The organism is Plantactinospora sp. B6F1 (assembly GCF_040120695.1).
Taxonomy (GTDB): domain Bacteria; phylum Actinomycetota; class Actinomycetes; order Mycobacteriales; family Micromonosporaceae; genus Plantactinospora.
In genome coordinates this window covers 229,764-273,294 of record NZ_JBEEAC010000007.1, presented here as the reverse complement: position 1 = coordinate 273,294, position 43,531 = coordinate 229,764, and the positions used below count along the sequence as shown (strand labels likewise).

At 72.0% G+C, this 43,531-nt stretch carries 44 protein-coding genes (1 of these 44 running past the window's edge); 19 read left to right on the top strand and 25 right to left on the bottom strand.

What is annotated here, in order from left to right:
• Positions 1-460 precede the first annotated feature (460 nt).
• Together ABNF97_RS13150 and ABNF97_RS13145 are read left to right on the top strand one after the other, a co-directional pair.
• Entirely contained in the window at positions 461-1,549 is a 1,089-nt protein-coding gene (locus tag ABNF97_RS13150) for an S-(hydroxymethyl)mycothiol dehydrogenase (RefSeq protein WP_130460945.1), read from the top strand.
• Positions 1,549-2,178, top strand: coding sequence for an MBL fold metallo-hydrolase (locus ABNF97_RS13145; protein ID WP_349338688.1), 630 nt, complete (start codon positions 1,549-1,551; stop codon positions 2,176-2,178). Before ABNF97_RS13150 ends, ABNF97_RS13145 begins: the two co-directional genes overlap by 1 nt.
• A gap of 51 nt (positions 2,179-2,229) precedes the next feature.
• Here ABNF97_RS13145 and ABNF97_RS13140 read toward each other — a convergent pair whose 3' ends face one another.
• The 3 genes from ABNF97_RS13140 to ABNF97_RS13130 all read right to left on the bottom strand — a co-directional run bounded on the left by ABNF97_RS13140 (position 2,230) and on the right by ABNF97_RS13130 (position 4,513).
• Entirely contained in the window at positions 2,230-3,516 is a 1,287-nt protein-coding gene (locus ABNF97_RS13140; protein ID WP_349338687.1) for an ArsB/NhaD family transporter, read from the bottom strand.
• Between the two features lie 91 nt (positions 3,517-3,607).
• The gene (locus ABNF97_RS13135; protein ID WP_349338686.1) at positions 3,608-4,066 is read right to left on the bottom strand and encodes a CBS domain-containing protein; all 459 of its coding nucleotides are present in this window, start codon (positions 4,064-4,066) and stop codon (positions 3,608-3,610) included.
• A 174-nt stretch (positions 4,067-4,240) separates the two neighbouring features.
• Positions 4,241-4,513, bottom strand: coding sequence for a cation:proton antiporter regulatory subunit (locus tag ABNF97_RS13130; RefSeq protein WP_349338685.1), 273 nt, complete (start codon positions 4,511-4,513; stop codon positions 4,241-4,243).
• 292 nt (positions 4,514-4,805) lie between these two features.
• Here ABNF97_RS13130 and ABNF97_RS13125 point away from each other — a divergent pair, with 292 nt between their 5' ends.
• A complete protein-coding gene (locus ABNF97_RS13125) occupies positions 4,806-5,849 on the top strand; it encodes a sensor histidine kinase (protein WP_349338684.1) in 1,044 nt (347 codons plus the stop codon).
• Positions 5,846-6,508 (top strand): response regulator, encoded by a 663-nt coding sequence (locus ABNF97_RS13120; protein WP_207230406.1) that lies wholly within the window; start codon positions 5,846-5,848, stop codon positions 6,506-6,508. Before ABNF97_RS13125 ends, ABNF97_RS13120 begins: the two co-directional genes overlap by 4 nt.
• A gap of 32 nt (positions 6,509-6,540) precedes the next feature.
• Here ABNF97_RS13120 and ABNF97_RS13115 read toward each other — a convergent pair whose 3' ends face one another.
• On the bottom strand, positions 6,541-8,214 hold the full coding sequence (locus ABNF97_RS13115) for a copper resistance CopC/CopD family protein (RefSeq protein WP_349338683.1): 1,674 nt from the start codon (positions 8,212-8,214) through the stop codon (positions 6,541-6,543).
• A 90-nt stretch (positions 8,215-8,304) separates the two neighbouring features.
• Here ABNF97_RS13115 and ABNF97_RS13110 point away from each other — a divergent pair, with 90 nt between their 5' ends.
• Complete coding sequence (locus tag ABNF97_RS13110) at positions 8,305-10,401, top strand: prolyl oligopeptidase family serine peptidase (protein ID WP_349338682.1); 2,097 nt, start codon at positions 8,305-8,307, stop codon at positions 10,399-10,401.
• Here ABNF97_RS13110 and ABNF97_RS13105 read toward each other — a convergent pair.
• The 4 genes from ABNF97_RS13105 to ABNF97_RS13090 all read right to left on the bottom strand — a co-directional run bounded on the left by ABNF97_RS13105 (position 10,354) and on the right by ABNF97_RS13090 (position 14,694).
• Entirely contained in the window at positions 10,354-12,813 is a 2,460-nt protein-coding gene (locus tag ABNF97_RS13105; RefSeq protein ID WP_349338681.1) for a hypothetical protein, read from the bottom strand. The two genes, ABNF97_RS13110 and ABNF97_RS13105, sit on opposite strands and share 48 nt — an antisense overlap.
• Positions 12,810-13,142: a helix-turn-helix transcriptional regulator gene (locus tag ABNF97_RS13100; protein ID WP_207230404.1), complete on the bottom strand. Its 333-nt coding sequence runs from the start codon at positions 13,140-13,142 to the stop codon at positions 12,810-12,812. The genes ABNF97_RS13105 and ABNF97_RS13100 overlap by 4 nt, the downstream gene beginning before the upstream one ends.
• A gap of 67 nt (positions 13,143-13,209) precedes the next feature.
• Positions 13,210-13,944 carry a LysE family translocator gene (locus tag ABNF97_RS13095; RefSeq protein WP_349338680.1) on the bottom strand — a complete coding sequence of 245 codons (735 nt, stop codon included), beginning with the start codon at positions 13,942-13,944 and terminating at the stop codon, positions 13,210-13,212.
• A 3-nt stretch (positions 13,945-13,947) separates the two neighbouring features.
• Positions 13,948-14,694 (bottom strand): metallophosphoesterase, encoded by a 747-nt coding sequence (locus tag ABNF97_RS13090; RefSeq protein WP_130460937.1) that lies wholly within the window; start codon positions 14,692-14,694, stop codon positions 13,948-13,950.
• A 93-nt stretch (positions 14,695-14,787) separates the two neighbouring features.
• Between ABNF97_RS13090 and ABNF97_RS13085 the strand changes: the two genes are divergently transcribed.
• Complete coding sequence (locus ABNF97_RS13085; protein ID WP_349338679.1) at positions 14,788-15,399, top strand: CGNR zinc finger domain-containing protein; 612 nt, start codon at positions 14,788-14,790, stop codon at positions 15,397-15,399.
• Between the two features lie 118 nt (positions 15,400-15,517).
• Here the strand turns inward: ABNF97_RS13085 and ABNF97_RS13080 are convergent, their stop codons facing one another.
• Positions 15,518-15,937, bottom strand: coding sequence for a PIN domain-containing protein (locus tag ABNF97_RS13080; RefSeq protein WP_130460935.1), 420 nt, complete (start codon positions 15,935-15,937; stop codon positions 15,518-15,520).
• A complete protein-coding gene (locus ABNF97_RS13075) occupies positions 15,934-16,143 on the bottom strand; it encodes a type II toxin-antitoxin system VapB family antitoxin (protein ID WP_349338678.1) in 210 nt (69 codons plus the stop codon). The genes ABNF97_RS13080 and ABNF97_RS13075 overlap by 4 nt, the downstream gene beginning before the upstream one ends.
• Before the next feature lie 3 nt (positions 16,144-16,146).
• Here ABNF97_RS13075 and ABNF97_RS13070 point away from each other — a divergent pair, with 3 nt between their 5' ends.
• The 3 genes from ABNF97_RS13070 (at position 16,147) to ABNF97_RS13060 (ending at position 18,160) form a co-directional block, all read left to right on the top strand.
• Complete coding sequence (locus ABNF97_RS13070) at positions 16,147-16,455, top strand: isochorismatase family protein (protein ID WP_349338677.1); 309 nt, start codon at positions 16,147-16,149, stop codon at positions 16,453-16,455.
• 470 nt (positions 16,456-16,925) lie between these two features.
• Positions 16,926-17,489 carry an MFS transporter gene (locus ABNF97_RS13065; protein WP_349338676.1) on the top strand — a complete coding sequence of 188 codons (564 nt, stop codon included), beginning with the start codon at positions 16,926-16,928 and terminating at the stop codon, positions 17,487-17,489.
• Positions 17,438-18,160 (top strand): MFS transporter, encoded by a 723-nt coding sequence (locus tag ABNF97_RS13060; protein WP_349338675.1) that lies wholly within the window; start codon positions 17,438-17,440, stop codon positions 18,158-18,160. Before ABNF97_RS13065 ends, ABNF97_RS13060 begins: the two co-directional genes overlap by 52 nt.
• Before the next feature lie 172 nt (positions 18,161-18,332).
• Here ABNF97_RS13060 and ABNF97_RS13055 read toward each other — a convergent pair whose 3' ends face one another.
• From ABNF97_RS13055 to ABNF97_RS13040, 4 genes are all read right to left on the bottom strand, one after another.
• Complete coding sequence (locus ABNF97_RS13055; RefSeq protein ID WP_130460933.1) at positions 18,333-18,557, bottom strand: DUF397 domain-containing protein; 225 nt, start codon at positions 18,555-18,557, stop codon at positions 18,333-18,335.
• The gene (locus ABNF97_RS34160; RefSeq protein WP_502930481.1) at positions 18,554-18,727 is read right to left on the bottom strand and encodes a Scr1 family TA system antitoxin-like transcriptional regulator; all 174 of its coding nucleotides are present in this window, start codon (positions 18,725-18,727) and stop codon (positions 18,554-18,556) included. Before ABNF97_RS34160 ends, ABNF97_RS13055 begins: the two co-directional genes overlap by 4 nt.
• A gap of 294 nt (positions 18,728-19,021) precedes the next feature.
• A complete protein-coding gene (locus ABNF97_RS13045; protein ID WP_349338673.1) occupies positions 19,022-19,828 on the bottom strand; it encodes a hypothetical protein in 807 nt (268 codons plus the stop codon).
• Between the two features lie 118 nt (positions 19,829-19,946).
• Positions 19,947-20,900, bottom strand: coding sequence for a L,D-transpeptidase (locus ABNF97_RS13040; protein WP_349338672.1), 954 nt, complete (start codon positions 20,898-20,900; stop codon positions 19,947-19,949).
• A gap of 90 nt (positions 20,901-20,990) precedes the next feature.
• On the opposite strand from ABNF97_RS13040, the gene ABNF97_RS13035 reads away from it, so the two are divergent.
• Entirely contained in the window at positions 20,991-21,419 is a 429-nt protein-coding gene (locus ABNF97_RS13035; RefSeq protein ID WP_349338671.1) for a VOC family protein, read from the top strand.
• Positions 21,420-21,497: 78 nt separating this feature from the next.
• Here the strand turns inward: ABNF97_RS13035 and ABNF97_RS13030 are convergent, their stop codons facing one another.
• Positions 21,498-22,592 carry a DNA polymerase III subunit beta family protein gene (locus tag ABNF97_RS13030; protein ID WP_130465657.1) on the bottom strand — a complete coding sequence of 365 codons (1,095 nt, stop codon included), beginning with the start codon at positions 22,590-22,592 and terminating at the stop codon, positions 21,498-21,500.
• A gap of 590 nt (positions 22,593-23,182) precedes the next feature.
• On the opposite strand from ABNF97_RS13030, the gene ABNF97_RS13025 reads away from it, so the two are divergent.
• Positions 23,183-23,494, top strand: a complete 312-nt coding sequence (locus ABNF97_RS13025) for a peptidase inhibitor family I36 protein (RefSeq protein ID WP_165436602.1) — start codon at positions 23,183-23,185, stop codon at positions 23,492-23,494.
• Positions 23,495-23,651: 157 nt separating this feature from the next.
• On the opposite strand, the gene ABNF97_RS13020 is transcribed toward ABNF97_RS13025, so the two are convergent.
• Positions 23,652-23,966: a hypothetical protein gene (locus ABNF97_RS13020; RefSeq protein WP_349338670.1), complete on the bottom strand. Its 315-nt coding sequence runs from the start codon at positions 23,964-23,966 to the stop codon at positions 23,652-23,654.
• A 415-nt stretch (positions 23,967-24,381) separates the two neighbouring features.
• On the opposite strand from ABNF97_RS13020, the gene ABNF97_RS13015 reads away from it, so the two are divergent.
• Positions 24,382-27,651: a winged helix-turn-helix domain-containing protein gene (locus ABNF97_RS13015; RefSeq protein ID WP_349338669.1), complete on the top strand. Its 3,270-nt coding sequence runs from the start codon at positions 24,382-24,384 to the stop codon at positions 27,649-27,651.
• Between the two features lie 12 nt (positions 27,652-27,663).
• Here the strand turns inward: ABNF97_RS13015 and ABNF97_RS13010 are convergent, their stop codons facing one another.
• Positions 27,664-28,344 (bottom strand): BON domain-containing protein, encoded by a 681-nt coding sequence (locus tag ABNF97_RS13010; RefSeq protein ID WP_130460923.1) that lies wholly within the window; start codon positions 28,342-28,344, stop codon positions 27,664-27,666.
• 238 nt (positions 28,345-28,582) lie between these two features.
• Here ABNF97_RS13010 and ABNF97_RS13005 point away from each other — a divergent pair, with 238 nt between their 5' ends.
• Positions 28,583-30,706, top strand: a complete 2,124-nt coding sequence (locus ABNF97_RS13005) for a hypothetical protein (protein ID WP_349338668.1) — start codon at positions 28,583-28,585, stop codon at positions 30,704-30,706.
• Between the two features lie 203 nt (positions 30,707-30,909).
• Positions 30,910-33,654 carry a cellulose binding domain-containing protein gene (locus ABNF97_RS13000; protein WP_349338667.1) on the top strand — a complete coding sequence of 915 codons (2,745 nt, stop codon included), beginning with the start codon at positions 30,910-30,912 and terminating at the stop codon, positions 33,652-33,654.
• A gap of 97 nt (positions 33,655-33,751) precedes the next feature.
• Here ABNF97_RS13000 and ABNF97_RS12995 read toward each other — a convergent pair whose 3' ends face one another.
• The gene (locus ABNF97_RS12995) at positions 33,752-34,174 is read right to left on the bottom strand and encodes a hypothetical protein (protein ID WP_130460921.1); all 423 of its coding nucleotides are present in this window, start codon (positions 34,172-34,174) and stop codon (positions 33,752-33,754) included.
• A gap of 208 nt (positions 34,175-34,382) precedes the next feature.
• Positions 34,383-34,526, bottom strand: coding sequence for a hypothetical protein (locus ABNF97_RS12990; RefSeq protein WP_349338666.1), 144 nt, complete (start codon positions 34,524-34,526; stop codon positions 34,383-34,385).
• Between the two features lie 498 nt (positions 34,527-35,024).
• Here ABNF97_RS12990 and ABNF97_RS12985 point away from each other — a divergent pair, with 498 nt between their 5' ends.
• A complete protein-coding gene (locus tag ABNF97_RS12985) occupies positions 35,025-35,396 on the top strand; it encodes an anti-sigma factor antagonist (RefSeq protein WP_130460920.1) in 372 nt (123 codons plus the stop codon).
• A gap of 48 nt (positions 35,397-35,444) precedes the next feature.
• Here ABNF97_RS12985 and surE read toward each other — a convergent pair whose 3' ends face one another.
• The 5 genes from surE to ABNF97_RS12960 all read right to left on the bottom strand — a co-directional run bounded on the left by surE (position 35,445) and on the right by ABNF97_RS12960 (position 40,781).
• A complete protein-coding gene (gene surE, locus ABNF97_RS12980) occupies positions 35,445-36,272 on the bottom strand; it encodes a 5'/3'-nucleotidase SurE (RefSeq protein WP_130460919.1) in 828 nt (275 codons plus the stop codon).
• A 22-nt stretch (positions 36,273-36,294) separates the two neighbouring features.
• On the bottom strand, positions 36,295-37,272 hold the full coding sequence (locus ABNF97_RS12975; protein WP_349338665.1) for a 1-phosphofructokinase family hexose kinase: 978 nt from the start codon (positions 37,270-37,272) through the stop codon (positions 36,295-36,297).
• A 28-nt stretch (positions 37,273-37,300) separates the two neighbouring features.
• Positions 37,301-37,894, bottom strand: a complete 594-nt coding sequence (locus tag ABNF97_RS12970; RefSeq protein WP_130460918.1) for a DUF2269 domain-containing protein — start codon at positions 37,892-37,894, stop codon at positions 37,301-37,303.
• A gap of 68 nt (positions 37,895-37,962) precedes the next feature.
• A complete protein-coding gene (locus tag ABNF97_RS12965; RefSeq protein ID WP_349338664.1) occupies positions 37,963-39,828 on the bottom strand; it encodes a carbohydrate-binding module family 20 domain-containing protein in 1,866 nt (621 codons plus the stop codon).
• Between the two features lie 551 nt (positions 39,829-40,379).
• A complete protein-coding gene (locus tag ABNF97_RS12960; RefSeq protein WP_349338663.1) occupies positions 40,380-40,781 on the bottom strand; it encodes a YbaB/EbfC family nucleoid-associated protein in 402 nt (133 codons plus the stop codon).
• Positions 40,782-40,937: 156 nt separating this feature from the next.
• On the opposite strand from ABNF97_RS12960, the gene ABNF97_RS12955 reads away from it, so the two are divergent.
• The 3 genes from ABNF97_RS12955 to ABNF97_RS12945 are packed head-to-tail and all read left to right on the top strand — an operon-like array spanning position 40,938 to position 42,518.
• Complete coding sequence (locus ABNF97_RS12955; protein WP_349338662.1) at positions 40,938-41,504, top strand: hypothetical protein; 567 nt, start codon at positions 40,938-40,940, stop codon at positions 41,502-41,504.
• Positions 41,501-41,833 (top strand): hypothetical protein, encoded by a 333-nt coding sequence (locus tag ABNF97_RS12950; RefSeq protein ID WP_349338661.1) that lies wholly within the window; start codon positions 41,501-41,503, stop codon positions 41,831-41,833. The genes ABNF97_RS12955 and ABNF97_RS12950 overlap by 4 nt, the downstream gene beginning before the upstream one ends.
• A complete protein-coding gene (locus ABNF97_RS12945; RefSeq protein ID WP_349338660.1) occupies positions 41,826-42,518 on the top strand; it encodes a hypothetical protein in 693 nt (230 codons plus the stop codon). Before ABNF97_RS12950 ends, ABNF97_RS12945 begins: the two co-directional genes overlap by 8 nt.
• Positions 42,519-42,684: 166 nt before the next feature.
• Here the strand turns inward: ABNF97_RS12945 and ABNF97_RS12940 are convergent, their stop codons facing one another.
• A complete protein-coding gene (locus ABNF97_RS12940) occupies positions 42,685-43,017 on the bottom strand; it encodes a YnfA family protein (protein ID WP_130460916.1) in 333 nt (110 codons plus the stop codon).
• Positions 43,018-43,306: 289 nt separating this feature from the next.
• Between ABNF97_RS12940 and ABNF97_RS12935 the strand changes: the two genes are divergently transcribed.
• Positions 43,307-43,531, top strand: partial view of a cellulose binding domain-containing protein gene (locus ABNF97_RS12935; protein ID WP_130460915.1) — the 5' end (the start) only. It continues 1,026 nt past the right edge of the window; 225 of the gene's 1,251 nt are visible here — the first part of the coding sequence; the start codon lies at positions 43,307-43,309; the stop codon falls past the right edge of the window.

Genomic DNA, 43,531 nt, shown 5'->3' with positions numbered 1-43,531 from the left:
CTCGGTGATGGCCGGGAGCCATCGGTTGACGAAAGTCATGATGGTCGCCTTCCATTCCGGGGGTACGACACCACCCGACAGACGGGCAGGTCGAAAGGAAAGAAACCCGAAGAAACTCGGGGGGAAAACCAAAGCCCCACAGCACAACACCCCTGCGGGCGGCCCCGCCGGGGCGTGCTGCTGCGGACGTACGCCGGGTATAACCATGGCCGGCGGCCCGGTGTTCCGCGATCCGGCCCCGCCACCGACGGCGATCATGACCAAAAACCGGACACCCGGCGTCGGACGGGACGCCGGGCCCCGGAGTCCGGTCCGGGAAGGCAGCAGGGCGGCGAACTCGCCGTCCCGGATCGGCCCGACCGCGACGGTCGTCCCGAATTACGGTGGTTGCCGGCCGGTGCGAAGGAGGCCGTGGCCTGCCAGACTTCCTGGTGCGGGACCGAGATCTTGAGGAGGCAGCGTGAGCCAGGAAGTGCGCGGGGTCATTGCCAGGGCCAAGGGTGCGCCGGTCGAGGTCACCACCATCGTCGTACCGGATCCCGGCCCCGGCGAGGCCGTGGTGCGGGTGCAGGCCTGCGGCGTGTGCCACACCGACCTGCACTACCGCGAGGGTGGCATCAACGACGACTTCCCGTTCCTGCTCGGGCACGAGGCCGCCGGAATCGTCGAGCAGGTTGGTGCCGGGGTGACCGACGTCGAGCCGGGCGACTTCGTGGTGCTCAACTGGCGGGCGGTCTGCGGCACCTGCCGGGCGTGCCGGCGCGGCAGGCCGTGGTACTGCTTTGCCACCCACAACGCCGGGCAGAAGATGACCCTGACCGACGGCACCGAACTCTCCCCGGCGCTCGGGATCGGCGCCTTCGTGGAGAAGACCCTGGTACACGCCGGGCAGTGCACCAGGGTCGACCCGGCCGCCCGGCCAGCCGCCGTCGGGCTGCTCGGCTGCGGTGTGATGGCCGGCCTCGGCGCGGCGGTGAACACCGGCGGCGTGACCCGGGGCGACTCGGTCGCGGTCATCGGCTGCGGCGGAGTCGGCGACGGCGCCGTGGCCGGCGCGGCGCTGGCCGGCGCGACCACGATCATCGCGGTCGACACCGACCCGCGAAAGCTGGACTGGGCCAGGGGATTCGGCGCGACGCACACCGTCAACGCCAGCGAGACCGACCCGGTGGCGGCGATCCGGGAGCTGACCGGCGGATTCGGCGCGGACGTGGTGATCGAGGCGGTCGGGCGGCCGGAGACCTGGAAGCAGGCGTTCTACGCCCGCGACCTGGCCGGCACGGTCGTGCTGGTCGGGGTGCCCACCCCGGAGATGAAGGTTCCCGACCTGCCGTTGCTCGACGTCTTCGGCCGGGGCGGCGCGCTCAAGTCGAGCTGGTACGGCGACTGCCTGCCGGACCGGGACTTCCCGATGCTGACCTCGCTCTACCTTCAGGGCCGGCTCGACCTGGACGCGTTCGTCACCGAGGAGATCGCCCTCGACCAGGTGGAGGCCGCGTTCGACAAGATGGGCCAGGGCGACGTGCTGCGATCGGTGGTGATCCTCTGATGGCGGTCCGCATCGACCACGCGGTCACCTCGGGTACCTTCTCGCTCGACGGCCAGACCTTCGAGGTGGACAACAATCTCTGGGTGGTCGGCGACGACGCCGAGTGCGTGGTGATCGACGCGCCGCACGACGTGGGCGCGATCCTGGCCGCGGTCGGCGACCGGCGGGTACTCGCCATCCTGGCCACGCACGCCCACGACGACCACGTGCGGGTCGCGCCGGAGCTGGCCGAGGCGACCGGTGCGCGGGTACTGCTGCACCCGGCGGACCGGGTGCTCTGGGACATGGTGCACCCGGGGGTGCCGCCCGGCGGGGAACTGCGGGACGGGCAGTCGATCGAGGTGGCCGGGGTCACGCTGGAGGTCCGGCACACCCCCGGCCACAGCCCCGGGGCCTGTTCGCTGTACGTGCCCGGTCTCGGGGCGGTCTTCACCGGCGACACCCTGTTCCAGGGTGGCCCCGGGGCGACCGGTCGGTCGTTCAGCGACTTCGGCACGATCGTCGAGTCGATCCGGCAGCGGCTGTTGAGCCTGCCGCCGGAGACGGTGGTGCACACCGGGCACGGACCGAGTACCACCATCGGTGCCGAGGCACCGCATCTCGACGAGTGGCTGGCCCGGGGCCACTGATCCGGCAACCCGGCGCGGAGCGCACCGCTTCCGCGCCGGGCCGGACCGGTATCACATGAAGTACCGCAGCCAGACGTAGACCCAGGCGAGCACGGTACTCAGCAGCGTGACGATGATGCCGTACCGGGTGAACTGCCAGAACGAGATCCGGTGGCCGGTACGGGCGGCTATGCCGATCGCCACCACGTTGGCGCTGGCGGCGACCGCCGTGCCGTTGCCGCCGAAGTCCGCGCCGAGGGCGAAGGCCCACCACAGTGCCTGCCCGGTGGTCGGGTCGGGCGCCTCGGCCACCAGCCCCTCCACCACCGGAGCCATGGTGGCGACGTACGGGATGTTGTCGAAGAAGGCACCGAGCACCGCCGAGCCGAAGAGCAGCGCGGTCGCGGCGGCGAAGAAGTCGCCGTCGACCTGGTCGATCACCCACCCGCCGAACGTGGTGATCACGCCGGTGTGCACCAGGCCGGCGACCATCACGAACAGGCCCACGAAGAAGACCAGGGTCGGCCACTCGACCTCGTCGAGCACCTCGGACACGTCCATCTTGGACACCATCAGCATCACGCCGGCGCCGACCATCGCCACCACCGACGGGTCGATGTGCAGGACCGAGTGCAGCCCGAAGGCGACCACCACCAGGCCGAGGACGACCAGGCAGCGGACCAGTAGCCGTACGTCGGTGATCGCCCGGCGCTCCTGCAGTGCCAGTACCGCCTCGACGTGTTCCGGGTTGTACTTGAACGACTTGCGGAACAGCACCCGGGTGAAGACGACGAAGACCGCGAAGATCACCACGACCACCGGGGCCATGTGCACCAGGAAGTCCGTGAAGGTCAACCCGGCGCGGCTGCCGATGATGATGTTGGGCGGGTCACCGATGAGGGTCGCGGCACCGCCGATGTTGGAGGCGAGGATCTCGGCGATCAGGTACGGCTGCGCCGGAATGTGCAGCCGGTTGCAGACCACCACGGTGACCGGGGCGACCAGCATGATCGTCGTGACGTTGTCCAGGAACGGCGAGGCGATGGCGGTGATCAGCATCAGCATCACCATCAGCCGGTACGGCCGGCCGGACGACTTCTTGGCGGCCCAGATCGCCAGGTAGTCGAAGAGACCCGTCTGTTTCAGCACGCCTACGATGATCATCATCCCGAGCAGCAGGAAGATGACTTTCCAGTCGATTCCCTCGTGCTCGGAGAAGTAGACGTCCGCCCCCGGCGCGAAGCCGAACACCAGCATCGCGGCGGCGGCGATCAGCACCACCTTGACCTTGTCCACCTTCTCGGTGGCGATGAAGAAGAACGCCACCACGAAGATGACGAGCGCCGCCAGGGCGCTCATCGCACGAACTCCGGTCGGGAGGTGCCACCCGGCGGCGCGGTGCCGGGGCAACCGTCCGCCGCACGACGCGCGGCGGCCGGCCCGGCCGGGGTCAGGTGTCCGAGTCCACCACCGCGAACTCGGCGAGTACCCGGTCCAGGGTGATCGCCCCGACCAGTACCCCGGCGCCGTCGACCACGGCCACCAGCGGGCTGCGCTGGCGAGCCATCAGTGCGGCGACCTCCAGCAGCGTTCCGTCCAGGCCGACGGTCGTGACCCGGTCCGGTTCCCGGAACAGACAGTCGCCCACGGTCAGGTTGTCCAGTTCCTCCCAGAAGAGGTCGGCGCGGGCCTCGTCGATGGTCCGGGCCAGCACCGCATCCTCCCGGTACGCCCTCGGCACCGCCATCCGGAGCACCTGGGTGCCGGGGAGCACGGTCTTTGGTCTGCCGCGGTCGTCCACCACGATCATTCCGGGCAGCCGGCGCAGGGCCATCAGCCGGACCGCGCGGGCCACCGAATCGTGGACGGTCACCGTCGGCACCACCGCGGCGATCTGCTGCGCCTGCATTCCACCATCTCCCCGGGCGCGGACCAACGTTGGCCGTCGCGCCGCAACGGTAGGGCTTGAGGGATTCTCCGACAATCCCGAAGGACTCTTCGACAACATAGCCCTCCTGCGACGACGGGTTCTCCGGGCGCCGGGGGGCCTGGCCGGCGATGCGGCCGCGGGTGCGTACCGCGATCACGCGGATCCGCCGTGCAGCTCGGCGAGGCGGCGCTCCAGGTTGGCGAGCCGGTCGGCGATCGGGGCGGTGTGCAGCACCTCCGCGAATTGGTCGGCCTCGTCCTGTTCCAGCGTGATCCGCTCCACCGGTACGTCCGGATCGTCCGGTCCGTAGATCAGCAGGGACCGTAGGCCGCTCTGGTCCAGCAGTACGCCGAAACGTTGCCCGCCCCGGGTCAGGAAGTGGTTCACGACGCCGACGCCGGGAACTGTGGTCCGGGTGATATCCACTTAGGGCCTCGCTCGGGGTAGGGGCGGCGTGGCGGCGCCGTCCCGTACGCCGGCCGTGCTCGTAGGCTCGGTCGCAGGGGCTCGGATGCCGGTTCCGGTCTCGGTCTCGGGTTTGGCCGCCGGTTCCGGTATCAAGAATTCGCCGGAAGCGGCCCACCCGACCATCGGGTCGGACACCCATCTGTGGTGGGGTGGGACATGCAGGTCACCCACGGTGCTGACCCGTCGGCCCGGCCGCGGTGGGTGCCCGACCAGATGGACAAACCGGTAGCTCACGGGCGAGGCTGGCAGGGTGACCGACACCACCGACCGGACAGGGGAGCCCGGACCGGACGCCCCGGGGCAGTCCGGCCGCCCCGGTCGCCGCGCCCCGGCCCAGGCGCTGTTCCGGCGGCTGTTCCTGCTCAACGGCCTGGTCTTCACGATCGGCACGCTGGTGCTGGCACTCTCCCCGGCCACCGTATCCTCACCGGTGCTGCTGGCCGAGATCCCGGTGCTGACCGTCGGGCTGGCGCTGATCCTGGCGGTGAACGCCCTGCTGCTGCGGGCCAGCCTGGCCCCGCTGGACGCGCTGACCATGTTGATGCGCCGGGTCGACCTGCTGCGATCCGGGGATCGGCTGGTGGACGCCGGCAACGGTGACCTGACCAACCTGATCGAGACCTTCAACGCGATGCTCGACCGGCTGGAGGCCGAGCGCAGCGCCAGCAGCGCGCACGCGCTCGCCGCGCAGGAGGGGGAGCGGCAGCGGATCGCCCGGGAACTGCACGACGAGATCGGGCAGAGCCTCACGGTGGTGCTGCTGGGACTCAAACGGGCGGTCGACCGGGCCCCGGCCGAACTGCGCGAGGAGTTGCACGCGGTGCAGGAGACGCTGCGGGAGAGCCTCGACGACGTGGGACGGGTGGCCCGGCGGCTCCGGCCGGACGTCCTGACCGACCTCGGGCTACTCAGCGCACTCAACGCGCTGGCGACCGAGTTTTCCCAGGTCAGTGGGGTGCCGGTAGTGCGGCGATCAACACCGGACCTGCCTGCGCTGAGTGCGGAAAAGGAGCTGGTGATCTACCGGATCGCCCAGGAGAGCCTGACCAACGTGGCCCGACACGCCCGGGCCGGCCGGGTCGAACTGTCGCTGCGGGCCGGGGCCGGCACGGTGGTGCTACGGGTCGCCGACGACGGCCTCGGCGAGGTACGCGAGGAAGGCGCCGGCATTCGGGGGATGCGGGAGCGGGCGCTGTTGATCGGGGCCCGGTTGACCATCACCGCCACAGCCGGCGCCGGCACCGAGGTCCGGCTCACCGTGCCGGCCTGCGGACCGGGGGAGAGGGGGGCGTGAGCGTGTCCACGACGAAGACCCGCATCCTGCTGGCGGACGACCACGCGCTGGTCCGGCGGGGCCTGCGGCTGATCCTCGACGCCGAGCCCGACCTGCGGGTGGTGGCCGAGGCCGCCGACGGGGCGGAGGCGGTGGAGGCGGTCCGGCGCACCGAGGTCGACCTGGTCATCCTGGACATCGCGATGCCGAGGTTGACCGGCCTCCAGGCGGCCCGGGAGATCTCCCGGCGAGCGCCCGGGGTACGGATCCTGATGCTGTCCATGCACGACAACGAGCAGTACTTCTTCGAGGCGCTTCGGGCCGGGGCCTCCGGCTACGTGCTCAAGTCGGTCGCCGACCGGGACCTGCTGGAGGCGTGCCGGGCGGCGATGCGCGGCGAGCCGTTTCTCTACCCGGGTGCGATCACCGCGCTGATCCGGGACTACCTGCACCGGGCCCGGCAGGGCGAGAAGCTGCCGGAGAGCATTCTGACGCCCCGCGAGGAGGAGATCATAAAGCTGATCGCCGAGGGCAATTCGGCCAAGGAGATCGCCGAGGCGCTGGTGATAAGCGTGAAGACGGTCGACCGGCACCGCGCCAACATCCTGGCCAAACTCGGCATGCGGGACCGAATAGACCTCACCCGGTACGCCATCCGGGCCGGCCTGGTCGAGCCCTGACCCGGGCCGCGTCGAGCCCTGACCCGCGCCGCTCAGCGCACCCGTACGACGGTGCGCACCGTGGCCTGGTCGAACTCCGAGGTGCGGACGGTGAACCGCAACTCCCAGTCGCCGGGGATCGGGAAGTTCACCGCCCCGACCGCGTGGTGCGGCTCGATGCCCAGCATCGGGGTGTCGGTCGGCTCGACACCCTGCGCCGGCAGCGCGGCGGTCAGCGTCCACTCCACCGCCGGCAGCGGCTTGCCGTCCGGGGTGTAGACGTAGGCGTGCACGGTGTTGTGCGGCCCGAGCTGCACCGGGTAGACGTCGAACTGGAGGGTGTAGAGCGGTGAGCTGAGGGTCTGGGCGAAGGTGTCCGAGGCGGCGATCTCGGCCTCGATCCCGGCGTTGCGTCCCGGAGTCGTCTGTACCAGCACCGAGCTGACCCCGAGCACGACCAGGCCGACCAGCACCTCCAGGCCGACCGTCCGGCGCAACCGCCGCCGCCCGGCGACCGCCGCCCCGGCGGCTGCGGTGGCGGTCACCCGGCGGCCGACCAGGCGGCGGGCGTACCCGGCGGCGCCGAGCAGCAGGGCCAGCAGCGCCACCTTCACCAGTACCAGCCGTCCGTAGCCGGTGCCGAAGAGCGCCCCCGGTGTGCCGACCTCGACCACCGCCTGCACCACACCACCGGCGACCAGCCAGAGCACGGCGATGCCCGCCCAGCGGGACCAGACGGGCAGGATGGCCGCCAGCACCCGGGGGTGGGCGGTCCGCAGCGGGAAGCCGACCAGGGTCACCAGCCCGCCGAGCCAGACCGACATCGCGGCCAGGTGTACGACACCGGCGATGCCGCTGGCCAGCGGGGTGGGGGAGGCGGCGGCGTGTCCGGCCAGCGGCCAGGTGGCCAGACCCGCCAGCCCGAGCGCGACCAGCAGTCCGACCCGGACCCGACCGGCCCGACCGGCCAGCACCGGCGGCAGCAGGGCGGCGACCAGCGCCAGGATGCCCAGCCTGGCGGCGAGCGCCAGCCCGAAGTCCGAGCCGAGCACCTGCCGCAGTTCGGTGGCGGAGACGTCCAGCAGCCCGGCACCGCTGGTGTAGGGCGCCTGCGCCCAGAACCCGGCCAGGGTGCCGGCCGCGACCAGCAGCAGCCCGATCCGGACCAGCCGCACGGCGCCCCGGCGGGACAGCCGGCGCGGCCAGAGCAGCCCGAGCAGCAGCGCCGGACCGATCAGCAGGACGAGCCCGGCATACCCGAGGTACCTGGTCACCGGCACCGCGACCTGGACGTCGAGGCGTACCGCCTCGTCGGCCGGTTCGGGCGGGCTGGCCGACGCGGCGCCGACCGCGAAGGTGTAGCTGCCGGCGACCGGGTGGCTGTCGGCGGAGATCACCCGGTAGCTGACCAGGTACGTGCCGAGCGGCCGGTCGGCGACCCGGATCGGGATCCGCAGCGTGGCGTCCCGGACGCTCGGGTCCCCGTCGTTGATCCGCTTGCCGTCCGGGGCCAGCACCTGGGACCGGCCCGGCACCAGGGCCACCGGTTCGCTGAAGGTGATCGTGACCTCGGTGGGGGAGAAGCCGAGGACGGCCTGCTGCTGCGGCACCGTGTCGACCACCGCGGCGTGCGCCACCGCCGGTGCCGGCGGCCCGGCCAGCACCACCACCGCACCGAGCAACAGCACCACCAGTACAGCGCGGCCGAGGTGTAAGGAACGTCCCACCTTAGTTAGATCGTTTTTCGGCGTCCGGAAGTTCAATCCGCCATCTGACTGAGCGGAAACATTGTTCACCTTCTGTGGTAGGAACCCTGCGTGTCCCCGGATCTCCACGACGAATTCCGCTGGCTGGAGGCGCTCTCCGGCCCCGAGGTGACCGCCTGGGTACGGGCCCGCAACGCGGAGATCCGAGCCGCGCTGGCCGACGACCCCGCGTTCGACACGCTGAACGCGCAGCTGCGTCAGGTGTTGGACGCCGCGGACCGGGTGCCGTTCGTGCATTGGGACGGAACCTACCTCTACAACCTCTGGAAGGACGAGGCCCACCCCCGGGGGCTGTGGCGGCGTACCACGCTCGACGAGTACCGCCGGACGGAGCCGAGCTGGGAGGTGCTGCTCGACGTCGACGCGCTTGCCGCCACCGAGGGCGAGCCGTGGACCTGGCAGGGCGCGATCGTGGCGCGGCCCGGGCACCGGCGTTGCCTGATCAGGCTGGCCCGGGGCGGCTCGGACGCCAGCGTGGTCCGCGAGTTCGACCTGACGACCCGGGCCTTCGTACCCGACGGCTTCGCCCTGCCGGAGGCGAAGAGCGACGTCAGCTGGATCGACGCCGACCACATCTACGTCGGCACCGACTTCGGCCCCGGATCGCTGACCGCCTCCGGCTATCCCCGGATCGTCAAGCGCTGGCGCCGGGGTACCCCGCTGGCCGAGGCCACCGTCGTCTACCAGGGCCGGGACGACGACGTCTCGGTCTACGCGGTGCACGATCCGACGCCGGGCTTCGTCCGTGACTTCCTCGGCCGCCGGCTGGACTTCTTCCGTCGGGAGGAGTTCCTGCGCACCGTCGACGGCGAACTGGTCCGGATCGACGTGCCGGAGGACGCCGAAACCGACGTACACCGGGAATGGCTGCTGATCGCGCTCCGCTCGGACTGGGCGGTCGGCGGCCGGACGTACGCCGCCGGCACGATCCTGGTCACCCGGCTGGACCGGTTCCTCGCCGGTGAGCGCGACCTGACCGTGGTCTTCGCGCCCGGCCCGGACAGCGCGCCCGGCCGGCACGCCTGGACCCGGTCCCACCTGATCCTGAGCAGCCTGGTCGACGTCCGCGGCCGGATCGAGGTCCTCACGCCCGGCGCGGACGGCTGGCACCGGCGACCGTTGCCGGCGGCGGTGCCGACGCAGGAGCGGCACGTGGTCATCGTCGACACCAATCCGGAGTACACCGACGAGTACCTGCTGGCCAGCACCGACTTCCTGGCGCCGACCGCACTGCACCACGGCACGGTCGGCGGGCCGGCCGAGACCTTGAAGCGGGACCCGGCGTTCTTCGACCCGGCCGGGATGGCGGTCCGGCAACTGCACGCCCGGTCCGCCGACGGGACCCGGGTGCCGTACTTCCTGGTCGGCCCGGCGGGGGAGCCGTCGACCGGACCCACCCTGCTGACCGGCTACGGCGGCTTCGAGATGGCCTGGACGCCGAGCTACAGCGGGATCATCGGGCGGGGCTGGCTGGCCAGGGGCGGCAGTTACGCGGTCGCCAACATCCGGGGCGGCGGCGAGTTCGGCCCGCGCTGGCACCGGGCGGCGCTGCGGGAGAACCGGCTCCGGGCGTACGAGGACTTCGCCGCCGTGGCGACCGACCTGGTGGACCGGGGCATCACCGTGCCGGCGCGGCTCGGCATCGAGGGCGGCAGCAACGGTGGTCTGCTGATGGGGGTGATGCTGACCCGGTTTCCGGAGTTGTTCGGCGCGGTGGTGGCCCGGGTGCCGCTCTTCGACATGCGCCGCTACCACCTGCTGCTGGCCGGCGCCTCCTGGATGGCCGAGTACGGCGACCCGGACGACGAGGCCGACTGGGCGTTCCTGCGCGAGTACTCGCCGTACCACAACATCCGGCCGGGGCGGTCCTATCCGCCGGTCCTGCTCGTCACCTCGTCCCGGGACGACCGGGTGCATCCGGGCCACGCCCGCAAGATGGCCGCCCGGATGCGCGGGTACGGCTACGACGTCTCCTACTACGAGAACATCGAGGGCGGGCACGGCGCCGCCGCCGACAACGCGCAGCTGGCCTTCAAGTGGGCGCTGATGCTGCGCTTCCTCTGGCGACGGCTCACCGGCGCCGGTCGTCCCGGACCCGGGTCAGCCGCCGGCCCAGCCGGTGGAGCTGGCGTCGCCCCGCCAGGGTGACGGTGACGACGTTGCGCCGCGGCCGGTGGGGTCGAGGCTGCCGGCCAAATCGGCAGGCGCATGCACCTTCCCAGGTCCCGTGCCGGTGCAGACCCCTGCATCGTCGTCGGGCGGGTTCGGGCCGGGGCCAGGAATCGTCGGGGTCGGTCGGCCCGGCGCCACCCGGATGGCGATCACCACGGCCAGCACGGCGGCGAGCAGTACCGCGCCGGTCAGGTAGGGCAGCCCGTCGACCGGCCGGCCGTAGTCCGCGGCGCGCTGCAACGGGTCGCCGAGCAGCGGGGCGAGGGCGAGTTGCGCGTACGCCGACGGCAGGCCGAGTAGCACCGCGCCGGCGCCGAGGGCGGCCCACCGCCAGGCGGCTCCGGGGCGCCGCCGGAGGACCATGGTGGCGAGCGCGACGGTCAGCAGGGCCGGTCCGAGCGCGGAGGCGAAGCTGACCTCGTCGACGGCGCCGCCGACGAGTGCGCCGAGGGCGGCCATCAGCAGCACCGGCACCCCGACCAGGGGAGCGGCGACCGCGACCGGCAGCCGATTCTCGCGTACGGCGAGCGCGGTCGTCCCGGCCAGCGCCGCGAACGCGGCGGCGGTGAGTGCGGTCCCGATCGGGTACCCGGGCGGGGTCAGCTCGCCCGACCAGTTCGCCCGGAACAGCAGCGCCGGAGCACACCACGCGGCCACCGCGGCCGCCCAGGCGAGCCGCCGCCGTACGACGTGTTCCGGAACAGCCGCCCGGTCACCCCGTTCGGTCCGGCGGGCGAGGGCGCCGCCGAGCCACCAGCCAAGCGACAGCACCGCCACACCGACGCCGAAGGCCGCGGGCAGCAGGCCCGGCCGGGCGAGGTCGGCGGCGTCGAGTACCGAGTCGACGGCGAGCAGCAGCGCGGCGGTGCCCAGCCCGGGCAGCAGTACCGGGCCACGGGCGGCGGACACCACCAGCAGCCCGAGTACGGCGAACACGATCCCGGCCTGGCGCAGCTCCTGGGCCCACAGGTGCAGTTCCCAGCTCTGCACCTCGTCGACCGCCGCCACCTCGGAGAGCCCCGGTGTGAGGACCGTCGCCGCGTACGCCCACAGGCCCAGCCCGACCGCCGCGACCGCCACGCCGAAGCGGCGGAGCCCGGCACCGGCCCGGCTCCAGCCCGACCGCCGGCCGATCGGCGTCCGGCCGCTGGGCGCGCCGACCGCGGTTGCCGGATCGGCGGTGCCGGCTGCGCTGGCCGGGTCCGCTGCGCTTGCCGGGTCTGCTGCGTCGGCCGGGTCTGCCGCGTCGGCCGTCGGAACGGTCCGGCGGGTCCGGGCCGCCGCCATGCCGTAGCAGAGTCCGAACGCGGTGCAGGCGAGCAGCGGGCGCATGGTGTTCGCGACGATCATCACGACCATCTCCGACGCCACGTAGCCCTGCGAGACCCGGCCGAACCGGACCCCGCTGCCGTGCGGGTCAAGCAGGCTGAGCGGGAACCACCATGGTGCGGTACCGAAACTCAGGTTCTCCGCCACCGCCGCGTGCCAGCCGGCGAGCACCGCGACCAGTTCGAGCGCGAGCAGTCCGCCCCCGACGGCGAGCAGTGCCGCCATCCGGCGCCGTCCACGATGGACGAGCCGGGCGGCCGCCCCGCCGAGCGGTGCGACGAGGACGCCCCAGAGCAGTAGTGCCGGTATCGGCTCGGAGACCAGCACGGTGACGCCCGGCTGCGGTTCCGGAGTGGAGTGTGTGACCAGGTGCAGGGCCACCGCCCCGGCTGCCATCAGCAGCGGGGCCAGCACCGCAGGGACGGCCACGCCGAGCCGGATGTGCCGGGCCTGGTCCACCGGCAGTCGCCGGCCCAGCCATCCGCCGAGCCAACCGGCGAACGCGGCCCCTGTCGCGAGACCGGCGACCGAGGCGACGTTGCCGGCCCAGTCGATGCCGGGGGAACCCGGGCCGGCGCCGCCCGGGTATCCCCGGGTCAGCGTCAACACGGTCGTGCCCACCATCTGGAGTGCGCCGATCAGCACCTGGCAGAGCAGCATCGCGCCGAGCAGCGCCAGCACCGGTTGCAGGGCCCTGCCGGCACCGGGCAGCACCTCCCGCCAGCCGCGCGGTACGCCGTGCCCGTCCTCGGCCGGTGGCGAGCCGGCGAGGCTGACCGCGAACCGCAGTTGCCGGACGGCCCGGTTCACCGGGCCGGCGCCCGGCTCGGCGCGGATCGCCGCCAGTTCGGCGCGCCACTCCGGCAGCATCCGCAACTCGGCGGGCCAGCGCCGCGCGGCGATCCGGAGCAGGGCATCGGCGATCACCGGCACGCCCCTGCCGCCGGTCGCGGATCCACCCGGGGCGGCTGGCGGCTGCTGTCCGGTCTCCGGTTCGCCCGCGCCGGTCGGCCGTTCTCCGTCGCTCTGCGGCTCGCCCTGGTCGACTGGCCGGTTCATGCCGGCCTCGGTTTCGAGCTGGTCGGCTGGGCGGTGCCGCCGAGCTGCTGGTGCAGCAGGGCCAGTTCGGTGCGGGCCCGGGCCAGACCGTCCGGGGTGAGCCGGTAGTAGCGCCGCGCGGGCCGGCCCGCCTCGACCGGGTCGATCTCCTCCCAGGCCGAGTCGACCCAGCCGGCCCGTTGCAGCCGGACCAGGATCGGATAAAGGGTGCCGCTGGGCAGCCCGGTCGTGCCGATCAGGTCCAGTCCGTAGCGGTCTGTCGTCGCGTCTTCGAGGAACGCGGCGAGTACCCGCGCCACGGCGGTGGTCACTCGCACCTCACTACCCATGCGCGGAACTCTACATAGGGCGGCGCCCGGTGTCACGCTCGACCGCGAGAGCCGGTGCGGTGCGGTCTCAGCTCACCGCCGTACGGACACCGAGGCCGACCAGGGTCACGCCGCTCGCCCGGTCGAGCGCCCGGCGGACCCGTACGGTGCGCAGCAGTCGGGCGGCCGCGCCCGAGATCGCGGTCCAGCCGGCGAGCCAGCAGCCGACGAGCAGCGCGTGCGCCGTGCCGAGTACCAGCATCGGGATGAGCACCGGACCGTCGACGTCGAGGAACTGCGGGGCGAGGGTCAGGTAGATGGCCGCGGCCTTCGGGTTGAGCACGTTGCCGAGAAGCCCCTGGAGGTAGGGATGGTGTCCCCGCCACGGCAACCGCCGGGCCCGGGCCGCCGACGGTCCGTCCACCGTGCTCGGTCCGTCCACCGTGCTCGGTCCGTCTGCCGTGCTCGGTCCGTTTGCCGTGCTCGGTCCGGCTGCGGTACGGGATCGAGGCGACCGCTCTGCCCGTGACCAGCGGCGGGTCGTCGACCAGAGCAGCCACGCCCCGAGGCCGACCAGATAGCCGGCCCCAAGCAGCTTGACCAGCAGAAACGCCTGGGACGAGCGGAGCACGAGCGCGGCCAGCCCGACGGCGGCGAGCATCGCGTGCACGTAGAGGCCGGTGAGGGTACCCAGGATCACCCACCAACCCTGCCGGCGCCCGCCGGCGGCGACCCGTGAGACGACCAGGGCCAGGCTGGTGCCCGGGGTCGCGGTGATCGGCGCGACGGCGGCCAGGAAGCCGAGTACGGCGATGCCGTGCACGGCTCAGACCACCACCCGGTAGTGCGTGGTCAGCAACCCGGCGTCGTCGTAGACGTGGAACGCCACCCCGGGCGGCTGGGCCAGGTCGACCAGTGGCCCGTCGCCCTCCCACGGCAGCCGGAGCGTGGAGACGACCCCCGGGGCGATCCGGAGCGGTCGGCCGGCGAAGGTGCTCGCGGCGGAGGTGTGGAAGTGCCCGGTCAGCACCGCGACGACCTGCGGATGGGTGGCGAGCAGCGCGGCCAGCGGCTCGGCCGGCAGCAGTCGCATCGGGTCGATCACCGGATGGTGCAGGGCGACCGGTGGGTGGTGGAAGGCGACGAAGACCGGCGCTCCGGCCGGAGTGGCGTCCAACTCGTCGGCGAGCCAGCCCATGGTCTCCGCGTCGAGGTGCCCGTCGTCCCGGCCGGGCACCGACGAGTCGGCGAGCAGGAAGACGGCACCGGCCACGTCGTGCCGGCTGTTGATCGGGCCGGTCCCGCCGCGCGAGTCGCCGAGCAGACCCTTCCGGTACGCGTCCCGCACGTCGTGGTTGCCGGGGCAGGTCAGCACCGGCAGCGGCGAGTCGAGGAGCTTGGCGGCAGTCTCGTATTCGGCCACCTCACCGTGGTCGGCGATGTCTCCGGTGACCAGGATTGCGTCGACCGGTCGGGGCAGGGCGTGCAGGTAGTCCATCACCCGGGCGGTCCGCTCGGCCGACCGCGGATGGCTGTCCAGGTGTGTGTCGCTGAGGTGGGCGATGACGAGCACTCAGATCCCCCTAATGGTTGCTCGCGTTATAACCATTAGGGAAGCTACCCTGGGCTCAGCCGCCCGGACAAGCCGGGAGCAGAGGAGACGCCGATGACCCAGCAACTCGCGCTCGCCCTCGCTGGCACCATCCGGCACGACGGCAACGGCGGCGTCGCGGACGACCTCGCCGACATCGCCGGCCTGCACGCCTGGCTCCGGCAGCAGGCGGAGCCACTGCGCGAGTACGCCGGCAGTCCCGACCCGGCCGGGGATCAGGCCGACGAGCGGCTCCGGCTTGAGGTGGTCGGACTGCGTCGCGCCGTGCGTACCCTCTTCGCCCAGGCTGTCCGCCCCGGGCCGCCGAGCCGGGCGGACTCCTCCGCGCTGCTTCCACCGCAGGACGCTGTCGACCAGCTCAACCAGGCCGCCGGGCGATGGCCGGTCCGGCCGGTACTGAGCTGGCCGGACCAGGCGGCTCCAACCCTCGCCTGGTCAGGGGAACCGGCCGATGCCCGGGTACGCCTGGTCGCGGGGCTGGCCCGGGCCGCGATCGAGTTCCTGACCAGCCCGGCCCGGGACCGGCTGGCCGCCTGCCCGGCGCCCCGCTGTGTGCGCTACTTCGTCAAGGGGCACCCGCGTCAGGAGTGGTGCAAGGCGTCCTGTGGCAACCGCGCCCGCGTCTCCCGGCACTACCAGCGCCGGGCGGCGGACCGGACCAACTGACGACGAGTCGGTACCCGTGGCGGTCGCGGACGATGACCGGTGTGGCCGGACCGGCGTACCCCGCACCGACGAGGTCGGCACGGAGACGAAGGTCGGCTGACCGTGGAGGTGCAGATGATCAATCAGCCGTGCCAGGCTCGGTAACCCAGACCGTGGCCTGGCCGGTGATGGCGGCGATCATGTCGTAGTCACCGTCGTAGTGCAGGACGATGGCGCCGTGCCGTTCGGCCGTCGCGGCGATGAGGAGATCGGCCATTGACAGGGCGCGGTGGTTGCCCTTCCGGAGTGCCTGGATCTGCACCTCAATCGCCCGGTCCCACACCTCGTCTGGCGTCGCCAGCCAGTCGAAGCCGCGGAGCAGCCAACGGGCGCGCTGCGCATCTGTTGCCGTACGAGCGCTGTGAATCACTTCAATCTCCACCGCTCCGCAAACTGCCAACAGGCCCCGGTCCGAGAGTTCGTCCAGCACGGGCGCCACGGCTGGCTTGGGCCAGCGGGCTAGTGCGGACTTGTCCACCAGGTAGCGCTCGCGGCTCACGCCGCGTCGGGCCTGGCCGAGCCGGTTGGGCCGGTCAGGCCAGGCAACCCGCCATTTTTGAGCCAATCGGCGAACTCGCGGCGTTTCTCCCGGTTGACCGCCGCTTGCAGTGCGGCGTTGACAGTGGCTTTCTTTGTGGTCGTGCCGAAGATCTTCGCGGCCTCGGCGAGTAGTTCGTCATCGATGTCGAGGATGGTCCGGGACATGCTGTGCGCCTCCTCCGCGTGATCACTCACGTCTGGAAGTATATATCAAGTCTCGCTGATCTTGATATATCCAGGGTGCCTGCCCGCTGGTCGGGGTGGGTGGTGGACGTCCTCACCTGGGTCGCCCCGGATACCCGGCGCAGGCGCTTCCCAGTTCTTCACCGCCGACGACATCGCCGTGGTGAAGCCACCATTGGCGCGTCCTGTGGCACAGATTTGGCCGACCGGCTGCGGGCGCGCGGGGTGGACACAGTGGTCATGGCCGGTATTGCGACGACGATGGGGGTCGAGTCGACCGTGCGCTGCGTCTGATCACGGGTTCGAGGTCACCTTCGCCGCCGACGCAATGACCGGCATGACGGCGACCGAGCATGAGCACGCGTTGACGGTGGTCCTGCCGCGGTTCGGCCAGGTCGTCACCAATGACGAGGTGCTCGACTGGCTCTGTTGACGCCGAGAGGGCTGCCCAGAACACGCGGCAATCCACCACAGTCAATGACACGAGTGTCGCTCCGGGTGACGGCGGCCGTCCGGGATAGATCACCTGGTGATGTGGACCGACCTCAGAGATCATCGAAGGGTGTCGGCCGCGCTACCAACCTGTACTCCGGCAAGCGCCACATCTGGGCGCCGACACGCGCCCCCGACGCTGGCATCCGAACACCGCCTGTAACCCAGCACGTCGAGCGCGGACGAGGATTGCCGAGACACCATCCGGGGCATTGGTTGACCGGCGACCGGGCAACGACGTGGGTTGCGGAGTACGGCGTGAGAGACGGAGCATGGCGAACGACGCACTGACCCGGTCGGAGGCGGCCTCACCCGCCCCGCCGTTACGACGCACCTTCGTGTCGTTGGCCACCGCGATCCTTCTGCTGGGCATCGCGAACTCGATGGTCGGCTCGTACCTCGTGCTGTTCGCATCGGACGAGGTCAAACTGAGCCCGGAGCAGGTCGGGGCCCTCGCCTCCGCACCGGCCGTTGGCGGCATTGCCGTCAGCTGGCTCCTCGGCCGGCGGTTCGACCGCAGACCGCGGCGCTCCTACGCCGTCGCCGTGACCGTCCTGGGCGGACTGGGGTTGGCCCTGTTCACGTGGACACGGTCGTTCGTACTCCTGATCATCGTCGCCGCGACGCTGGTGGGCTGCAAAGCAGCGGCCTTCCCACAACTGCTGAGTATGGCCCGAGTGATCCTCGGCGACGGCCGCGAGGGTCAGCGTTCCGCCCCCTTGCTGCGCTCGGTCTCGTCGCTCGCGTGGGCGATCGGGCCGCTGATTGGAGCGGCTCTTCTGGCGTGGACGGATTCACGGCGATCCTGCGGGCGGCGGCCGTCATTCTGGCGGTGATCGCCTTGCTGGTCGCGACAGCCGTGCCGGCACCGCAGGACGCTCTCGAGCAGCAGAACGAGCAGAATCGTGCTCCTCGTCCCGACAATCCAACGCCACCTGCCGCACTGATTCTGCTGACCGCGAGTGTCACGTTGTTCTTCACAGCCATGTATGCGGGATCGGTGGCGCTTCCGCTTTTCGTCACGCGCGAGCTCCACGAGGCGGCGTCGACGGTCGGCGTGCTGTACAGCGCGTGCGCGATCGTGGAGGTCGTTGCCGCCCTCGCTCTCGCCGTGCTGCCGACCTGGATCAGTCAGCGGACGCTCATCCTGTCCGGCATGATGGCGTTCATCGTGTACTTCGGTCTCACCGTCGTGGCACATGACATGACGTTGCTGATGGTCGGCCAGGCGGCCCGCGGCATCGCAATCGCGGTGGTCGGCGCCGCCGGCATCCGGTACTTTCAGGACCTGCTGGCACCAGCTGCCGGCCGAGCGACGACGCTTTTCGCCAACGCGAGCACTGGCGGCGCCCTGCTGTCCGGAGTCCTCGCCGGCGGTGCGGTCAGCCGTTTCGGTTACACCGCCACGTTGCTGCTCTGTGCCGCAGTGGCGACGGCGGCGACCGCCACGTTCGCCGCCGGCGCCTTCGCTTTAGGGCACCACAAATGCGCGGTGGACGGCCGATAGCGCCGCTCCTGGCTCGGCAGCGTCCGCTCGGCTGCCAAGGCGGGCAAAGACCTGGCATCCGGTAGGCCGAGTCGAGCCCGGCCCGCACGGAGCGGTCGGCGGCCTGCGATTCGTCGAGCCGGTCGCTCGCGCGGCTCAGCCGATGAACCAGAACGTCGAAGTGTCAGAGTGATCAAGCAGGGGTGTGGAAGTCGAACTCGCCGTCCTTGACTCCGGCGACGAAGGCGTCCCACTCGGCTCGGGTGTAGACGATGGTCGCCGCGTCGGGTGCCTTGCTGTGCCGCAGCGCCACCCGTCCCGACCCGTCGAGCACTGGGCCTGCTTCGACGCAGCTACCACCCACGTCTGCGCTACGGGTGCTGATGTGCCAGGCCACTGCTGGCAGGGTGTCACTCATGCCAGATCCTCCGCGATCGTCCTGATCAACTGCGCCGACTCGCGTGGGCCGAGTGCGGCCTCCCGAAGACGATCGTACGCGCTGACGTACTTTGCTGCTTTGGGCAGCTCGAAGTACATCTGGCCCGCCAGGCTCTCCAGGTAGGCCACCTCTGGGTAGGGCTTGGGCATGCGAAACAGCCAAAACGAGCCTAGCGGCCGAGTGCCGACCGGTCCCGGTTCAGGTGCTCGGCGACCAGCTCCAGGCTCATGCCGCGCTGCTCGCGCAGGTCCCGGAGCCGCTGGCCACGGCCTGGACCGGTGGCCCCGGGTCTGCATGCGCCGGGACCTGTAGCCCGGCGGCCGGGACGCAGTGACGGGCCCGGACCGTGGAGGGTGATCCGGCGCCCCGGAGGGCGTCTCGGGGACAGCTCGGGAAGACCGTCCCGCCGCGCAATCCTCGCCGCTGCCCTGGAGCCGCCGGGCTCAGGGTTTCTCGACCTGGGCCGGAGCGGGCGCGGCGACCTCGACCGGAGCGCCGTAGCTGTCGAAGGCGACCTCGGTGTCGAAGATCATCAGCTGGGTGGAAGACCCGGCCTTCAGCCGTACCGGCCGGCCGCTCCCGTCCAGATATAGCGAGACGTCGAGGACGGCCGCGTCCCCGACCTGCTTCGCCCAGGCCGCCAGCTCCGGTCCGACGGTGTTCAGCGAGAAGTGCCAGTCCACGGTGTAGCCGGTGGTGCCCTCCGGCTCGCCCGGCGCCGGCGTGGCCTTCACACCGGTCGCCTCGGGCAGGCCCTGGTCGAGCAGGAACCGTGGGTCGAGCAACCGCGAGGTCACCAGTACGAACCACTCGGGCGCGACCGGCTGGTCCAGCGTGGCCTGCCAGCCAGGGGAGACCGCGAACCACTTCTTTCCCGCCGGCAGCTTCCACTGTGAGGAGGTCAGGTACGCCGAGGCGTCGACCGCGACCAGCCGACCGTCGATCGTCTGGGTCTCGCCCGAGCCGGTCTCCGTACGGTAGCTCCAGGAGACCGCCATCCCGGTCCCGGTCTCCACCTGGGCCTGCCCGGTGACGGTTCCGCCGGCGATGGTGCCACCGCTCTGCGTGGTCTTGAAGGTGGCGCGCAGCGTGCGGGCCTGTTTGATCGCCTCGGTCGCGTTCCGCATCGCCGTCGACTCCGGAGACGCTGCCTCGGACTCGCCGTCCCAGCCAAGCATCGTGCAGCCGCTCAGTACGACCAGGGTGAGGGCGGCAGCCAGCACGGCTCCGCCACGGTGCATCCGAGTCATCCCGCTCCCCGTTCCGGTGTCTCGGTAACCATCCGTAGGACGCCGGAGCCTAGCACCGGCCGATGGGCGGCGTGCCGAGTGGTTGGCGGGGGCAACCGGGCGGAACGGTCCGAAGTGGTCAGCGGGCGGCCACGGGCACCGGGCCGGCCCCGGAGAGCCGAACGGGTGCGGCGAAGCGGTCGAGCACCAGCAGTTCGGTGCCCGGGGGCACCTCGGCGAGCAGCAGTTCCTGTGCCTTGCGGGCTATCCGGATGCAGCCGTTGCTGTTGTTCCGGCCGAGCTGGGCGGCGTCGTACCAGGCGTGCAGCCCGATGTGCGCGCCGCGCAGCCCGGACGGCACCGAGTCCGGTTCCTCGGGTACGGCACCGAGCGCGAAGACCTCGGTGTCCGCGTATACCCGGCCGGGCAGGGTGGACCGGCCGAGGATGAAGGTCCGGCCCAGTGGTGTCGGCGTGGCCGAGGCGCCGACGCTGACCGGCCAGGACCGGACCAGCCGGTCGTCCCGGTACCAGTGCAGCCGGTGGGTCCGCCGGGCCACCACGACCAGGTCGCGCAGTTGCGCCGTGCTCCACGATCCGGCCGGCACCCAGCCGATGGTCCGGTTCGCCGACGGCAGCAGCACGGCGGTCCAACCCGCCCGGCGCGTCACGATCGGCATCGTCACCGGTACTCCACTGATGGTGGGCGTGAGGAAGGCCCGGGGTCGGCCGCCCGGCGCGTCGTACGCGGCGATCCGGCGGATCGGCCGGAGTCCCTCACCGAGCCGTACCGTCGACATCGGAGCCGGGTCCCGGGGAAAGCCGCGCGGTGCGGGGCCGTAGTCGACCACCGGCAGGTCCGCCGGGGGCGGCGCCGCGGGCAGCGTCGGCTCGGCGCTCGGCGACATCTCCGGGGTGGCCGGGGCCGGCCAGGGCAGGTCCGCCGGTGACCGGTCGGCGGTCCGCCGTGGCCCGGGCGCCGCGTCGACCACGACCACCGCCAGGACGAGCGCCCCACCGAGTACGGCCAGCGCGGCGACCGCCCGGCGGCGTGCCCGCCCCGAAGTCATCGGGTTAAACCGGACAAAAGCCATTCAAGCACTGTAAGTGATCGCTCCTGTCCGGTTGGTTATCTTCGCTGGCCCGCGTGTCCGTCAGTCGGGATCGAGTGCCAGACTGGGGCGATGACTGAGCCCTCTCCGGTCCGGCAACTCCGGCTGGTGGTCACCGCCGACGACTACGACCAGGCCCTCCGGTTCTACCGCGACGTGCTGGGCCTGCCGGAGCGGGCCGCCTTCTCCTCGCCGGACGGCCGGGTCGCGATCCTGGAGGCCGGCCGGGCCACCCTGGAGATCACCGATCCCGGGCACGCCGAGTACATCGACGAGGTTGAGGTCGGCCGCCGGGTCGCCGGACACATCCGGGTCGCCCTTGAGGTCGACGACGCACCGGCGGTCACCGCGACCCTGGCCCGGTCGGGTGCGACGGTGATCGCGGAGCCGACCCGTACGCCGTGGAACTCGCTGAACTCGCGGCTGGCCGCGCCCGGGCACCTGCAACTGACCCTCTTCACGGAACTCGACGAGCAACACCCTGACCAGGAGGGCGGTTGAGCCAGCCGGCCCCTCGAAGCTGGCGGACGCCTGACTGAGGGGCGGGGTCGGATCGGCGGACGCATGGATGAGGCGGGCTCAGATCCGCACCGGCATCAGGATGGAGAAGGCACGGTCGTCGTCGAGTCGGCGTACCGCCAGCGGCCGGATCGGTCCGTCGAGTTCGAGGACCAGTTGGCCCGAGCCGACCGCGTCCAGGGCTTCGAGCAGGAACTCCCGGTCGACTCCGACCCGCACCACCGGGTCGGTCGGAGTGTCGCCACCGGAGACGGTGAGCCGGTTCGCGGCGTCGACCGCGAGGACGCTGACCGCGCACCGGGCGCCGTCGTCCGCCCGTACCACCGTCCGGGTCCCGGCGGCGGTCAGTCGCTCGCGAAGCCCAGCCACGTCGATCGTCACCCGGCGGCGATCCGGCCCGCCGGTCGCGGTCCGCAACAGCCGGCGGTAGTCCGGGAAGTCGTGCGGCATCGGGGTACCGGTGACCCGGCGGTTCCGCACCCGCAGGCTGACGGTTGCGGGCCCGAGGGTGAGGGTCGCCGGCCAGCCGCCGGTCAACAGGGTCCGGGCCGCGTCGACGAACGAGACCGGCGCGGTCACCCCGGACGTCGCCCCGGCGCCGCTGCCCGGATCCCGGTCGGCGCTGACCCCGGAGACGGCCATCCGGTACCGGTCGGTGGCGACCAGCCGGAGCACGTCCCCGTCGAGTGCGAAGTGCACGCCACCGAGCATCGGCAGTTCGGGATCCGCCCCGACGGCGAACCGGACGGCGTCGACCGCCGCCGCCAGCTCCCGCCCCGGTACGGTCAGCCGGAGTTCAGGCTCGGCGCCGGTGCAGAGCGCCCGGAGCCGGGCAGCCTCCCGGCGGGCGTCGGCGAGGCCCTCCTCCAGCCGGCCCAGGTGCGCGTCCAACAGCCGGGACACGGCGGCCGGATCCGAGCCACTCAGCTCCAGCGCCCGGGTGACCTCGGCCAGCGGCATCCCGATCCGGCGCAGGCCGGCCAGCAGGCGGGCGGACGGTAGCTGCCACCGCGCGTACCGGCGGTAGCCGGTGCCGGGGTCGACCGACGCGGGCGGCAGCACGCCGGCGCCGTCGTAGAAGCGCAGCGCGCTGATGCTCAGGCCGCTCGCCCGGGCCATCTCCCCGATGCCGAGAAGTCGACCGTTCCCCTCCATGAGCAGGCATTCTGCCCCCTCGACCAGGTCGAGGGTCAAGCCGCGACGCCCGGGCCGCCCGGCGCCGCGCGCCGTGGCCGCGCGTCGACCCTGGACGATTGTCGAACGGTTGCCATAAACGGCACCGAACCGGATCGCGGGTTGGTTGTGACCGTACGAAGGACGTGTTATGTTATCGGCGCCATTCGATGGCTTGGTAGGGCGATTCCTGCTTTCTCCACCGAGAACCGCGTACGGGGGCGTCGCGTGAGTGTGAGAATTTCGCTGTTCGGTGCCGCACAATGGCGTGCTGGGCAAGAACCCAAACGATGACTCGCTGACACCACGCGGGCCATGGCCACCGCCGGGTTGCCCGCGTCGCCGCTACCGGTCACGGCCTGGGTCTGAACGATCCGGCGACCGCTGGCCGCAGGGCGCCACAAGTGCTGGGCAACGCGGCGTCACCTGCGCCTTCCGCCATCGTTTCAGTGTGCGACGAAAAAGGGGGAAACACCGTGCACAAATCGCGTTCCAATAGCCGGAAAACTCTCCGAGTGCTGTTGTCTCTGACAACTGCAGCCATTATCGGTGCCGCGTATGCCGGACCGGCGGTGGCCGCACCGGCATCGGTCGACGCCTCGGTGACGAGCAGTGGGACCTGTGAGTTCCTCCGCGCACTGTGCCTGTTCGAGGGGACCTCCTACACCGGGGACCGGTTCACCGTTTCCGCGCTGGACCCGGCCGTCGGAGTCTGTGTCGACCTGGTCGAGCACGGCTGGGACGAGCGGGCCCACTCCTGGATCAACACGAACAGCCGGGCGGCCGAGCTCTACATGAACGACGACTGCATCGGGCGGCCGATTCTGCTCACTGGCAGCAACCCGTCCTTCAGCTTCCCGGCGAGGAGCGTTTTCGTCTACTGAACCTCCCCGGCTGGGGTGGAGCACCTCCTCCCGAGCCGGAGAGCGCGCCGGCGGGCGGCCGAGGAAAGGCCGCCCGCCGGGCCCACAACCGCCCCGCCCGCCCCTCAGCGCAGCCTTCCAACTCAGCCTTTCAACTCACCCCCTCAGCTCAGCCCTCTCAGCGCAGCACCTCGCCGGTCTCGGCCAGCTGCTTCGCCTGGCGCAGCGCGGTGCGTACCGCCTCCCGGCGGTTCTCGCCGGTCAGCCGCGCCGACAGCCTGGCGAACAGGGACGACTCGTCCCTGCGGAGCACGGCGACGAGTTCCGTGCCGCGACCTCCGGGTGCCGGGCGCAGGGTCACCGTCACCCCGGGACCCAGGCTGGCCAGCGGCTCCGGGAGCCGCCCGTCGGGTGCCAGTTCGGCGGGTGGGCGGCCGACGGTGACCACGTACGGACGCGGGCCGGCGGCGGCCTGTCGCTCGGGTACGTCCATTGCCCCTCCTTGCGCCACGACCGCTCTCCGGCGTCGCCCGTGCGTCGGTGCCCGCTCGGAGGGTGGCGACGGCCCGGTCCCGCGCGGGCGTGGCGGTGCGTTCCCGGCCGTCATCGTTCGGCGGTGACGGGTGAACCGGGTTCGTCCGCAAGGGGTGAACCGCGGCGGGCCGGGTATCCGCCTCAGGCCGTCGCGCTGACCGGCCGCCGACTTCGACGCGATCGCCCGGCTCTCGGTCCCGGTCGGCGTGCCCGGTCGCGGTGGCGCGGTTGGTCGCGGTGGCGGGCGTGCTCGGGCTCGGTCGCGGTGGCGCGGTTGGTCGCGGTGGCGGGCGTGCTCGGGCTCGGTCGCGGTGGCGCGGTTGGTCGCGGTCGGCGGCACTCGGTCGCCGTCGGCGGGCCGGAGGAGGTGGGGCTTGTTGGAACGGATCGAGGCACTGACCGGAACCGTTTCGTCGGTCGTCGGCGGGGCACCCCCCGGTCCAGGCGGCGGGTCGGGGCGTACCGGGGCGCCGCTGCTCACCGCGAAGCTGGCCGCCGCGCCGCGCTCCGGGGCGGTGCTGTTGCCCCGGCCCCGGCTGTTCGAACTTCTCGACCTCGGGACAGCCGGCCCGCTGACCCTGGTCTCGGCCTCGGCCGGCTGGGGCAAGACGGTGCTGCTCAGCTCCTGGTGCCGGGCCCGTAACGCGCCAGGCGGCCGGGTCGCGAGCGGCCCGGACCGGGGCCCGGTGGGCTGGCTCTCGCTGGAGCCGGGCGACGGTGGGGCACGGCTCTGGTCATACCTGTACGCCGCGCTGCGTCCGGCCGTCGACGGAGCGGAACCGGATACCGGGGGCGAACGGGGCGTCGGCGGCGAACCGGCCGTCGGCGGCGAACCGGATCCGGGGGGCGAACCGGATCCGGGGTACGGGCTGGAGTCCCTCGCCGAACAGTTGGCCCGGCGCAGCGGACCGGCGACCCTGATCCTGGACGATCTGCACCAGGTCGACGACCCCGAGGTCTCCAGCGGGCTGGAGTTCCTGCTCCGGCACACGGCGGGCCGGCTGCGGCTGGTGGTCGGCTGCCGTACCGATCCCGGGCTCGCCCTGCACCGCTGGCGGCTCAGCGGGGAGCTGACCGAGATCCGCGCCGCCGACCTGGCCTTCCGTCCCGACGAGGTCGCCGATCTGTTTTCCGCGTACGGGGAGCCGCTGCCGCCGGAGCAGATCCGCCGGCTGGTGAGCCACACCGAGGGCTGGCCCGCCGGTCTGCGGTTCGCCGCGCTCGCCCTGCCGGGCCACCCCGACCCGGCACGGTTCGTGGAAGAGTTCACCGGGGAACATCCGGACGTCGGTGACTATCTGAGCCAGGAACTGCTCGCCGGCCTGTCCGGGGACGCCCGGGAGGCGCTCTGCCGGGCGGCACTTGTCGAGGGCTTCTCCGCCGAGCTGCTGGACACGCTGACCGGGCGCACCGACGCGGGCCGGACACTGTCCGAACTTGACGGTCTCGGCGGGTTCGTGATCCCGCTCGGCGGTCGGCCGGCCGGCTACCGGTGCCATCCGATGCTCGGTGAGCTGCTCCGGTCCGAGCTGGCCCGCCGGCCGGCCGAGCAGGTGGCCGAGCTGCACCGCCGGGCCGCCACCTGGTTCGCCGCGAAGGACCTGCCGGCCGAGGCGCTCCGGCACGCGCTCGCCGCCCAGGACTGGTCGTACGCGATCGGGGTGCTGCTTGGACACTGGCCGGACCTCCTCCCCTACGGCCAGTACGCCCCGACCCGGCCGGCGCCGCCCGGACCGTCCCCCGAGGCGCTCCGCGCCGCCCCCGAACTCGGCCTGGCCTGTGCCGCGAATCGGCTGGACGGGCGCGAGCCGACCGCCGCCACCGGCTACCTCGCGTTGGCCACCGAGCACGGTGACCGGCTCGATGCCGTCCGCCGGTACCGGATCCGGCGGATCGCGGCGGCGCTGCGGCTCGCTGCCGCCCAGGCGGCCGGAGACGACCCGGCGGTACGCGCCGGGGTCGCCGACCTCCTCCGCCCGGATCCGCCCGACCCGCACGGCATGGCCGAGGGGGTGACCGTCGACCTGATCACGATGCTGGACCCCGACCCGGGCCGGAGGCGGGACGTCGACGGCGGTTCGGGCGCGGGCGTCGACGTCGACGCCTACCCGGATGCCGACCGGATCGATCTGGCCCAGCTCACCCGGCCCGAACCCGGCCATCCCGACCATCCCGGCCTGTCCGGCCCGGCCTGGCCCGGCCACCTCAGCGGTTCCGGCGGGGCTGACTTGGCCGGTGCGGCGGTCTGGGCCGGCCCGTTCGACGCCGGTCTCGGCGAGCCGCCCCAACCGGGGCGGCTCGGTCTCGGCCTGGCCGACGGCGGGGATTCCGTCCGGGACGGTCTCGGCCCGGCGGACGGCGGGGACTCCGTCCGGGACGGTCTCGGCCCGGCCGACGGCAGAGATTCCGTCCGGGACCACCTCGGCCTGGCGGACGGCGGAGGCGTTGTCCGCGACGACCTTGCCCTGCGGGCCAGAACGGTGGCTCGGATGGTGCCAGCGATGCTCCGGTTCGGAACGGGCGAGCTAACCGCCGCCGAGCCGGAGATCGCCGACGGACTCGCCGAGGCGACCCGGGCGGAACTGCCCCGGGCCCGCCGGCTCTGCCTGGGCCGGCTCGCGCTGGCCCGGGCGATCCGGGGCGAGCTGACCAGCGCTGACGAGGCAGCCCGCGCGGCACTCGGCACGGCACCCTTCGACGGGCTGGTCCGGCCGGCCGACGGCGTACACGGCCACCTCGCGCAGGCGCTCGTCGCGCTGCACCGGGACCGGCCGGACGACGCGGACGCCAGTCTGGCGCTCGGTGTCCGGGCCGCCGACCACGTCGACGAACCACTCGTGCACGGGCTGGTCGGCGTGGTCGGGGCTCGGCTGCTGCGCGACCGGGGCGACCTGACCGGTGCGCACCAGATGCTGGCGGGCAGCCGTCGCCGGCTCGGCGACCGGGCGACGGAGCAGCCACTGGCGCACTGGCTGCTCGCCGCCGAGGCGGAGCTGTGGATCGACCGGGGCGACGTCGAGCTGGCTCGGGAGATGCTCACCCCGGTCCTGGAAGGGGCAGCGGGGCCGGCCGGACCGGTGGCGGTGGCCCTGACCCGGGCCCACCTGCGGGCGGGGGATCCGCAGGCCGCCCTGCGTACGCTGCCGGACTGGGCGGCGCCGTCCGGTGCCGATGCGCCACTTCCGCTGCGGTTGGCCGCCGGACTGCTCGACGCGGGCGCGGCACGGCTGACCGGCGACCACCGCCGTGCCGCCCGGGTCCTGGAGGAGGTGCTGCGGTTGGCCGAACCGGAGGGTTTCCGGCAGGTCTTCACCCGGGCCGATCCACCGGTACGGGACCTGCTCGCCGCCCACCTCGACTCGGGCACCGCGTACTGGCCGATGGTGAACGAGCTGCTCGACGTCGCCGACGGGACGGCCGACCCGGCGACTGCGGGGGCGCCGCCGCTGGCGGAACCCCTGACCGAACGCGAGCTGACGGTGCTCCGCTACCTCCAGAGCATCCTGTCCAACGTGGAGATCGCCGCCGAGCTCTCCCTCTCGGTCAACACCGTCAAGACACACGTCCGGAACATCTACCGCAAACTCGACGCCACCCGGCGGCGGGACGCCGTACGCCGGGCCCGGGACCTCAACCTGATCTGACTGCTCGCCGCCTCACAGCCGTACGGTGATGTGGTTGTCGACGTTCGTGACGCCCGGCGCCGACCACGCGACCCGTTCGGCCTCGTCGCGTTCGAGCCACGACCGGACGTTGCCGGTCAGTACCACCGAGTCGCCGCCCTCGATCCGGATGTCGATCCCGGCCGCGTCGGTCTCCACGCTGCGTACCAGCGCGCTGTGGATCCGTTCGGAGATCTCGGCCAGCTCCGGTCGCTCCCGCGGGTCGACCGAGATTCCGTTGGTGAGGCCGCGGACTCCGGCGAGCCGGCGTACGGCCTGCTCGGTGGCGCGTCGCTGGTACTCCCACTCCACCTCGCCGCGCAACACCACCCAGCCGTTGGAGACGGTCACGTCGATCCTCGCGGTGGGTACGAAGGCGTCCCAGTCCAGGGCCCGGGTCACCGCCGCCGCGATGTCGGGATCGGGTCGGCGGGCCGAGGACGGCAGGCGTACCTCAAGATCGTTCGCGACCGCCCGGACCCACTGCACCCGGTGCGCGGCCCGTTCCGCCGCCCACTTCTTGGCGTAGTTGTCCACCCAGCCGCGCAGCGTCACCACGCCCGCCTGCACCGTGACACCGATATCGTTCGGCTGGACCCGGGGCTCCCAGGCCAACTCCGCCAGGATGTCGCGCTGGATCTCATCGTCGCTTCGGCTCGTCGCCCGGCTGGCCATGTTCGCTCCTCCGACGGTCGGGTGCGGCGGTCCGGTGACCGGTAGGCTCCGCCCGCGGTCGCGTCCGCGCTTCGACTCTGGCCCGCTGCCGGGTGAGCGACCCTCACCCGGCGAGGGTGAGCCGGAGTCGGGGCGTGACAGCCCCGGTGCAGATCAGGGATCATCGATGCCAATGTGCCTTGGGGCAGACGCCGGTGTGGTGCGGGGCAGGTTCCCGGACCGGAAGGAATTAGGCAGCATGACAATCGAGCGGCAGACGATTCCGGCCGGACCGGAGGATCGGATCGGCGGCGGACCCGGCGAGCAGCCCGGCGACGGATCCGAGAACCGAGCCGACCACGGACCCGGCGAGCGGCCAGCTCCCTTCCTGGTGCGGCTGGCCAGGCACGAGTGGACGTTGGCCGTGCTCGGCGGGCTGCTGCTGGCCGTGGTGCTGACCTGGCCGACCCTGCGCGACATCACCAGCACTATTCCGCAGGACATCGGTGACCCGACCCTGCAGGCGTGGCAGATCGCCTGGGGCGGTCACGCGATACTGCACGACCCCACCCAGTTGTGGCACTCCAACACCTTCTACCCGGAGCCGTACACCTACGCCTACTCCGACACCCTGCTCGGCTACGCCCCGGCGGGCATGCTCGGCGAGGGTCCGGTGGCCGGCGTGGTCCGGTACAACATCCTCTACGTACTGGTGCACGCGCTCGCCTTCGTCGGGGCGTACGCGCTGGCCCGGCAACTCGGCGCGGGCCGGATCGGTGCCGCGGCGGCCGGGGTCGCCTTCGGGTACGCCCCCTGGAAGCTGGCCCAGGCCGGGCACCTGCACGTGCTCTCCATCGGCGGCATCGCGCTGGCCCTGGCAATGCTGGCCCGGGGGCACGGCTGGTCGCTGCGGCACGGCTATCGGCCGGACCGGCGTCGCCCCGGCTGGGCCCTCGCCGGCTGGCTGGTGGCGGCCTGGCAGATGACCCTCGGCTTCGGCATCGGGTTGCCGTTCGGCTACGTGCTGGCGCTGGTCTGCCTGGCCGCCGCCGCCGGTTACGCCTGGTCGTGGTCGCGGCGGCGGTCCCGCCCGCCGTTCGGTCGCCGGCTGCTCCTGGCCGACCTGGCCGGCGGGGCGGTGTTCAGCGTGGTCACCATCCTCATGGCGCTGCCCTACCTGGAGGTGGTGGCCCGGCACCCCGCCGGCCGGCGGACGCTGGCCCACGTGCAGATGTTCTCGCCGCCGTGGCGGGGTTTCCTGACCGCGCCGCCGGAGAACTGGCTCTGGGGCGAGCGGCACGCCGCCGCCCGGGCGAGTCTCAGCTTTGCCGGGGAGATGACCCTGCTGCCCGGGGTCGTGCTGATCGGGCTGGCCTTCGCCGGGCTGTTCTACTCGGTCTGGCGACCGCGGCACCGGGCGATGCTCGCGGCCGGCGTACTGGTCAGCGTGGGGCTGGCCAGCGGCACCACGCTCGGCGGCGACGGCAACCCCGGGTACGCGACCCTGGTGCTGCACGCACCTGGCTTCGACGCGATCCGGACCTCCGGTCGGCTGGTGCTCTGGACGACCCTGTTGCTCGGCATCCTGGCCGCCGGTGCGCTGACCGCGCTGACCCGTCTCGCCACGGAGCCGTCCGCCGACCGGTCACCGGAAGTCGCCGATCCCGCTGACCCCGTGTCGCCGGCCGCCGACCCCGCCGATCCAGCCGACCCCGTGTCGCCGGCCGCCGACCCCGGCGGGCCAGTCGCCGAGCCGGCTCCGCCGGCCATCGATCCCGCCCCGCCAGCGGCCGATCCCGCTCTGCCGGCCGTCGACGCCGTCGGACCGCGAGCGGGGGAGCGGTCCGGGGTTCCGGTACCGGTGCTGCGGGCGGCCGCCTACCAGTCGCCGCCGGGCGTCGAGGAGCCGGAGCGGAGGGCGCGCGGACGGCGTGCCGTCGGGGTTCCGAAGGCGCTGTTCCGGCTGGTCGCGTTGATCCCGCTCGCGCTGATCGTCGTCGAGGGGGTCAACACCACCCCGCACGCCCCGGTGATCCCGCAGCCGGCCGCGTTGCGCGGGGCCGAGGGCCCGTTACTGGTACTGCCGAGCAGCGGCACCCTGGAGTTCAGCGTGATGCTCTGGTCCACCGACGGCTTCCCGAAGATCGTGAACGGACTGGCCGCCTTCACCCCCGACTCGCAGGCGCAGACACTCGGCATAACGGCGGGCTTCCCCGACCGGTTCAGCGTCGACCACCTGCGGCAGATCGGCGTCCGTACCGTCGTCGTGCTGCCGGAGTACCTGGCCGGGACGCCGTGGCAGGACGTGCTGAACCGGCCGGTGGACGGGCTCGGCATCACCCGCGAGGAGGTCGCCGGCTCGGTGGTGTTCCGGCTCGGCTGAGCCGGTCCGACCGGCGGGTTAGTTTAGGTCTCCAACTATTGACAGCGTGTACAGCGGTGTGTGAACGTCTGCACGACGCCGTTCCGGGAGCCAGGACCGACGCCACGGGAGCAGGGGCAGCTCCCGCCCGACGGTTCGTCCGCGCCCGGCGTGCCAACCCCCGGCCGTCGGCCAGCGCACGCTCTTCGAACAGGGAGCCGTACATGCGTAGAAGTCTCGCCCACCTGCTCGCGGCCGTCCTGGCCGCCGGCTCGGTGGCCGTGGTGGCCCAGGTCGCCGTCAGCCCGTCCACGGCACCGGCCTCGGCCGCGGCGGCAGAGCCGTACTCCTGGCGGAACGTCCGGATCGACGGCGGTGGCTTCGTGCCCGGGATCGTCTTCAACCCGAGCGAGCGAAACCTGATCTATGCCCGCACCGACATCGGCGGCGCCTACCGGTGGGAGCAGTCCAGCCAGAGCTGGACCCCGCTGCTGGACTGGGTCGGCTGGGACCGCTGGGGCTGGAACGGCGTGCTCAGCATCGCCACCGACCCGGTGCAGACCAACCGGGTCTACGCGGCGGTGGGGATGTACACCAACGACTGGGACCCGAACAACGGCGCGATCCTGCGCTCCACGGACAAGGGCGACACCTGGCAGGCGTACGAGTTGCCGTTCAAGGTGGGCGGCAACATGCCGGGCCGGGGCCAGGGCGAGCGGCTCGCCGTCGACCCGAACCGGAACAGCATCGTCTACTACGGCGCGGAGGGCGGCAACGGGCTCTGGCGCAGCACCGACCACGGCGCCACCTGGGCCAAGGTCGGCAACTTCCCGAACCCCGGCAACTACGCCCAGGACCCCTTCGACCCGAACAACTACCTCAACGGCAACCAGGGTGTCACCTGGGTCAGCTTCGACAAGTCGACCGGCACCGCCGGCAACGCCACCCAGACCATCTACGTCGGGGTCGCGGACAAGGCCAATCCGGTCTACCGGAGCACCAACGGCGGTACGAGCTGGGAGCGGATCGCCGGGCAGCCGACCGGTTACCTGGCCCACAAGGGTGTCGTCGACCCGGTCGGTGGCTTCCTCTACATCGCCACCAGCGACACCGGCGGCCCGTACGACGGCGGCAAGGGCGACGTCTGGAAGTTCAACCGCGCCACCGGGGCGTGGACGCAGATCAGCCCGGTCCCGTCCAGCAGCGCCGACGCGTACTACGGCTACAGCGGGCTGACCATCGACCGGCAGGACCCGGACACCATCATGGTGGCGACGCAGATCTCCTGGTGGCCGGACGCGATCTTCTTCCGGAGTACCGACGGCGGTGCCACCTGGAGCCGGATCTGGGACTTCACCTCGTACCCGAACCGTTCCAAGCGCTACACCATGGACATCAGCTCGGTGCCGTGGCTGACCTTCGGCGCCAACCCGGCCCCGCCGGAGGAGACCCCGAAGCTCGGCTGGATGAACGAGTCCGTGGAGATCGACCCGTTCGACGGCAACCGGCTGATGTATGGCACCGGCGCGACCATCTACGGCACCACCAACCTGCGCAACTGGGACAGCGGCGGCACGGTCACCATCCGGCCGATGGTCCGCGGCCTGGAGGAGACCGCGGTCCTGGACCTGGTCAGCCCGCCGTCGGGCGCCCCGTTGGTCAGCGGCCTCGGTGACGTCGGCGGCTTCCGGCACACCAGCCTGGACGCGGTACCCGCGGCGATGTTCACCCAGCCGGTCTTCACCAGCACCACCAGCCTGGACTTCGCCGAGCTGAACCCGGGCGTCATGGTCCGGGCCGGCAACTTCACCGACGCCGACCGCCCGAACGACAGCCACGTCGCCTTCTCCACCGACGGCGGGGCGAACTGGTTCCAGGCGCAGGAGCCGGGCGGGATCAACAGCGGCGGCACGGTCGCGGCCGCCGCCGACGGCAGCCGGTTCGTCTGGGCGCCCGGCGACGCCGGGCAACAGGTGGTCTACTCCGTCGGGTACGGCAACTCGTGGAGCCAGTCCGGTGGCATCCCGGCGAACGCGACCGTCGAGGCCGACCGGGTCAACCCGAACAGGTTCTACGGCTACTCCGCCGGCCGGTTCTACCTGAGCACCAACGGCGGGCAGAGCTTCACCGCCACCGCCGCGACCGGGCTGCCGAGCAGCGGGGCGAAGTTCAAGGCGGTGGCCGGGGCCGAGGGGCACATCTGGCTGGCCGGCGACACCGGGATCTTCCGGTCCACCGACTCCGGGGCGAGCTTCACCAAGCTGTCGAACGTGACCAGCGCGGTCAACGTCGGCTTCGGCCGGGCGGCACCCGGACAGACGTACCCGGCCGTCTTCGCGGTCGCCACCGTCGACGGCGTGCCCGGGGTGTACCGGTCGGACAACGCCGGCGGCAGCTGGGTGCGGATCAACGACGACCAGCACCAGTACGGCAACATGGGCGAGGCGCTGACCGGCGACCCGAGGGTCTACGGCCGGGTCTACCTCGGCACCAACGGCCGTGGCATCCAGGTCGCGGACCGGGTCGGCGGCGGCCCCACCAGCCCGCCGACGGCGACCCCGACGACCCGCCCGCCGACGGCCACCCCGACCACCCGCCCGCCGACGGGCAACCCGACCACCCGCCCGCCGACGGGCAATCCGACCAGCACGGCACCGCCGAGTGGGGCCTGTACCGCCGCCTACCGGGTGACCGGTTCGTGGCAGGGCGGCTTCCAGGCCGAGGTGACCGTCCGGAACACCGGCACGTCGGCGATGACCGGCTGGACGGTGAGCTGGACCTTCGGTAACGGGCAGACGATCAGCCAGATCTGGGGTGGTGCGCATACCCAGACCGGTTCGTCGGTTTCGGTGCGGAACGTGTCGTACAACGGCAACCTGGCGCCGGACGCCTCCACCACGTTCGGCTTCCTCGGCAGCTGGACCGGTGCGAACGCCGTACCGGCGCCGGTGAGCTGCGCGCGGAGCTGACCCGGGATCGGGGCCGGCACGGCCGGGGCCCGGCGCGGTTCCGCGCCGGGCCCCGGTGTCCGCGGACCCGTCCGACCGGCCGGACGGTCCGGCGGGATCAGGTGGTGTCGACCCGGACCGGTCGGTTGGCCCGGTCGACGTCCACGAACTCCACCGCGTCTCCGGCGGCGGGCAGTTCCCGGTCCGCCCGGGCCAGCGCGGCGCGGGAGGCCGCGGAGGCGGCCCAGGCCACGGCGGCGCCGACCAGACCGGCCCCGATCAGCCACCCCCAGGGCAGCCCCGGGCGGCGGCCGGCGAGCGCGTCGTACGCCCGACCGGCCCGCACCCGGGCCTCGTCGGTCACGGCTCCGACCCGGTCGCCGGCGTGGCTGGTGAGGTGGGAGCCGGTTCGCCGCGCCGAGCGGGCCGTGTACTTCACCGAGTCGCCGGCCGAGTTGACCGCGGTGGTCAGGTAATCCCACGCCTGGTCGGCGATCCGCTCGGGCTTGCTCTGATGTTTCAGCAGGTTCTTTCCGAGCATGTGCTACCTCCTCGGTTGCCGAACGAAGCGGCCACTTCGGACAGAGGCGTCTGTTCGGCGCGGTTGCGGGTTGCTACTGGAGGAGGTGCCCAGGTGTCTTCCCTGGCAAACCCGCGATCACGTCCTCCCGGATGGTGCAACCGAGACTCACCCTGAGGGTTCAGCCGAGACTCACCCTGAGGGTTCAGCCGAGACTCACCCTGAGGGTTCAGCCGAGCACGATGACCGACGCACGCCGGGCGAAATCGTCGTCGTCATCGTCGTCGTCATCGCCCCCGCCGCCGAACCCGCAGGCGAGTACCAGGGCCAGCAGCGCGCCGACCCCGGCCAATCCGATCAGCTTCCTCAGCATCAGACGTCCTCTCCCGAGCCCCGGTCGCCGCCCGCGACGGACGGGTCACCAAGTGAACCCTTCCAACCTCCCCTTGCGCTCCGTCCTGCGCAAGGTCGGACCGGGTGCGTAGGGCAGCGACCTCTCGCCCCGGCACGGCCCGCATCGGCCCTCGATGCCTGTACCAGCGTTCCCGGCGGCCGCGCCGGTGGTCCGCTGTCGCATAGGCGACAGGAATTCGGGTACCCGGCGCGGCGGGTCGGGCGAGGTGCGACACAGGACACCGGTGGCCTGCGCGGGCCTGCGGGACGGCTACGCTGAGGGTGTGGCAGCGAAGGTGTGGAAGCGGATGGCGCAGGAAAATTTAGCGTAGTTTGCCCCGTTACCGGGTAGGTTTGTCGGCTCGTTGAATAGATTGCCCGTCCGGAAGGGTGGCGATCGGGGCCGTGAGAGGAATACTCTCGGTCGCGGCCCGCGTACTGATTAGGCGCCCGGACATGGGCGAGTGGAGGTGCTCGCGTGAGCCTGTCGATCGTCAAGTCGGTCTTGCCTGGTGGAGTTGTGGAGATCGCCCCTCGCGGAGAAATCGACGTCGATACGGCGTACGAGGTCCGAGAGGCGATCGCCGGGGTTCTGACCAAGGGGCGACCGTCCAGGATCGAGCTCAACATGCGACTGGTCAGCTTCATCGACTCCGTCGGAATCAGCGCCATGGTCGCCGGCTTCCAGACCGCGGAGGTCAGCGGCGTCAAGCTCGTGGTCACCGAACCGAGCCGGTTCGTCCACCGGCAGCTCTGGGTCACCGGACTCCTCGGCCTGTTCGGTGCGCCGGAGCCCTACTTCGCGGGCGCATCAGCCGCCGCCGAGGAGGTCAGGGTCCCCGGCGCCTGATCGTCGTCCCCCCGGCGGGCGACCCGACCGTCGCAGACCGGGATCCCCCTATCGAGGATCGTCCAGTCTGGACAGATCCACGTCGTACGCCTCGGTGATCGCCCGGATCGCCGTCACCGAGGCGTAACCCTCCGTCAACCAGGCGACGTCCGTACCCGGCTCGACCCGCTGGCCGGACTCCTCCAGGGCGGTACGCACAAACCCCCGGCCAGCCTCGGCGACCGTCATCTGCACCTGCCCGAATCCCGCCAGGCTGCCCCGGCGTACCCCGCGCAGCCGCTCGTACGGCAGGTCGGGGGAGTTCACGTTCAGCACGCTCGCCACCGGTGCGTCGGTCAGCCGGGGCAGCAGGTCCAGCGCCACCCGGGCCGCGGTCGCCCAGTGCCGCCGCTCGTCCCGGTCCGGCCGGGGCACGGCCACCGCCGCGCCGCCACTGCCGGCGCTCGCCTCGTGCGCCGAGAGCACGTCGAGCGAGACCGCGATCCCGTGGCAGCCGTTCGCGGCGGCGGTGAACGCCGCCCCGACGGTGCCGGAGTGCAGCACCGCGCGGCCGGCGTTCGCGCCCCGGTTGATTCCGGAGAGCACCAGCGACGGCGCCGGCCCGAACGCCCCGTGCAGGGCGATCAGGGTGATCAGCGCGGGTGAGGCGGCAACCCCGTACGCCGGGACGCCGGGTAGTCGGTCGATCGGGTGTTCCTCGACGACCACCCGGCCGTCCCGCTCCACCGCGCTCATCGCGGCACTCGCGCCGCTGGCCTCCTCGCTCGGAGCGGCCACCACCACGTCCAGCCCGCGTTCCGCCGCCTCGGCGGCCAGCCAGCGCAGCCCGGGGGCCGCGATCCCGTCGTCGTTGGTGACCAGTACCCGGATCGTCATGACCTGCTCCGTACCCGGATCGTCACTGCTTCGTCGTCCGGTGGGCCAGTTCGTCGGGGGTGAGCCGATCCTGCCGGTCCACTCGCATCGGCGTCAGCCGCACCCGGTCGACCAGGCCGGCGATCGCATCCGGCCGGCCGGTGCCGAGCCCGTGCCGGGTGACGTTCAGCGCTCCCGCCGCCGCACCCGTGCGGACCGCGAGCCGCAGGTCGCCGCCCTGGGCCAGAATCGCGGCCACCCCGGCGGTCATGGAGTCGCCGGCACCGCGCGGGTCCGCCACCTCCAGCCGGGGCAGGTCGAGCTGGGCCATCTCGCCGTCGATCAGCACCAGCGCCGGCTCCTCGGCCCGGCTGACCACCACCGACTCGGCTCCCTGGGCGTGCAGCGCCTGGATCACCCGGACCAGCTCCGCCTCGCCGTCGTCGGTGGCCAGCCCGTCCCGGAGCAGCTCCTCGTGGCTGACCTTGAGGACCGACACGCCGCCGTGCAGTACGGCGGCCAGGTGCGGACCGGAGAGGTCGGCGACCACCCGGCTGCCGTTGCGGCCGAGGTCGGCGGCGAGTCGACGGTAGATCTCCGGCGCGACCTGGGACGGGTGGCCCGGGCCGCTGAGGATGCTGACCTCGGCGCTCAACCCCTCGGTGAGCGCGAGGTTGTAGAGCTCGTCGAGTTCGTGCCGGGAGAGCGGATGGCCGGGGACCGAGGCGACCTCGTGCCGGTTGCCGTCCCGGCGATCGTGTACGTAGCCGCCGCTGCTGGACTCGCGGTGGATCACCCGCAGGTCGACTCCCTCGACGGTCAGTAGCGGTTCGAGCACCTGACCGATCTCACCGCCGAGTCCGGCGCAGAGCACCACGGGCACGCCCAGACACTTGATCATGCGCGCCTGCCACACCCCCTGACCGCCGGGATGCAGGTGGATCTCGGTCTCGTCGGCGGGCTGGTCGATGGTGACCGTCAACTGCGGGTCGGGGGCAAACACCATAACATGTCCGCTCATGCCCGTTAGATACCCGCTTAGTCGCTATCTACGCGGCCTCGGCGCGATCTCGGCGCGGTCTCGGCGCGGCGCCGGCCCTGATCGCACCGGCCCGGCCGGCCCGGCGGATCCGCCCCCACGGCTTGTAGGTGGAGAGCACCGTGGCGACCACCAGCAGGCTGCTGGAGACGATCGGCGCCGCCAACAGGCCCTGCCGGGCGTCCGGCGGAGTCGCCGCGCCGAGTTCGGCGGCCCGCAGGCTCGGCAGCAGGGCGAAGAGCACCGCGCCGAGCATCACAGTGGTGATCACCAGCTTCACCAGTACCCACCGGTGCCGGACCAGACCCCAGGGCGTGAGCAGCGCGCTCGCGACCCCGACCAGCCAGGCGAGCACGCTCAGCGGCACGAAGACGGACTGCCCGACCAGTGCCAGCGCCGGGTAGACCAGGTCCGGGTCGGAGCCGCCCGCCCCGGCCACGCCGAGGGTGAGCAACACCAGGTCGACCCCCAACCAGCCGACCGCGGTCACCACGTGCAGGGTCAGCAGGGCCTTTCGCCAGGGCGGAGAGAGCTTCATGCCGGCCATGCTGCCGGCGACGGCGCGTGGCGGCGTCGTGCGGATGTCGACGATCCGGGTACGCACCTCGACGTACCGGCGGCGCGTCCCGGGCCGCGACCGGCCCGGGGAACGCGCCGCCGCCTCGCGGGTACTCAGCGCCAGGTGTCGGTCCAGTTCACGGTGCAGGGGGCGGTGGTCGGGGTGGTCCGGTACCGGTTCGGGTCGCTCTCCCAGACCACCCGGCCCCCCTCGCGCTTGACGTACTTGTACTGCACCGTCGTGCCGGCGGGCAGGTCGACGGTGCCCCGCCAGATCGGGTAGTCGGCCGAGGAGAGCGGCAGCCCGCTCGCCGGGTTCCAGTTGCCCAGCGCCGCGACGTTGCCGGTGACGTAGACGTTCTCGCCCCAGACCGTCGTCGCGGTCACCGCGAAGCTTGTCGCGACGGTGGGGCAGGAGCCGCCCGTCGGGGTCGGACCCGGACCGCCGCCCGAGGTCCGCGCGTTGACGTGCAGCGCCAGGGCGCCGGACGCCGGCACGGTCGCGGTGACCTGGCCGGCGGTGTCGACCTGGTACGTCGTACCCGTGCAGGAGCCGGCGGTGAAGTCCCCGCTCATCACGTCGCAGTAGCTGCCCGCCGGCAGGCTGGTCTGGAAGGTACGCGTCAACGAACCTCCGCCCCGGTTGAAGGCGACGTACGCGGCGCCGCCCCGGCCGAAGGCGATCTGGTTGCCGCCGTTGCTCCACCAGTTGGTGACCCCGGCCCCGGCGGCGGCGTTGCGCAGCCCGACCATGTTGGCGGTGGTCCGCCAGCGGTGCTCGCAGGCCCAGCCGCCGCCCGCGCAGTCGACCGGACTGGTGGCGCCGGAGCCGTCGCGCGGCGGCCCCGCCTCAGGGTCGGTGAAGGTGAAGCTCGACATCACCTTCGGGACGCCGTACGGCCAGGCGATCATGAACGCCTCGGCCAGTGCGTACGCCGAACCGTTCTTGTAGGTCAGCCGGGCCCGGCCGTTGCGCTGGGTGTCGTGGTTGTCGACGAACGCCACCGCGTCGGCGGAGCCGAGCCGCATCGACGAGGCGAGGTTGCCGAGGTTGGCCAGGTTGCCGTCCCGGAACGCGTTGCCGACCACGTCCCCGTACCGGAACTCGGTGACGTCGCCGATCCCGGCGTACTCCTCCGGGGTGGGCTCGCCGGAACCGCCCTCGATCACCTCGGCGAAGACGTACGGATCGCCGGCGACCGGATCGACGATCGCGGCCAGGTCGGCGGCGGGCAGGTGCTTGGCCGCGTCCACCCGGAAGCCGTCGACGCCGAGCGAGACCAGATCGTTCAGGTACCCGGTCAGTTTGCCCCGCACGTAGGACGACTCGGTACGCAGGTCGGCCAGGTCGACCAGTTCGCAGTTCTGGATCTCCCAGCGGTCGCCCCAGTTGGCGATGTCGTCGTTGCCGTTGCGTCCGCAGTGGTGGAAGTCGCCGTTGCCGTACGGCACCGCCGGATAGCCGTAGTGGCTGTACGTCGAGCCGCCGCTGCCCGGCCCGGTCGAGGCGCCGCCGGCCATGTGGTTGACGATCGCGTCCACATAGATCTTCACTCCGGCGGCGTGGCAGGTCCGCACCATGGCGGCGAAGGCGGCCCGGTCACCGCGCCGGGTGCTCAACTGGTAGCTGACCGGCTGGTAGTCCTGCCACCACGGGTACCCCCGACCGGGAAGTACGACGTGTTCCTGCGGTGGCGACACCTGCACCCCGCCGAAGCCCTTCGGGCCGAGCACCGTGCGGCACTCGTGGGCGATCGAGGCCCACGGCCACTGGAACAGGTGCACGATCACGTCTTTGCCGCCCGGGCTGGCCGGGCTGGCGGCGGCCGGCTCGGCCCGCCGATCGGCGAAACCCACCGCCAGCGCGGCGGCGAGCACCCCGGTCAGGACGGCGGCGGCGGTTCTCCGGCGGGTGGAGGCCGTTCTTTGCGTTGCGGCGGTTCTTTGGATGGCGGCGGTCGGACCTCGTCGGGTACGCATCGGAACCTCCCGTGCGCGAGAGTGCGGGGACGGCTGGCCTGCAAGTTCTTGCAAATATTGCCGGCAAGCTATCACCGGGTGTCGGGGCCGTAAAGCATTGTAGAAGCTTGATGTCTGACCGGGTTTACCAAGGTTGGTCCGGGTTCGGCTTGCAGAGATCGTCGACCCGGCCCGGAATGGAGAGCCATCGCCGCAGGTACCGGGCGGGTGGCTCGCCGCCCGGTACTTGCAGAACTTTCATCGCATCCGATGGGAAGCCAGCCGAGGAAGCGTTCGGCCAGCGCCCGGGTACCGGCGCCAGGCTGATCCCGGGCGGCCTGGCAGAGCCGCACGGCCAGGTACCGCAGCAGCGCCGAGTCCGCCGTCCGGACCGAGGCGGACCGCCTCCGCGCCGAACTGCACCGATGGGGGGCCCGACACGCCCGCTGCTGGTTCGTCGACCCGCACCGCCACACTCTCCCCGGTATGCCCAACCGGGGCCACTGGTAGCTGGCTCCCATGCCTGGGGCCGCGCCTTCGGCTTTCGGCGGTGGGCCAGGGAAACTCGACTCCTACCTGCCGTCGATAGCGTCGAAGAGGCGTCGGCGCATCATCTCGAACTCCCCTGACATGTCCTGGGCCATCCGATCGAGTTCGTCGGCGGCGCGGGCGGCATCGGCCGCAGCGGATGGAGTGCCGGCAGGGTCACCAACTTCGGCGGCTCTGGCAATCTCCTGTCCCACCTGCACACTCAGATCCTCGTGCGCGTGGCGCAGCGCCTGCAGGATCGATGCGCTCAGCGTCGCAGGAGGCTGCCGCATCGCCTCGGCGTCGATGGTGAGTTCGCTGGGTATGCCGTCACCGTCGATGGCGACCCGCACCAGCCCGTCCTCCGACCGCCCATGGCCGCTGACCCGGTCCAGCGCGGCCAGCACCGGATCGGCGACGGGGTCCCGCTCGGGCTCGCCGCTCATTACCATGGGTCCACCTCTCGATCACCCAGCGATGCCTCACCGTACCGTCGATGCCAGTTCGATCGGAGGCCGCGAATGGATGTATCGCCCGAGGCGCGATCGACGATCCGAACCCGTCCTGCCGGTGGCGCCTCCCGCTCGGCGCTCGGCCGAGGTATGGAATTCGCGGGCGCCGCGCTGCTGGCCGCCTCGACCGTCGTGGCGATCGTCGCCGTCGTGCTGCTCGGCATCCGGTGGGCATCCGGGGACGATCTGCTTTTCGCCACCGGTCTGTTCCTCTGGGCCGGCCGAGGGATCTGTGTCGCCGCGCCGCTGATGTTCGTCGGCAGGTACGTCCGTCGCCAGGCAGCGCTGCTCAGGGACTTCACGTTGGTGCTCGACGACACCGGGGCGCACTGGTCCGGCGCCGTCGCCGGATCTGTCGCCTGGACGGAACTGGACCACGTCGTCGTCACGGCCCGACCGCGCCGGTCGCGTCGGCTGATCCTCGCGAGGCAGGTACCCGGACAGGCCGGCCCGACCGACGCGACCGTCCGGGCCTCCCCCGTGACACATCTCGTGCAACGCCTGGTCAACCCGTCCCGCTGGATCCTCGACGTACCCCTCGACCGCTTCGAGCAGCCACCGGAGACGCTCGTGCGGGTCATCCGTTCGGCATCCGGCGGCCGATTTCCCGATCTCTACCCGACCGAGCAGTTTCCCCAGATCGAGGAGACCTCATGAGCGACATATCGGCCGACCCGGATCACCTGCGCAGCGTCGCAGTCAGGCTGGCGGAGCTGGCAGGCCGGGTTGACGCCCTGTCCCGCGGCCTCAGCGACGGCGGCGCGGTACCGGACCGGAGCCAGTTCCCGGAACTCCCCGTCGGACAGCGGGCCGCCACGGTCTGGAGCGACGGAAACTCGGCCTTCCTCGACGGTCTCTCGCTGGTCGGACAAAGCCTCTCCCGGTTCAGCGACAGCATCCTGGCGGCAGCCGCCGCATACGAACAGGCAGATCTGCGCGGTGCTGACCGGATGCTACGCAACCTGCCGGGAGAGACGCATGGCTAGCGTGGCCGAGGAGTACGGCATCGACATGTCGGACGTCCGGCGGATAGAAGGCTTGTACGGCCAGCGGCTACCGGACATCCTCGAACCCCTGCGGCAGGCTGACGCCGATTTCGAGGCGCTGCGATCCGCCGCCGAGCAGCATCGCTCGGTCGCCGAGGAGGCCCTACGCGTCCACGGCGACCTGACGCAGCGCCGCAGCGACATGTCATGGGGCGGGCAGGCCGGTAGCGCCGCCGCGAACGCCCTCGACGTGGTGCTGACGGTACTCAAGTGGATCGCCGCGATCATCCTCTTCGTGGTCGGGGCGCTGCTCGCGCTCATCGCGATGCTCCTCTACGCGATCGCCGCGATCCTCCGCTGGATCGGAAAGGCCCTCGCGGCCTGCGCCGCCGTCGTCGCGGTCGTCGTGACGATCGTGGCGATCATCCGATCAGGCGGACAGGGACAGTCGGGACGGCTCAACATGATCTGGGCGTCACTCCGGGCCGTCTTCAACACGACGTACCTCGCCACGCTGGGCATCACCGGCGCGCTCGGCGACGGGTTCGGCTGGGTGTTCGAGCAGGCCGCCAAGGGCGTCATGTGGCTGGCGCTCTACCTGATCGAGGTCGGCGGCAACCTGACGGGTACCCCGGACGAGGAGATGGGTCCGCTACGCGACGAGCGCAACAAGCTTTTCGACTGATTCCCCGTCACACCCCGCTGTGGCAGCGGTCATTTGTCGGGCGGGGTGCGCTTCTGAACGACAGCAGCGTCGTGATTGCGAAGGGTCGTCGGCCACCGGCCCGGCGGCCTGGCGCGACTTCCTCCACGCCCTGCCCTCCCGCTGACCGCCGCGCTGGTGGGAAGGATCAGCCGCGCGGGGCGTACATGATGATGGCGACCCCGACCAGGCAGATGACGGCGCCGGCCAGGTCGTAGCGGTCCGGCCGGAACCGGTCCACCAGTACGGCCCAGCCGAGCGAGCCGGCCACGAAGACACCCCCGTACGCGGCGAGCACCCGGCCGAAGTGCGGATCGGGTTGGAACGCCGCGACGAAGCCGTACCCGGCCAGCGCCAGCATCCCGGTGGCGACGAAGAGCAGGCCGCGATGCTCGCGCACGCCCTGCCAGACCAGCCAGGCACCGCCGATCTCGGCGACGGCGGCGAGCAGGAAGAGCAGCAGCGAGCGCACGATCGTCACGCCCGCCATTGTCGCCGGCCGGGGCGGACGTCGACCGTCGGCATGGCCGGACGGCGGGCCCACGGTTTGCCCCGCATCGATGACTGTCTCTAAGCTTGGTCGGCGCCGTCACGCGACCGGTACGGGCTGGCCAGGTCGTCGCGGTGGATTGGTGATCATGGGAGCTGGTCACGGGAGCCCAACGAGGGGCGGTACGCGTCGCGCGTGCCGGTCACTCGTCGTCGTAACAGCACTGCCGGCACGCGCCAGGGATGGCGACGGGGCCGGCGGTTGTCCGAGAGGAACTCCCATGCGGATCCCCGCACCGTACCGTCCGTACCGTCGCGTCTCCCTGGCCCTGGCCGCAGCGACCGCGATCGCCGCGAGCGGCGTCGCCGTGGTCGGCACCGGCCTGACACCGGTCGCCCAGGCTGCCACCGGCTGCCTGGTCGACTACACCGCCAACCAGTGGACCGGTGGCTTCACCGCCGCCATCCGGGTGACCGCCGGGAACACCCCGGTCAACGGCTGGACC

What these genes read in the sequence shown, in the direction of transcription:
- ABNF97_RS13105 (WP_349338681.1), bottom strand. Translation starts at nt 12,813, where the DNA reads ATGAACCGGCCAGTCGACCAGGGCGAGCCGCAGAGCGACGGAGAACGG.
- ABNF97_RS13000 (WP_349338667.1), top strand. Translation starts at nt 30,910, where the DNA reads ATGCGTAGAAGTCTCGCCCACCTGCTCGCGGCCGTCCTGGCCGCCGGC.
- ABNF97_RS12955 (WP_349338662.1), top strand. Translation starts at nt 40,938, where the DNA reads ATGGAATTCGCGGGCGCCGCGCTGCTGGCCGCCTCGACCGTCGTGGCG.
- ABNF97_RS13010 (WP_130460923.1), bottom strand. Translation starts at nt 28,344, where the DNA reads ATGGCCAGCCGGGCGACGAGCCGAAGCGACGATGAGATCCAGCGCGAC.
- ABNF97_RS12990 (WP_349338666.1), bottom strand. Translation starts at nt 34,526, where the DNA reads ATGCTGAGGAAGCTGATCGGATTGGCCGGGGTCGGCGCGCTGCTGGCC.
- ABNF97_RS13040 (WP_349338672.1), bottom strand. Translation starts at nt 20,900, where the DNA reads ATGGCTTTTGTCCGGTTTAACCCGATGACTTCGGGGCGGGCACGCCGC.
- ABNF97_RS12945 (WP_349338660.1), top strand. Translation starts at nt 41,826, where the DNA reads ATGGCTAGCGTGGCCGAGGAGTACGGCATCGACATGTCGGACGTCCGG.
- ABNF97_RS13145 (WP_349338688.1), top strand. Translation starts at nt 1,549, where the DNA reads ATGGCGGTCCGCATCGACCACGCGGTCACCTCGGGTACCTTCTCGCTC.
- ABNF97_RS13140 (WP_349338687.1), bottom strand. Translation starts at nt 3,516, where the DNA reads ATGAGCGCCCTGGCGGCGCTCGTCATCTTCGTGGTGGCGTTCTTCTTC.
- ABNF97_RS13065 (WP_349338676.1), top strand. Translation starts at nt 16,926, where the DNA reads ATGGCGAACGACGCACTGACCCGGTCGGAGGCGGCCTCACCCGCCCCG.
- ABNF97_RS13100 (WP_207230404.1), bottom strand. Translation starts at nt 13,142, where the DNA reads ATGGGTAGTGAGGTGCGAGTGACCACCGCCGTGGCGCGGGTACTCGCC.
- ABNF97_RS13055 (WP_130460933.1), bottom strand. Translation starts at nt 18,557, where the DNA reads ATGAGTGACACCCTGCCAGCAGTGGCCTGGCACATCAGCACCCGTAGC.
- ABNF97_RS12975 (WP_349338665.1), bottom strand. Translation starts at nt 37,272, where the DNA reads ATGAGCGGACATGTTATGGTGTTTGCCCCCGACCCGCAGTTGACGGTC.
- ABNF97_RS13085 (WP_349338679.1), top strand. Translation starts at nt 14,788, where the DNA reads ATGACCCAGCAACTCGCGCTCGCCCTCGCTGGCACCATCCGGCACGAC.
- ABNF97_RS13075 (WP_349338678.1), bottom strand. Translation starts at nt 16,143, where the DNA reads ATGTCCCGGACCATCCTCGACATCGATGACGAACTACTCGCCGAGGCC.
- surE (WP_130460919.1), bottom strand. Translation starts at nt 36,272, where the DNA reads ATGACGATCCGGGTACTGGTCACCAACGACGACGGGATCGCGGCCCCC.
- ABNF97_RS13035 (WP_349338671.1), top strand. Translation starts at nt 20,991, where the DNA reads ATGACTGAGCCCTCTCCGGTCCGGCAACTCCGGCTGGTGGTCACCGCC.
- ABNF97_RS12960 (WP_349338663.1), bottom strand. Translation starts at nt 40,781, where the DNA reads ATGAGCGGCGAGCCCGAGCGGGACCCCGTCGCCGATCCGGTGCTGGCC.
- ABNF97_RS13020 (WP_349338670.1), bottom strand. Translation starts at nt 23,966, where the DNA reads ATGGACGTACCCGAGCGACAGGCCGCCGCCGGCCCGCGTCCGTACGTG.
- ABNF97_RS12950 (WP_349338661.1), top strand. Translation starts at nt 41,501, where the DNA reads ATGAGCGACATATCGGCCGACCCGGATCACCTGCGCAGCGTCGCAGTC.
- ABNF97_RS13045 (WP_349338673.1), bottom strand. Translation starts at nt 19,828, where the DNA reads ATGACTCGGATGCACCGTGGCGGAGCCGTGCTGGCTGCCGCCCTCACC.
- ABNF97_RS13030 (WP_130465657.1), bottom strand. Translation starts at nt 22,592, where the DNA reads ATGGAGGGGAACGGTCGACTTCTCGGCATCGGGGAGATGGCCCGGGCG.
- ABNF97_RS12995 (WP_130460921.1), bottom strand. Translation starts at nt 34,174, where the DNA reads ATGCTCGGAAAGAACCTGCTGAAACATCAGAGCAAGCCCGAGCGGATC.
- ABNF97_RS12965 (WP_349338664.1), bottom strand. Translation starts at nt 39,828, where the DNA reads ATGCGTACCCGACGAGGTCCGACCGCCGCCATCCAAAGAACCGCCGCA.
- ABNF97_RS34160 (WP_502930481.1), bottom strand. Translation starts at nt 18,727, where the DNA reads ATGCCCAAGCCCTACCCAGAGGTGGCCTACCTGGAGAGCCTGGCGGGC.
- ABNF97_RS13135 (WP_349338686.1), bottom strand. Translation starts at nt 4,066, where the DNA reads ATGCAGGCGCAGCAGATCGCCGCGGTGGTGCCGACGGTGACCGTCCAC.
- ABNF97_RS13005 (WP_349338668.1), top strand. Translation starts at nt 28,583, where the DNA reads ATGACAATCGAGCGGCAGACGATTCCGGCCGGACCGGAGGATCGGATC.